The sequence below is a fragment of the Klebsiella sp. WP8-S18-ESBL-06 genome (assembly GCF_014169755.1).
In the GTDB taxonomy this organism is placed as follows: Bacteria; Pseudomonadota; Gammaproteobacteria; order Enterobacterales; family Enterobacteriaceae; genus Kluyvera; species Kluyvera ascorbata_B.
Genome location: NZ_AP022256.1, coordinates 4,815,321 through 4,872,498, shown reverse-complemented (window position 1 = coordinate 4,872,498; position 57,178 = coordinate 4,815,321). Strand labels below are relative to the sequence as shown.

Sequence of the window (57,178 nt, the reverse complement as noted above, 5' to 3'; positions counted from 1 at the left end):
GAGCTGCCTGATAACTTCAAATTTTTACAGGATACTTACCTCGCCATGGCGGTGGTCATGGTACCGATGTACCTCATCCCTGCGCTGGCGGCGGGTCCTGACTATATCGCTCAGTTTTCCAACGGCATTAACTATCTGATGTATGCCTTTATGCAGTCCATTCAGTTTGTTGCTGGGGTCTTTGTTCTCTACAGCGGCGTGCGCTTACTTCTCAATGAGCTGGTGCCTGCGTTTCGCGGTATTGCGATGCGTATCGTCCCGGATGCCAAGCCTGCACTTGATTGTCCGGTGCTGTTTCCTTATGCGCCTAATGCGGTGATTGTTGGCTTCCTGGCGACGACGGTTGGCTCCATCATCGGCATGCTGGTCTTCCCGATGTTTGGCCTGGCGATGATTTTACCCGGCCTGCTGACCAACTTTTTCGCCGGAGGAACGGCGGGAGTGTTTGGTAATGCGCTGGGGGGACGCCGTGGTGCCATGATTGGCGGCGTTGTACACGGCCTGTTTATCACCTTCCTGCCCGCCATTCTGGTACCGATGCTGGAGAGTTATGGTTTCACCGGCGTGACCTTCAGCGATTCTGATGTGATCAGTTCAGGGCTGGTGCTAGGCCATGCTTTCCAGAATAACTGGTTGTTTGTTGCACTGTTTATTGTCTTCGTCGCCGCACTGGCATGGTTCGTAAACGGCAAATCAGCTAAGCCGAAAGGGGAAAATGTTCATGAGTCTGTATAACTTCAACGATATCCTGAAAATTGCGCAGGAACGAAATTTCAAAGCAATCGGCTCTTTTAACCTGCATTGTATTGAAATGCTGCCGGCCTTCTTCAAGGCGGCACAAAAGAGTCATAGCCCGTTAATGATTCAAATCTCAACCGGTACTGCAGAATATCTTGGTTACCGCTTATTGGTTGATGCCGTTGTTTCGCTGGCGGAAAGTGAAAACGTGCCTACCTGCCTGCATCTGGATCACTGTTCGGATATCAGCGCGATTGAAACCGCCATGGATGCGGGGTTTTCTTCGGTTATGTACGACGGTTCGCACCTTGATCTTGAAGAAAATATTGGCAATACGCGGATAGTCGTGGAGATGGCGCGACCGCGAAATATCACCGTCGAGGGTGAACTGGGCGCAATAGGCGGCTCTGAAGACGGCAAAGCCGTTGCGGCGGAGGATATCTGCTTTACCACGGTGGAAGATGCTAAACGTTTTGCCGAGGAAACCCGCGTCGATATGCTGGCGGTATCCGTCGGCACGGTGCACGGCCTCTATACGGGCAAAGCCGAGATTCAACATCAGCGCCTGAAAGAAATAAGCGCAGCCACCGGCGTGCCCCTGGTGTTGCACGGCGGTACGGGGGTGAGTGATGAAGATATGCGGCTCGCCGTCACTGAAGGGATCAATAAAGTGAACGTAGGAACGGAAATGAACGTTCAATGGGTTGATCAATGTAAGAACACGTTCGAAAAAGGCAAGGTTAACGATAGCGTGAGGAAGTTTTTAATCCCGGCAAATAATGCCGTTACACAGGTATTGATGGAAAAAATCGCTTTATTTAAATAACGCCTTATTCTTTGGTTAACTATTCTTATTGCCCTGTAGTTCGTCAGGGGGGAGCTCGCTATGTTTGAATCTTTGAAAACGTTGTGGAAAAAAGAAAATAGCCCGCCGCAGGATTATGATGAACAGTCTCACCAGCTGGCAGCAGAAATAAACCGGCTGGAGGATGAACTACAGGGCCATCCTGATAATGGCGAAATACAAAAAGCACTTATGTTAGTTTATAACCGGGCGCTACCGATATATGCGAAAAGTCAATCACACCGTAATCAGATAGATTCACTTTTTATTCGCATCGATAATTTACGGAATATTATTCGTCGGAATATTTAGGGAGTGGCTATGACGATCAAAGAACTCTTAATTGAGGCGGATGCCATACAGGTTGGCGTGACGGAGTCGGACTGGCAGCAGGTCATCCGCCTGGCCGCTGGCCCGCTGGAGACAAAAGGCTATATTTCGGCTGATTATGGCCAGGCCGTTATTGATAATACTCTTAGCCATGGTGCGTATTATGTGTTTGAGGAAGGCGTAGCCATTCCCCATGCCCGCCCGGAATGCGGAGTGAAGCGTAACTGTTTTAGCCTGGTCGTACTGGAAAAACCCATTCGTTTCGCTGACAGCGACGCTGCCGACATTGTGATTATGTTTGGTGCTCAGGACAGTAATGCGCATATTGAAGAGGGGATTCGGGCAATTGTGGCGCTGCTGGATAACGACGAGCGAATGGCGAGACTGCGTTCGGCACATTCGAAAGAAGAGGTGATTGCGCTGTTATGAAAAGAGCTCTTATACCCCATGCTAAAACGGTGATTCTGGTTAATGGCGTTCCCGCTTCGGGGAAAAGCACGCTGACTCGCCAGCTCTCAGAAACGTTTGGGTTGCCGCTGCTGACTATCGACGGTATCAAAGAACCCTTTATGGCACGCTTTACCGATATCGATCGGCCTTTTAATCGCCAGTTGGGTTGTGCGGCTTATGAAGCGATGTGGTCGATAGTCGGGCAATCTCCCGCCAGCTGCATCTGGTTGATGGATGCCTGGTTTGGTTTTCAGCCAAGGGAGGTTTTGCAGCATCTGACGCAGCAGGCCGGGGTAGAAAAGATATTAGAAATCTGGAACGCGATCTCTCCTGAGCAGGTGGTTTCGCGCTATGCGCAGCGGCTACAGCAACGTCTTTCTGGCCACCCTGGCGAAGAGTATCTACCGGAACTGGCGCAACTGGCTGCGCGCGCTGAGCCCATGAGGCTGGGGGCGGTATTGACCGTCGATCAGCAAAAGCCGCTGGATATTGAAGAAGTTAACCAATGGATCGAACGTGAGGCGTGTAAAATTTAATCAATTAATTTGAATGATATCAGCAAATCCTTCCGCTATTAGTTGGGCAAGATGTGGCCTACTATTATCACATCAAGGCACAACGCCTTATCCAAACAACTAAGTGAAAGGGTTTATATCATGAAAAGCATCAAAACTTTTGTCGCAGTTATGGCTCTTGCCGCTTCCTTCGGTACTTTTGCTGCCCAGACCGTTACCGCAACCGCCTCCACCATCGACGGTGCTGAAGCAAAAATTGCGGCTCAGGCTGAACAGGCAGGTGCAAGCTCATACAAAATTACCCAGGCATACACCGGTAATCGCGTGCACATGACGGCAGAACTGACCAAATAAGCGATTTGCCACAGTCGAAAGAGCGCCCTCGGGGCGCTTTTTTAGTTTATACCTGCCAGACGTAGCAGCGCGGTGGCCGCGGCTGCGGCAATAATCACTACGATCAACGGTGCTTTACGCCAGGCCAGAAATACCGCAAACCCAACCCCTAAAACCCGCGCCATGCCGGCGAAATGCTCACCTTCATAGAAGGTGGTGGCCAGCGCGACCGAGAAAAGCAGCACCGTCGCAGCATCAGAAAGCAGCGCCTGCGAGCGTTCGGAAAAGGCCAGGCGGCTGCCCAGCTTTGCGCCTCCCAGGCGCATCAAATAGGTGCCAATGGAAAGCACGGCGATACCGGTGATAAACAGCGTCATATTGCCCATTATTTCTTCCTCGCCAGCAGACCGAATAGTGAAAGCAGCACCGGGAGCCCCACCGGGGCGAAAGGAACGCAGGCGAGCGAGATAGCCGCGCCGCTGCAGGCGCGAATCAACGTGGTGCGATTCTTAAACGCGGAAATAACCAGTGCCAGCAAAATGGCCGGGAACACGGCATCAAGGCCGATTGTTTCCGGGGCGGGCAGCAGTTTGCCTACTGCGGCGCCGAAAAGTGCACCCAGCGGCCAGAATAGCGCAACGCCCATTCCACATAGCCAGAAAGCCGCTTTTCGCTGTTCGGGCGTGGGCTGAGACAGCCCAAACACCACGCTTTCATCGTTCATAATATGGCATCCGATAAAACCGGCGGCGCGGCGGCCAACCAGATCGCGCACGGTGACGCCAAATGGAATATGCCGTGCGTTGACCAACAGCCCTGCTGCGGCCGCGGCCAGCGGGTTACCGCCGCTGGCCACAATACCGATGAACATAAATTCAGAGGCGCCCGCAAGTACGGAAACGGAGAGCAGCAGTGGAACCCACAGCGGAAAACCGTATGCCATCGCGAGCGAGCCGTAAGATACGCCCACGACGCCGACCGCCAGACAGACCAGAAAAATGGCTTTCACCGTGCTGCTTTTCAGGCAGGAGAACATTTTTACAGACATGTAAATTTACCATATCGAACGATATATCCATTATAATGAACGAATCAAAGTGGTAGTTCAAGGCGAACGTTACGTTCGATATATAAAACGATGGAGTTGTGTATGACACAGCCAATCAGCGTGATTGCAAAAAGCCTGGTGCGCGAGCGGGCCAGAACCGGCCTGTCGTTGGCCGAAATCGCCCGCCGTGCCGGTATTGCCAAATCTACGCTTTCGCAGCTTGAAGCAGGCAACGGTAACCCAAGTCTGGAGACCCTATGGGCGCTTTGCGTCGCGCTGGATATTCCGTTTGCGCGGCTGCTGGAGCCGCAGCCGAATAAAACGCAGGTTATTCGGCGGGGTGAGGGTACCAAAGTGATTGCCGAGCAGGCTAACTATCAGGCGACGCTGCTGGCGACCTGCCCGCCGGGCGCACGGCGTGATATTTACCTGCTGACTACGCAGCCGGGTGCCGATCGCGTCTCTCATCCTCATCCTCCGGGCTCAATTGAGCATATTATCGTAACGCAGGGAAGGGCGCTGGTGGGGTTAACCTCCGGGCCGGAGGAGCTGAATGCGGGGGACTACATTTGCTATCCCGCAGATGAAGAGCACCTGTTTAAGGCGCTGGAGCCCGATACGATGGCTATTCTGGTCGCTGAGCAGAACTGATGTCGTCTCTATGCAGTAATACATGTTACTGCATAGATATTAAATAAATACATTGTGAAAATAATGCATTGTTTTTATTTTTAAGTTTAATAAATAATTTTCTATTATATTTCTTTCCGTCTTGTTTATTTTCTTCATTTTCAGTGTTATCTCGCTCACGATCTTTTAATGCCCGTTATTTACGGACTAAACTTTATTAGCTAGTGTTCTCGTGCTTGTCATGGAATGTGTTTTATTTGTGAAGCATTTCCTTTGGTAATTAAATTATAAAAAACATTCATCGCAGTAATACAAGTGCGCACGAAATCTCTTCTGGGGTTTTGGAGTGAGTCTTTATTTCAAGGAAAGTAAATAATGAAGAAATCAACATTAGCAATTGCTATTGGATTATTATTAGTGGCCAATACCGGTTTTGCTAAAACAACGAAAGTGACGTTGGAACAGCGGCTGGAGCAGTTAGAATCTCGCCTGGAAGCGGCGGAGAGCCGCGCTGACCAGGCCGAGCAGAAAGTGCAGGATATGCAGGTTCAGCAGGCGGCTGAAATCAAAGAAATTAAGGACGCTCAAGGCAATACGCCGGTTAATGGTCAAACGTCAGCTGATGAAACCAAGAAAAATGCCGCAATGCCTAACCTTCAGTTAACGGGTTATGGCGATCTGAAAATCTATGGCGACGTGGAATTTAACATGGACGGTGAAAGCCGCCGCGGCACGCTCACCAAGCTGAATGAAGATAAATCCATCGGAACGTGGGATATGGATGGTCGTATCCTGATTGGCTTCGACGGTAAGCGTAAGATGGATAACGGCCAGTTCGCGGGCTTCTCTATCCAGCCGCTGGCGGATATGTACGGCAGCATGAATCTTGATGATGCGCGCTTTAACTTCGGTCAGGAAAATGACTGGAAAATTGAAATCGGTCGCTTCGAAGCCGCCGATATGTTCCCGCTTAATCAGGATACCTTCGTTGAGCACTCCGGGAACACCGCCAACGACCTGTACACCGATGGCCAGGGTTACATCTATATGATGAAAGAAGGCCGCGGTCGTTCCGATGCGGGCGGTAACTTCCTGATGAGTAAGCAGGTTGACGACTGGTACTTCGAACTGAACTCGTTGATTGAAGACGGCACCACTCTGTTTTCCGATGGTGACAACGTGAAAGTCGATGGCCGTACCTACCACGGTCGTAAGATGGAACAGGAGAAAAACGTTGTTTATCTGCGTCCGGTAGTGAACTGGAAGCCGACGTCTGAACTTTCCTTCTCTGCGGCGATGGAAGCAAACGTTGTGAACAACGCCTACGGCTATACCAACAGTAAGGGTGAGTTTGTCGATCAGTCCGACCGTACCGGCTATGGTTTAACCATGACCTGGGATAATACCAAAGGCGATCCGGATAACGGCGTTATCTTTAACCTGAACACCGCTTACTTAGACGCGAACAACGAAGATGACTTTACTGCTGCCACCAACATCTGGTGGAAAAACTTCGAAGTGGGTTATATCTACGCACATAACAAGATTAGCGATTTTGCAGGCGTAGTTTGTGAGAATAGCTGCATTATTCAGGAGGAAGGCACTTACGATATTCATACCGTGCATGCCTCCTACTGGATTAAGAACGTCATGAATATGCAGAACTTCAACATTTACCTGGGGACCTATTACTCTAAAATTCAGAGTGACCAGGAAATCTCCACCGACGACGATCGCTACGGCGCGCGCGTTCGCTTCAAATACTACTTCTAAAAAACAAAGGCCTCTGCAAGCAGAGGCCTTTTTCTTCGGTAGGCCTGATAAGCCTGGCGCCATCAGGCTCTTTAGCGCACATTGCCGGAGGGCGGCTAGCGCCTTATCCGGCCTACAAATAGCGCTAACTTACGCCAGGTAAAACACGTCCTTCAGCTCTGCGCTGACCGGGCTATTATCCGGGTTCGACGGCATGACATCGGTCATGTATTTCCACCAACGCTGGCACACGTCGGTATTCGCTACCGCATTCCAGCGCTCTTCAGACTCGATTTCCACAGTTGCGAACAGCAGGCTGCGCGCTTCATCGAGATAAATGGCGTAATGGTGTGCGCCGTGTGATTTCAACGCGGCTTCCAGTTCCGGCCAGATTGGGTTATGGCGACGCTGGTACTCTTCGTGTGCGTTGGCGTTTACCTGCATCACAAAGGCTTTGCGAATCATAATGCCTCCAGATACAGCTCACGAACCTCTTCGCGGCTGGCGGTACGCGGGTTGCATGGTGCGCAGGGGTCGGCCAGCGCTTTATCCAGCCATCCCTCGATGTCGTCTTTGGTCACGCCTAGCGCACTGAAGCCCTGCGGAATACCTACGCGGGCGCTGAGCTGACGGATAGCATTAATGGCTTCCATACTGGCCGCTTCGTCGCTCATGTTGCGGGTATCGACGCCCATCGCCTGCGCGACGCGAGCAAAACGCGCTACCGCGTTCGGGCGGTTAAAGTTTTCGATGATCGGCAGCAGGATGGCGTTACACACGCCGTGCGGCAGGTTGTGGGTCGCGCCAGGCTGGTGTGCCAGCGCATGCACCAGGCCCAGACCGGCGCTGTTGAACGCCATGCCCGCCAGGTACTGACCAAAGGCCATTTGCTCGCGCGCTTCCAGGTTATGCCCGTCATCAACGGCTTTCGGCAGCCACAGCGTAATCAGGCGGATAGCCTCCAGCGCATTGGCGTCGGTCAGCGGGTGCGCGCCAACGGAAACGTACGCTTCAACCGCGTGGGTCAGCGCATCCATGCCGGTTGCTGCGGTAACAGAGGCGGGGATATCAAGCATCACGCTGGCGTCATCCACGGCGATGTCCGGAATGATATTGGAATCGATAATGACTTCTTTCACCTGGCGCACGGTGTCGATGATCACCGCGTTGCTGGTCATCTCGGCGGCGGTACCGGCGGTGGTGTTGATGGCTACCAGATGTACGCCCGCGTTCAGCACTTTGCCCACGCCGGAGTAAGCGGTAGACGGGCCCGGGTTGGCGGTAAGAATTTTAATCGCTTTCGCGGTGTCGATCGGGCTGCCGCCGCCAAAGGCGATGATGTAATCACAGCCTTCGGCCTGATAGGCTGCATAACCTTTCTGCACCAGTTCTTCCGTGGGGTTTGGAAAAACCTCGTCAAACAGGTGATAAGACATTTTATGGCCGTCCAGCGCGGCAAACAGGCTGTCCAGCAGGCCCAGCTTAACCAACTGGCCGTCCGTGACGATCAGCGCCTTGCCCCACTGTTTACCCGCGACCAGATTAACCATATCGGCAATCGCGCCCGCACCGTGCAGGCTGATTTTTGGCAGTGCTAACATAAAACTCATGGTGTTTCTCCTTGATACCTATTTTGTTAAATTCAGCGTCCCTTCAGCATGATTGGCGTTGTCTTTCTGGCGGAGAAAATAAGTAAGAGTCATGCCACTGGGGATGAAAACCTATCCCATTAGCTCAGCATGAAAGCCATTTCTAATGGGATGAGCTCTGGCGCCTGACCCCTGTAGCGGGAGGTCAGGCGATGTGCTTATTTATACAGATTCAACGCGCTGGCCATCGGGGTGACGCCAAAGCGCTGGCCGAGGGCTATCAGTTCTTGCTGCGTGATGGTTTGCTTCATGCCGCCCATTGAGTACCCCTTAACCAGCACTTCGGCGGATTTTTCGGCGGTATCAATCAGACCAAACGTTTCGTCGAGCGTAGGGCCGCTGCCGAAAACCCCGTGGAACGGCCACAGCACCAGAGAATGCTGACGCATTTCAACGGCGGTTGCCTGGCCGATTTCATCGGTACCCGGTACCATCCACGGCAGGATGCCAACGCCGTCCGGGAAGACCACCAGACACTCGGTGCTGCCTTCCCACAGCTTGCGGGTGATCAGCGCGCTGTCATTTTCCAGCACGTAGGTCAGTGCGATCAGGTTGGTCGCGTGACAGTGCATGATGACGCGGTCTTTGCCGTTGGTTAGTTTGATACGTTCACAATGCGACAGGAAATGTGCCGGCAGCTCGGATGTGGGGACGGCTTCGTGAGTCAGCCCCCACAGAATATGGTAGCCAGCACCGTCGCTATCGACTTTCACCACGCCCAGGTTGGCGGACGGATCGAGCTGTACGTTACGGAAGAATTTGCCGGAGCCCGTGACGATAAACGGCGTGTTGGCCAGCATCGGCATCGGTTGGCTCAGGGCGATATAGCGCGGTTTTGCGTGGAAGTCAGCGGCGAACGGCGCGATATCTGCTTCGTCCAGACGCAGCGTCAGGTTGCCGCCGTTGCGTTCATCCCAACCTTTTAACCACGCGTCTGAGGTGGCTTTAATCATGCCCTGGACGAACCAGGAATCGGTAATGGTCTGCATAGTCTTGTTATCCTGTGTACTTTGCTGCCCGATGGCGCTGCGCTTATCGGGCCTATAATGGCCGTTGTTTCGTAAGCCGGATAAGGCAACGCCGCCACCCGGCAATCGCATTCGATTATTTACGCTGATTCAAAATCTCTTTCTCGTAGCTGCGCACGCTCTCCAGCCACTGGCTGCCCGCTGGCGTATCGTTACGCTGGCAGTACATTTCCCACACCGCCTGCCACGGCAGGCACTTCTGCTCTTCCAGCAGCGCCAGACGGGCGGTGTAGTCGCCGGATGCTTCCAGCTGGCGCAGCTCGGCGGTTGGCTCCAGCAGCGCGCGCAGCAGGGCTTTCTTCATGTTGCGGGTACCAATAACCCACGCGGCGATGCGGTTGATGGAGGCGTCGAAGAAATCGAGGCCGATATGTACGCGGTCGAAGAGGTCATGACGGATGATTTCGCTGGCGATAGCCTGCGTTTCGTCATCCAGCAGCACCACGTGGTCGCTGTCCCAACGTACCGGACGGCTCACGTGCAGCAGCAAACGCGGCACGTACAGCATGGCGGCGGAAATTTTGTCGGAGATCACTTCCGTTGGGTGGAAGTGGCCGGCGTCAAGGCATAGCGCGGTCTGACGGCTGGTGGCATAGCCCATATAGAACTCGTTGGAGCCGACGGTGTAGCTTTCTGCGCCAATGCCGAACAGCTTGCTTTCAACGGCGTCAATATGGTGTGCCGGATCGAGCTTCTCGCTGATGACTTCATCCAGCGCGGCGGCCAGACGTTGGCGCGGTGCCAGGCGGTCAACGGTCACATCTTTCATCCCGTCAGGGATCCAGATGTTCATGACCGACGGCGTGCCCAACTGCTCACCGAAATAGGCGGAAATGCGACGGCTGGCTTTGCAATGGTCGATCCAGAACTGGCGGATTTTCGGATCGGCATGCGACAGCGTGAAGCCGTCAGCGCTCAGCGGATGCGAGAAGCAGGATGGGTTAAAATCGAGGCCAAGATGATGTTTTTTTGCCCACTCAACCCAGTTTTTGAAGTGTTCTGGCTTAATCTCGTCACGCGCAACTGGGGTATCAGACTCCAGATAAATAGCGTGCAGGTTCAGGCGCTTTGGTCCTGGTATCAGGCTCAACGCCTGCTCCAGATCGGCACGCAGTTCGCTGGCGTTACGCGCTTTCCCCGGATAATTGCCGGTTGCCTGAATCCCACCCGTTAAATTGCCTTCTGGGTTTTCAAAACCAGCGACATCGTCGCCCTGCCAGCAGTGCATGGATACCGGTAGGCGATCCAGCTGGCGCAAGGCCTCTTCGACGTCGATACCGACGGCGGCGTAGCGCTGTTTCGCGAGTTCCCAGGCCTGGTCAAGTTGAGTGGTCATGCGCAAAGCTCCTTTGTCTGTCGTTGTTGCTGAAACTGCGCAACGTAGCGGGCAATTTCATGGTCAGGATGTGGGGTGAACGTAGTGAGGCCGTAGTTGTGGCTCACCACCTTGCGGAAATCGTCAACGTTGGCGAGTTCGTCCAGCGTCATTAATTGGATGCCGATATTGCCAAGCGTCGAGGCCTCAATCGGGCCAGCCACAACGGTGATACCGCAGGCGTCGGCGCACAGCTGGTTCAGCAGCTGGTTCTGGCAGCCGCCGCCTACGATGTGCAGCTGGCGGAACGGTCTACCGCGCAGCTGCGCCAGTTCATTGAGCACGTCGGCATACAGCAGTGCCAGGCTGTCGAAGATGCAGCGGGCCAGCTCGGCGGCGGTAACGGGAACCGGCTGTCCCGCCTCACGGCAGGCGGCCTGGATCGCCGCGCTCATGTTCTGAGGGTTGATAAAGCGATCGTCATTCGGGTTAATCAGCCAGCGGCAGGCGGGCAGTTTTGCGGTGTCGGCAATCAGCGCCGTCAGATCGCTGACGTTTTGCTCTTTCAGCACCCGCTGCAGCAGCCATAGGCCCATGATGTTTTTCAGCACGCGGTAGCGCCCTTCGGCACCGCCTTCGTTGGTGATATTGGCGCGCTGCGCCCGCTCGCTGGTGTAGGGCGTTTTGCTCTCGAACCCCATCAGCGACCAGGTGCCGGAGGAGAGATAGGCGGCGTCATCACTGACCAACGGCGAAGCGATAACCGCGCTGGCGGTATCGTGGCTGGCAACCGCAACGACAGGAATGGCATTGCCTTGTGGGCAGATCCAGTGGCCAATGACGTTACCTGGATGCGTGGGGGTACCAAACCAGGATGCGGGTGCACCGGTCCAGTTGAGCAGGTCTTCATCCCAGCTATCGCTGTTGATGTTGACCAACTGAGTGGTGGTGGCGTTGGTGTATTCCCAGTTCATGTTGCCGGTCAGGCGATAGCTGAAATAATCCGGTATCAGCAGCGCGTGCGCGGCCTGTGATACCAGCTCAGGCTGCTGTTCAACCAGCGCCCGCAGCTGATAGAGGGTATTGAACGGCAGAAACTGGATACCGCTGCGGCGGTAAATATCGCCTTTGCCCAGCTGTTCCATCGCCATGGCCATGATGCCGTCGGTACGCTTGTCGCGGTAGGCGACCGGCAGGCCAACCCGCTGGCCAAGGTTATCGATCAGGACGTAGTCAACGCCCCAGGTATCGATGCCGATGCTGTCGATGCGGATGCCTTCCTCGCATACCTTATTAAGACCGGTACGAATGTCGGCTTCCAGACCGTCGATATCCCAGGTATCAAACCCGTCCTGCTGGTGCAGGCTGTTGGTGAAGCGGTGGATTTCGCGCAGTGAAAGCGAACGCTGCCGGGCGTCGTAGCGCGCCAGCATTACGCGTCCGCTTGAGGCGCCTAAATCGACGGCCACACAATGGCGAAAAGTCATGGCAAGAGTCCTTTTGAGAGTCATTGCCGCTCAGTCTAAAAAAAGCCCATTGTCACTACCTTCTCGTTACTGACAGGCGAAATTGGGCGCTGGCAAGAAAGCAAAGATGAACGTGAGAGAGTTCACAGTTTCCTGCGATACTGCGCGTTAGCGAGGGGTGTGATGGTGACCGCATTTCCCGATCTTTCCGGCTGTTTCTTGAAAAAACGACCGGGTTTGCGCGCTTTGCTGTCAAAACGTCAAGGTCAGATGTCTCAGCGGATATTACTATCCTGATAACATTTCTCATTTGGCGGGAGTCGTTATGACCGTACTACACAGCGTGGATTTCTTCTCTTCCGGTCAGTTACCCGTTGCGATCGAACCCCGGCTTCCTCAGGCTGCATTTCCTGAGCATCATCATGATTTTAATGAGATTGTTATCGTAGAGCACGGCTCGGGTATTCATGTGTTTAATGGTCAGCCGCATACTATTTGTGGAGGCACCGTTTGCTTCGTCCGCGACTTCGATCGTCATCTGTATGAGCATACCGACAATCTGTGTCTGACCAACGTGCTGTACCGCGCGCCGGATGCTTTCCAGTTCTTGTCAGGTCTTCACAAACTGCTGCCGCAGGAACAAGACGGCCACTATCCGTCGCACTGGCGGGTCAACCAGAGCACGCTACAGCAGGTGCGGGCGATTGTCGGCCAGATGGAAGCGGTCAGCGACAGCACCGATATGATGTCGCTGGCGAATCGTGAAATTCTGTTTATGCAACTGCTGGTATTGCTGCGTAAAGGCAGCCAGGTGCAGGGGGGCGTGGATAACGATGCCCGTCTGAATCAGCTGATGGCGTGGCTGGAGGAGCACTATGCGGACGATGTGTGCTGGGAAGGGTTGGCGGAGCAATTCTCACTGTCGCTGCGTACGCTGCACCGGCAGCTGAAACACTGCACTGGCCTGACGCCACAGCGTTACCTGAACCGTCTGCGTCTGATTAAAGCCCGGCATATGCTGCGCCATAGCGATGAAAGCGTGACCGATATTGCCTATCACTGCGGTTTTGGCGACAGCAACCATTTCTCCACGCTGTTTCGCCGGGAGTTCAACTGGTCGCCGCGCGATATCCGCCAAGGGCGGGATACAATGCTTCAGTAACGCGAAGGCAGTCACCGTTTTTTGCCGCAAAACGACGAATAATAAGCGGTTGTTAGTCGTTGAGGTATTAGCGTGTCAGGCCAGCTCATTCTCCGAAAAGCCGATTTTTTTGCCAGCCCGACGCAGGCCGTGGCGGTGGCGGATCGCTATCCGCAGAACGTGTTTGCCGAGCATACGCACGAATTTTGCGAGCTGGTTTTGGTCTGGCGCGGCAATGGTCTGCATATCCTCAACGATCGCCCTTATCGGATCACCCGCGGCGATCTTTTCTATATCCGCGCCGAGGATAAACACTCCTACGCCTCAGTTAACGATCTGGTTTTACAAAACATTATTTATTGCCCAGAGCGCCTGAAGCTGAACCTGGATTGGGTTGCCCACATCCCCGGCCTGCACGGTACGCACTGGGCGCCGCACTGGCGCATTGGCAGTACCGGCATGACGCAGGCGCGGCAGATCATGACCCAACTGGAACACGAAAGCCGTAAAGATGATGCGCTGGCGAATCAGATGTCTGAGCTGCTATTTGCGCAGCTGGTGGTTTGCCTGAAGCGTTATCGCTACGCCACCGACAATCTGGCGGCCACGCAAAGTGAAGCGCTGCTCGACAAGCTGCTGACCGCGCTGGCGGGCAGCCTTAATCGCCCATTCGCGCTGGATGCCTTCTGCGAGCAGCAGGCGTGCAGCGAGCGCGCGCTGCGCCAGCAGTTCCGCAACCAGACCGGGATGACCGTCAATCATTACCTGCGTCAGCTGCGCATTTGCCACGCGCAGTATCTGTTGCAGCATACCGAACTGCTGATTGGCGAAGTGGCGATGCAGTGTGGGTTTGAGGACAGTAACTATTTCTCGGTGGTGTTCAACCGTGAGATTGGTATGACGCCGGGCCAGTGGCGGCAGCGTAGCCGGGTAGCCGCGTAACGCTATCTCCCGGCCGCGTACTGCACGGCCGGGAGGGTTGTCTTACATCACGCCCAACAGACGCGGCAGGAACAGCGTCAGCTCCGGCAGATAGGTTATCAGCAGCAGTACGCTGATTATCGCGATATAGAACGGCATCAGCGGCTTCAGCACCTCTTCCACCTTCACTTTACCTACGCTAGCCCCGACGTACAGGCCGCTACCCACCGGCGGCGTGATGGTGCCAATGGCCAGGTTGTAGATCATGATGATGCCAAAGTGCACCGGATCAACGCCCAGTTTGGTCATGATCGGTAGCAGAATCGGGGTGAAAATCAGAATGGCGGGGCCGATATCCATAAACGCACCGATGATCAGCAAGAAGACGGTAATGACCAGTAAAATCATTGCCTTGCTTTCTGAAATGCCGAGAATCATCTCGCTTAGCGCGGTCGGAATATTGGTGATCGACATCGAGAAAGACATCGCTGATGAGGTCGCCAGCAGGAACATAATCACCCCGGTCATGACGACGGTTTGAATGAACACCGACGGCATATCTCTGAGCTTCAATGTCTTATAGCAAATCAGAGTCAGAAACAGGGTATAAACCACCGCTATCGCGGAGGCCTCAATGGCTGTAAAAATCCCCTTCACGATACCGCCGACGATGATGACAATCAGCAGCAGGCTAGGTATGGCCTCCAGCGTGACCTTAAGCGCCATGCCTTTTTGCAGGGTGAAAAAGACGCGGTAGTTATGACGTTTAGCCACAACCCAGGTCACCACCATACAGCCAATTCCCCACAGCACGCCAGCGACCATGCCGCCGGCAAACAGCGCCGCAATGGAGGTACCGCCGCTGGCTAAGGCATACAGAATGAAGGCGGTGGTTGGCGGTATCAGCATACCGGTTGGCGCTGAAGCGATATTGACCGCTGCGGCAAAACTACGGTTATAGCCCTCTTTGGCGCTCATCGGCACGAGTACGCCGCCGATAGACGTGGAGGCGGCGATGGCGGAACCGGAAATGGCGCCGAACATCATGTTGCCGACGATGTTGGTGTAAGACAGCGAGCCCGGCAGGCGGCCGGTAAACAGTTTGGCGAAGTTAACCAATCGTGCGGCAATGCCGCCGCTGTTCATGATGACCCCGGAAAGCACGAAGAAAGGCACCGCTAACAGCGCAAAGCTGTCCAGGCTGGAGAACATTTTCTGCGCGGTCGCGAACATCGAAATATCGAAAGGCAGCACCAGCATCATCGTGCTGCATGAGGCGATGACGATACAAATCCCAATCGGCGCACCCATCGCCAGCAGGACCACAAAAACGCCGATCAGCGTTAGCGAAGCGGTAATCGGATCTATCATGTTATTTCTCCACGTGCTGCGGGGACGGTTGCGCCATAGCGCGCAGGGAATCAATGATGTTCAGCACGCTATAGATAATGATCAGCACGCCGGCAATCGGCAGCGCGTAGTAAACCTGGCCCATGGGAATGCCCAGTGCAGGTGAGATTTGCAGCATGGAGATGGCGGAAATTTTCAGGCCGCCGATGATTAAAATCCACGTAGAAAACGCCATAAAGGTCAGCTGCAGAACGATCATCCATCCGTGACGCACCTGCGCGGAGACCTTATCGACCAGAATGGTCAGGCTGATATGCTGCTGTTTACCGGCAACGTAGGCCATGCCCAGCATCGAGATCCACACTAAAGAGAAGCGCAGCAGTTCCTCGGTAATGGTGCTTGGTTGGCCAACGATATAGCGGCTAATGACCTGCCAGCATGAAACGGCAACCATCATTGCCAGCACCAGGCAGCAGACGGCTTCCAGTAGCCGATCGAGTCCTTTTCTGATTATTTCCATTTTGAGTCCTTAGGTATCAGCGTTTCGCGGCCTGGATTTTCTGATAGAGATTATCCAGCACCGGTCGGCTTTTCAGATCGGCGTAGATGGGCTGCACGGCCTGTTGGAAGGGTTTGATATCAATTTCAAAAAACTCAACGTTGAAGTCCTTCACGGCCTGCTGTTTGGTTTTTTCGATTTCAGCGTCCCAGGCGGCTTTCTCAAATTCAATGGAGGCTTTTATCGCTTCATTGACGATGCGCTGCTGTTCGGCGGTGAGTTTTTCCAGCGTGAGCGAACTCATCAGCAGAATGTCGGGAATGCGGGTATGCATGTCGTAGGTGTAAAAACGGGCAACTTCACCGTGACGTGCGATGGTCAGGGCAAATTCGTTGTTTTCAGCGCCGTCCAGAATGCCTTGTTGCAGCGAGGTATAGACTTCGGCCTGGCCCATGGCAATAGGCGATGCGCCCAGCAGTTTCAGCGTACGGATGGCGGTGTCGCTCTGCATGACGCGGATTTTTTTGCCTTTCAGATCGTCAATGCTGCGTACCGGCGCTTTACTCATGTAGAAGTTACGGGCCCCCGAGTCGTACCAGCCTATACCGATAAAGCCCTGTGCCTGGGTTGATTGATAAACCGGCGTCATAACGTCCGGGTTATCCATCACTTTGTAGTATTCATCGCGGTCGGCGAAGAGATAGGGAAGGGAGAACACGCCGTACATTGGCGAGAAGCTTTCCATCAGTCCGGATGAGACTTTGGTGATGTCCACGACGCCGACCTGGGTCAGCTCAACCAGCTCGCGCTCACCTCCCAACTGGCCGTCCGGGAAATACATCACCTTGATATCGCCGTGCGTTTTCTCCTCGATCTGGTCACCCAGGAATCGCAGCGCATCTTTCACCGGCTGGCTGTTCTCGGCATAAGCGAGGCGGAGTACCGTCCCGGCATGCGAAAATCCAGACAGCGAAAGGCAGCACAACAGAAGTATTTTGACTGTCCGTAGTAATTTCATATTGCCCTCAACGTTTGATAGTTCCGGGGCGAAATTACCTGTTAAAAACGTGAAAGACCTTGTGGTTATTGCCAGCGTCTGGCTTCAGGTGGCAATAACGACGTAGTTATATTGGGCGAGGTCAAAGTGTGAAATTTTCAGAATTCATCAAGATGATTAACCGAAAGCACACAGAATATCAGGAACATAACAATTCGTTATATCCATATAAAAACTACGGCATTGATAATCATTTTCAATATCATTTAATTAACTATAATGAACCAACTGATTACGCGGCGTTTACAGGTTTGCCGCCCGACAATAATGGAGATGATTATGAGCTATACCCTGCCATCACTGCCTTATGCGTACGATGCCCTGGAACCGCACTTCGACAAACAGACGATGGAAATCCATCACAGCAAGCACCACCAGGCCTACGTGAACAACGCTAATGCAGCGCTGGAAAGCCTGCCGGAGTTCGCTTCTCTGTCTGCAGAAGAGCTGATCACCAAACTGGAGCAGCTGCCGGCCGACAAGAAAACCGTTCTGCGTAACAACGCTGGCGGCCACGCGAACCACAGCTTCTTCTGGAAAGGCCTGAAAAAAGGCACCACCCTGCAGGGTGATCTGAAAGCGGCTATCGAGCGCGATTTCGGTTCCGTTGACAACTTCAAAGCTGAATTTGAAAAAGCAGCAGCGACCCGTTTCGGCTCCGGCTGGGCGTGGCTGGTGCTGAAAGGCGACAAACTGGCCGTGGTTTCTACCGCTAACCAGGATTCCCCGCTGATGGGTGAAGCCGTTTCTGGCGCTTCCGGCTTCCCTATCGTGGGTCTGGACGTGTGGGAACACGCTTACTACCTGAAATTCCAGAACCGCCGCCCGGACTACATCAAAGAGTTCTGGAACGTGGTGAACTGGGACGAAGCAGCAGCGCGTTTCGCCGCTAAAAAATAATTTGCATTGCACGTCCTGAGAAGCGAGTCTGATGACTCGCTTTTTTTGTATCCGCCTAAGGAGCAGCAGATGCATTATCCGGTTGACGTGTTTATTGGCAAAATCCGTGATTATGACGGCAGCCGTCCCAGCGCGATTGCCAAAGTACAGATTGACGGTGAGCTGGAGCTGACCGAGCTGGGACTGCTCGGCGATGAACAGGCCGAGAAAAAAATCCACGGTGGGCCCGATCGCGCGCTGTGCCAGTACCCCCGCGAACATTACGAAACGCTGATTCGTGAATTTCCTGAACAGGCCGCTCTGTTTTGCCCCCCTGCATTTGGTGAAAACCTGTCGACGGAAGGAATGACCGAGCACAACGTGTTTATCGGTGATATTTACCGCTGGGGCGAGACGTTAATTCAGGTCACTCAGCCGCGCTCGCCGTGCTTCAAACTTAATTTCCACTTTGCGATTAGCGACATGGCTTCCCTGATGCAGAACAGCGGTCAGGTGGGGTGGCTGTATCGGGTCATCGCACCAGGCAAAGTCTCCAGCGATGCGCCGCTGGAGCTGGTATCGCGGTTAAGCGATATTTCGGTGTATGAAGCCGCCGCTATTGCCTGGCATATGCCGTTTGATGACGACCAGTATCACCGCCTGCTGAGCGCCGCCGGGCTGTCGGCAAGCTGGAGCAGAACGATGCAAAAACGTCGGCTGAGCGGCAAAATTGAAGATAACCGCAGAAGATTGTGGGGGAAGGCCGAATAAGCCTAGCGCCATCGGGCCGTCAGGTGCACATTGTCCGATGACGGCTTCGCCTCTTTCAGCTTACAAAAAAATCGGCCTGCATAAGCAGGCCGATTGTCTTTTACGTTCGCTTGTAGAGCGGGAGCCACAGCGTCAGGCGTAATCCGCCGAGCGGGCTGTCATCAGCCTTAACCCAGCCTCGGTGCTGCTGCATAGCGCTTTCCACAATCGCCAGCCCCAGTCCCGTGCCGCCGGATTCGCGGTCACGTGCTTCATCGGTACGGTAGAACGGGCGGAAAATCTGCTCACGGTCTTCCGGGCTAACGCCCGGGCCGTCATCGTCCACGTGAACGGTGACGCCGTCTTTATCGACCGAGAAGCTGACGGCAATTTTGGTGTGCGAGTAGCGCAGCGCGTTACGAACGATGTTCTCCAGCGCGCTCTCCAGCGCATTTGGGTTGCCGTACAGCGGCCACGGGCCCGGCGGGTAATCGACGCTAAATGATTTGCCCATTTGCTCGGCTTCAAATGCGGCGTTGTCCAGCACCTCGCCCCACAGCTGATTTGCCTTCAGCGTTTCGCTGACCAGCGCGCTTTTCTGCTGATTGCGCGACATAACTAACATGTCGTTAATCATGCTATCCAGACGCTGTGCTTCCGTTTCGATACGCTCCAGCTCCTTGCTTTCGCCGCTACGGCGACGCAGCAGCGCGGTGCCCAGCTGCAGGCGCGTTAACGGCGTACGCAACTCGTGGGAGATATCGGAAAGCAAACGCTGCTGGGACGTCATCATCCGCTCCAGCGCCATTACCATCTGGTTAAAGCTGGCGCCCGCCGCCAGAAACTCTTGCGGCCCCGACTCCAGCTCAGGATGCTGTCGCAGGTTGCCCTGGGCGACTTCATCCGCAGCATTTTTTAGCTTACGCGCCGGTTTTGCCAGGCTCCACGCCAGCCACAGCAGCAGCGGCGCGCTGACCAGCATGGTGACGATAAGCAGCAGCAGCGGCCGGTCGAACAGCAGGTTGATAAAATCAGACTGCGAGCTGCTGGCCGGACGGATCAGGTATAACTGATAGTTATCCTCACCGTCACGAATCGAAAATGGCCCGACTAACTCAACGCGACCGTATTTTTTCTTCTGCGGATGGTCGGCGTTGTCCGACTGCCCGATGAAGTTACGGATAATCTGCATTTCGTTACGTTCTGCGCCAATCACGCGGCCTTCGCTGGTCACCAGCAGCAAACGCTGGCCCGGCGGTGCCCATTTATCAATTGCGCGGAACAGCCGACGCCACCACATCAAATCGTTGGGGGGATCGTTGGCCAGCTCTTCTTCAACGTGCTGCTCAATCATGATGCCCTGGCGCTGCTCGCTGTCGAGCAGCTCCGTCATCTGGCGCGAATCGAGCTTGGGTAACATCAAAACCAACATCAACACCAGCGCCAGGGTTAACCAGAAGATGGCGAAGATGCGGGCGGTTAAACTTCCTATCATGAAGCGGAGACCATCAGATAACCGCGACCACGCAGGGTTTTAAACCACGGATGACCGTCTTTACGCTCCGGCAACTTCCGGCGCAGGTTGGAAATATGCATGTCGATCGCGCGATCGAACGGCGTTAAGCGTTTCCCCAGCACTTCCTGGCTTAAATGTTCGCGCGAGACAACCTGGCCGAGGTGCTGCGCCAGCAGATAAAGCAGGGTGAACTCAGTGCCGGTCAGCTCCAGTGTTTGGCCATCAAAACTGGCTTCCTGGCGACCCGGGTTGAGGCTCAGCGCATCGACTTCAACGGTCGGCGAACTGGCGTCGCTACTTTGCTGCTGTTCGCTCCAGTGTGAACGGCGCAAAATAGCGCGGATACGAGCGACCAGTTCACGATCGTTAAACGGCTTAGGTAAATAGTCATCTGCGCCCAGTTCGAGGCCCAGAACGCGATCCAGCTCGCTTCCGCGGGCGGTCAACATAATGACGGGAGTCTGGTGTGTTTGTCGCAATTCTTTCAGCGTGTCGATACCGTTCTTTTTCGGCATCATCACGTCGAGTAAAAGTAGGTCGATGCTGTCATCAAGAAGCGCAAGCGCCTGCTCGCCATCATGGGCAACCAGTACGTTAAAACCTTCCATATCAAGCAGTTCCTTAAGTAAGGAAGTCAGCTCTCGGTCATCATCAACTAATAAAATTTTATTCATATTTTCATCCCTCCGAGGCAGAAATTACGTCATCAGAGCCAGCTAATCCATGACTTTACGTTGTTTTACACCCCCTGACGCATGTTTTCAGCCTGAATCGTAAACTGTCTCTCGTTGAATCGCGACACAAAAGTTTTTGGGAGCATGTGATGCGCAATGTTATCGCTGCCGTCATGGCCTCAACGCTGGCATTCAGTGCACTAAGCCAGGCCGATGAAGTCGTCACCAGCGTTAACTGGCACCCGGCGGAAAATAACCCGCTGAGAAACGGCCAGGGCCATATGTTCGACGGTATTAGTTTAACCGAACATCAACGTCAACAGATGCGCGATCTGATGCAACGGGCACGACACGATCGTCCACCTGTTAATGTTAGCGAAATGGAGACAATGCATCGCCTTGTCACCGCAGAAAAATTTGATGAAGCCGCTGTGCGCGCCCAGGCCGAGAAAATGGCCGAGGAGCAGGTAAACCGCCAGGTTGAAATGGCAAAGGTTCGCAATCAGATGTACCGCCTGCTTACGCCAGAGCAGCAAGCGGCTTTAAATGAGAATCACCAGCAGCGAATGGAGCAGCTGCGTGACGTTGCACGGATGCAACAAGATTCGAATGTGAGTCTGTTTAGTAGCAATACCCGTAGCAACCAGTAACAAACCCTGTTTTTCCTTGCCATAGACACCATCCCTGTCTTCCCCCTCATGATGAGGGGGTTTTTTTTGTCCTGAATTTGTCACATCACGGCGCTTAAACATTCCGCTATACTACGCAGATCTGAAGTCAGGAGTGTTTATGAATCAATCTTATGGCCGATTGGTCAGCCGCGCGGCAATTGCGGCAACGGTGATGGCCTCACTGTTACTGGTGATTAAAATTTTTGCATGGTGGCTGACCGGCTCTGTGAGTATTCTGGCTGCGCTGGTGGACTCGCTGGTGGATATCGCCGCTTCGCTGACTAACCTGCTGGTGGTGCGCTATTCGCTGCAGCCGGCCGATGAAGAGCACACATTTGGTCACGGCAAAGCGGAATCGCTGGCAGCGCTGGCGCAAAGTATGTTTATTTCCGGTTCTGCGTTGTTCCTGTTCCTGACCGGTATTGAGCATCTGGCGCGGCCGACACCCATGAGCCAGCCTGGTATTGGCGTGATTGTGACGGTGATTGCGCTCATTAGCACCCTGATTCTGGTCACGTTTCAGCGCTGGGTGGTGCGAAGAACGCAAAGTCAGGCCGTGCGGGCAGATATGCTCCACTATCAGTCTGATGTTATGATGAACGGCGCCATTCTGATTGCGCTTGGTCTTTCCTGGTACGGCTGGCATCGTGCCGATGCGCTGTTTGCATTAGGAATTGGCATCTATATTCTATATAGCGCGTTGCGCATGGGGTATGAAGCGGTTCAGTCGCTGCTGGATCGCGCGTTGCCCGATGAGGAACGTCAGGAAATTATCGACATCGTGACCGCCTGGCCTGGCGTGAGCGGTGCTCACGATCTCCGTACGCGGCAGTCAGGGCCGACCCGCTTTATTCAAATCCATCTGGAAATGGAAGATAACCTGCCGCTGGTTCAGGCGCATTATGTTGCTGACCAGGTGGAGCAGGCGATTTTGCAGCGTTTTCCCGGTTCCGACGTGATTATTCACCAGGACCCATGCTCTGTCGTGCCACAGGGCAGCAGCATTTGAACTTTCGTAGTGGTTGTACAAAGTGTGAGCTAAATCGGCATTATTTGTATAAATAACCGCCGGTTAGCCTGACCTGAATCAATTCAGCAAGAAGCGCTTGATATACTATCTCTAGATAGCGTCGTTCTCTCCCCCCTACATCGGGAGCGCTTCGGGCAGAAGAATTAATTATTAGCATTCCTAAGTTCAGAGGTAGTCATGATTAAGAAAATCGGTGTGTTGACAAGTGGCGGTGATGCGCCAGGCATGAACGCCGCCATTCGCGGCGTTGTGCGCGCAGCGTTGACGGAAGGCCTGGAAGTGATGGGCGTCTACGACGGTTACCTGGGCCTGTATGAAGATCGTATGGTTCCGCTTGACCGTTACAGCGTGTCCGACATGATCAACCGCGGTGGCACCTTCCTGGGCTCCGCACGTTTCCCGGAATTCCGCGACGAAAACGTCCGTAACGTGGCTATTGAAAACCTGAAAAACCGCGGTATTGATGCGCTGGTTGTGATCGGCGGCGACGGCTCCTACATGGGCGCCATGCGTCTGACCGAAATGGGCTTCCCGTGCATCGGTCTGCCGGGCACCATCGATAACGACATCAAAGGCACCGACTACACCATCGGCTTCTTCACCGCGCTGAGCACCGTGGTAGAAGCGATTGACCGCCTGCGCGACACCTCTTCTTCTCACCAGCGTATTTCCGTGGTTGAAGTCATGGGCCGCTACTGCGGCGATCTGACCCTGGCGGCAGCGATTGCTGGCGGCTGTGAGTTTATCGTCGTGCCGGAAATCGAATTTAAGCGTGACGATCTGGTCGCGGAAATCAAAGCGGGCATCGCGAAAGGTAAAAAACACGCGATCGTGGCTATTACCGAGCACATGTGCGACGTTGACGAGCTGGCCCACTTTATCGAAGCGGAAACCGGCCGTGAAACCCGCGCCACCGTACTGGGCCACATTCAGCGCGGCGGTTCCCCGGTGCCTTACGACCGCATCCTGGCGTCCCGTATGGGCGCGTACGCGATTGAACTGCTGCAGCAGGGCTACGGCGGCCGCTGCGTCGGTATTCAGAACGAAAAACTGGTTCACCACGACATCATCGACGCGATTGAAAACATGAAGCGTCCGTTCAAAGGTGACTGGCTGGAATGCGCTAAACAGCTGTACTAATTGACGCTGTAAAAATAGCGGATAAAAAAAAAGCCTTCTCGTTGAGAAGGCTTTTTTGTTGGCAGGGGTTATTCAATATCCAGCGCATCTTCCGACAGAATAATACCGGTATTGTCAGCATACAGATGATCGCCGGAGAAGAAGGTTACCCCGCCGAAATTAACGCGTACGTCGCTTTCGCCGATGCCTTCACCCGCCGCGCCAACCGGAATGGCTGCAATGGCCTGGATGCCGATGTCCAGCTCTTCCAGATCGTCAACCTGGCGCACCGCGCCGTAGACCACAATGCCTTCCCACTCGTTTTGCGTGGCCAGACGGGCAAGGTCGGCGTCGATCAGCGCGCGACGGACTGAACCGCCGCCGTCGACCAGCAGAATGCGGCCACGGCCGTTCTGTTCGAGCAGATCGTACAGCAACCCGTTATCCTCGAAACATTTTACGGTGATGATTTGCCCACCGAACGACAACCGTCCGCCAAAGTTAGAGAACAGGGGTTCTACTACGTTGACATCTTCCTGGTAGATGTCGCAAAGCTCGGAAGTATCGTATTTCATAGGATTAACGCTCAGTTGCTGCGAGTGATTTTAGTATATCGCGCTCTATGCATTGTTGGCAAAATCATCAATTGTTAATTGATATTTGTCAGTTAAGCCAGCGTCTTGCTGAGCACAATACCGATAACGAACAGCAGGTTAGTCAGCAGCGCGCCTTTGACCGTCCGCTCAAGCATCGGTGGCATTGCCTGCGGTGAGCGTTCGCGCAGCACGTAGCGGGCCTGCTTCACCAGCAGCGGGGTGCTGAGAATAAACAGCCAGCCCCACGGACTGTGCAGCGACAGCAGGTTAAACAGCGCCAGGCAAACCAGCGTCCCCATCAGCAGACAAACGTGGTAGCGGCGGGCGTTAACCGGCCCTAAGCGCACCGCCAGGGTGTTTTTGCCGTTTTCACGGTCGCTGTCGATATCGCGCAGGTTGTTGATATTGAGCACTGCTGTCGCCAGCAGGCCGCAGGCGGTGGCCGGCAGGATAATCGCGCTGCTCAGGCTATGCATTTGTAAATACCAGCTGCCAATCACGCTCAGCCAGCCGAAGAAGATCAGCACTGAAACGTCGCCGAGGCCAATGTAGCCGTACGGACGCGTGCCGACGGTGTAGGTGATGGCGGCGATAATCGCCAGCAGACCCAGCACGAGGAAGCCAATGAAATCGCCGGGAGTCTGCGACGCACTAAACAGCAGGGCAAGGCCGGAAACGCAGATCAGGCCGACGGTGACGATCAACGCGCGCTTCATCTGCGCCTGGGTAATCACCCCTTTTTGCATCCCGCGCAGTGGCCCGATGCGGTCCGGCTTGTCGCTGCCTTTGACCGCATCGCCGTAGTCGTTGGCGAGGTTAGAAAGAATTTGCAGCAGGCTGGCGGTAATCAGCGCCAGTACGGCGACGATGGCGTCAAAGTGGCCCTGCCACCAGGCGAGTGCGGTACCGACGATAATCGCCGCGCAGGCCAGCGGTAAGGTTTTAGGGCGCAGGCTTTCCAGCCAGGCCTGGGTGCGGCTCACAGGTGTATTTGTCATTAGTAATCAGCCAATAAAAATGGGGCTTTTCAGCCCCATCAATTAAAGATGAAAATGCAGTGACCGCGATTATAGGATAAAACGGCTCAGATCTTCATCTGCGACTAATGCATCCAGATGTTTGCTCACGTATTCCGCATCAATTGTGATGCTCTGGCCGTTGAGGTCGCTGGCGTCATAGGAGATATCTTCCATCAGACGCTCCAGAACGGTATGCAGACGACGCGCACCGATGTTTTCGGTGGTTTCGTTCACCTGCCACGCCGCTTCGGCAATGCGTTTGATACCGGATTCGGTGAACTCGATATTCACGCCTTCGGTTGCCATCAGCGCTTTGTACTGTACGGTAACCGACGCGTTTGGTTCGGTCAGAATACGTTCGAAGTCGCTGGTGGTCAGCGCCTGCAGCTCAACGCGAATCGGCAGACGGCCCTGCAGCTCCGGAATCAGATCGGACGGCTTCGCCACCTGGAATGCACCGGAAGCAATAAACAGAATGTGGTCGGTTTTGACCATACCGTGTTTGGTGGAGACGGTGCAGCCTTCAACCAGCGGCAGCAGATCGCGCTGTACGCCTTCGCGAGATACGTCCGGGCCGGATGATTCGCCGCGCTTACAGATTTTATCGATCTCATCGATAAACACGATACCGTGCTGCTCAACCGCATCAATTGAGTCTTGCTTCAGCTCTTCTGGATTCACCAGCTTCGCCGCTTCTTCTTCAATCAGGAGCTTCATCGCATCTTTGATTTTCAGCTTACGCGGTTTCTGCTTCTGGCCGCCCAGGTTCTGGAACATAGACTGCAGCTGGCTGGTCATCTCTTCCATGCCCGGAGGCGCCATGATTTCTACGCCCATCGGCGCGGCGGCGAGATCGATTTCAATCTCTTTGTCGTCCAGCTGGCCTTCGCGCAGCTTTTTACGGAACGCCTGGCGTGCGGCAGAAGGTTCAGACGGCTGTTCAGCCTGGCCCCAGTTGTTTTTGGCCGGTGGGATCAGCGCGTCGAGAATGCGCTCTTCGGCCATTTCTTCGGCACGGTAGCGGTTTTTCTCGATGGACTGAACGCGCACCATCTTGATCGCTGAGTCGGTCAGATCGCGGATGATAGAGTCCACTTCTTTACCGACATAGCCCACTTCGGTGAACTTGGTCGCTTCAACTTTGATGAACGGCGCGTTGGCGAGCTTCGCCAGGCGACGGGCAATTTCGGTTTTACCAACGCCGGTCGGGCCGATCATCAGAATGTTTTTCGGCGTAACTTCGTGGCGCAGCTCTTCATCAAGCTGCATACGGCGCCAGCGGTTACGTAAGGCGATAGCCACGGAACGCTTTGCTGCGTCCTGGCCGATGATGTGTTTGTCCAGTTCGCTGACAATTTCGCGTGGGGTCATTTCAGACATGGGAGATCCTTACGCCTTAGACGGTAATTCTTCAATGGTATGGAAATGGTTGGTGTAAATGCAGATATCGCCTGCAATATCCAACGCTTTTTCAGCAATTTCACGGGCGCCAAGCTCGGTATTTTCCAGCAGCGCACGGGCCGCGGCCTGGGCGTACGGGCCGCCGGAGCCGATAGCAATCAGGTCATTTTCTGGCTGCACGACGTCACCGTTGCCGGTGATGATGAGAGAGGCGGTTTCGTCCGCGACCGCCAGCAGGGCTTCCAGCTTGCGCAGCATCCGGTCGGTACGCCAGTCTTTCGCCAGCTCAACGGCGGCTTTGACCAGATGGCCCTGGTGCATTTCCAGTTTACGTTCAAACAGTTCAAACAGCGTGAAGGCGTCCGCAGTGCCGCCTGCAAAGCCAGCGATCACTTTGTCGTTGTACAGACGGCGAACTTTTTTCACGTTGCCTTTCATGACGGTATTGCCCAGAGTGGCCTGGCCATCACCGGCGATTACGACGTGGCCGTTACGGCGAACACTTACTATTGTTGTCACGAGCAGACCCCTTCTTACAAATACGGATGTAGGGGCCCCGTACCGCGTACGGGGCAGAATGTAAGTATAAATGGGGGGGTTTTTAGGGGTTTCAACCCCCGGTAGCGAGCCTAATGCAGTTTCCGTGACCGGCCATCTTCAGACGGGCGATGGTGCTGTCGGCGTTATCCTTACCTTTGACCGGCCCGATGACCACGCGATTCCAGCCGTTGTTGGTGGTGATCTTCGAGTCAAATCCTTCAAACGCCAGCTGGGCACGGACGGTTTCCGCCTGTTCCGCGCCTTTAAACGAACCGCACTGGACCATCCAGCGACGTTCGTCTTTTTTCTCGCTCGCTTTTGGCGGCGTGGTGTCATGCGTCACCGGCGCGGCGGCCTGCGTTTTAGGCTGTGATGTCGTATGCGCTGGCGTTTGCAGCAGATCCTGATACGGCGAGTTGGATGCGACCGCTTTTGGCTGCTGCGTTTGCGTTTGACGCGGCTGCTGCACCAGCTGCGTCGCGCGAGTTTGCGTCTGCGGCGCCTGGACCGGCTGCGTTTGCGTCCACTGTTGCTGTTGTTGCTGCTGAACCTGCTGCTGAGCAAGGCGCTGACGCTGTAGCGTTTGCTGGCGTTGGGCTGGCGTTTGCTCGTTCCACGGTACTTCGGTCAGCTGCGTTGGCTGTTGGCGCATATCCGCCTGCATCTGGGCCAGCAGCTGGCGCTGTTCGTCGGTCAGCTGATTAGGGTTAATCACTTCCCCGCCCGCGGACGGTTCCGTTGGCGCACGCACGCCTGGCTGGCGGCTTTCCAGCTCTTTGATATAGCGCCAGCGCTCTTCCGGCTTCGGCGGCAGGCCGTTACCGGTCATCTGGCGGCTTTGCAGAGATTCCGAGTCTTCTTTTTTATGGTGCGTGATGAAGTACAAACCGCCGATAAAAGCGACCACTACCGCAGCAGCAATCGCCACCATGGCAGGAGAGACTGCCGGAAAGTTACTCTGCTTTTTCCGTGTATTCCGTGAAGCGCTGTTCTTGCGCCGCGAAGGTGCCTGCTGGCCGCGGCGTACATAGTCTCGTTGTGCCACTATCGTTTCGCTGTCTTTTTCCGTTAGTTAGCCCGACATGTTACTTAAGCGGCGGGGCTTTGACCAGACAAGCAAGTCCTAAAGGACCCCGCTTTACATCATATTTTACTTGTACTGCCGCGAACGATCAGTTCACAGTCAAGAAGACGCGAACCGCTATCAACAAACTGCCCGCTCAGCTGGTTTAACAGCAGCAGCATGGCTTCTCGGCCGATATCAAAGCGCGGCTGAGAGACGGTGGTTAACGGCGGATCGCAGAACTCGGCCAGCGAGATGTTATCGAAGCCGATGATGGACAGATCGTCGGGTATTTTAAGGCCCCGGCGTTTAGCAAACGAGAGCGCGCCCAGCGCCATAATGTCGCTGTGGCAGAACACTGCGGTCGGTGGCTGCGGCAGCGCCAGCAGCTGTTCCAGCGCGCTGGCACCCGCTTCATAGGTAAAGTTGCCGCGGGCAATGTAGTGGGGATCGACGGTAATACCGCAGCGGCGCAGCGCCTGAACGTAGCCCTGAAGACGGTAGTGGCACAGCGGCATTTCTTCCGGCCCGGCGATGCAGCCAATGCGCTGATGACCCAGCTCGTGCAGATAGTTAACGGCGTTAAAGGCGGCAGTGAGGTTGTCGATGTGTACGGTCGGCAGGCCCAGTTCTGGCGCAAATTCGTTGGCCATGACCATCGGCGGCAGGTTGCGCTGCTCTTCGATACTGGCATCGAACGGCAGACGCGAGCCGAGCAGCAGCATGCCGTCAATCTGCTTGGTGATGATTAAATCGATGAAGGTTTTTTCCTGCTGATTCTGATGAGCACAGTCGCCAATCAGCACCAGATAGCCCTGCGCCGCTGCGGTGACCTCGATCCCGCGGATCACTTCGCTAAAGAAGGGATCGCAAATATCCGGGACAATCACCAGGATGGTGCGTGACTCGTTGCGCTTCATGTTACGCCCCTGCATTTGCGGGAGATACCCCACCTCCAGCGCCGCCTGCTCGACGCGATTACGCGTTGCCTGCGAGACCTTCTCTGGGTTCATCAATGCACGGGATACGGTTGCCGTAGAGACATTCGCCTGCAGGGCAACATCTTTCATGGTTGCGGCAACAACCGGTTTTTTAGCCTTCACCTGATTCTCTCCTCACTCACTGGCGCAGGCACGTCCTTTGTGACCTGACATCTGACACACTTTTATCAGATAGTTAGGGAGATCTGTTACAGAATTTTCATCAAAAGTGTGATGATTGTTTGATTCCACGATCCCGCTCGCAACTCTGAATTAACCTTCTATCGGGTCAACGTCGAGAACCCACTTCACTTTACGGGATTCCGGGAGCGTATTGATGAGCGCCAGCGTACCGGTGACGATATGCTGCAAACGCACGCGCGACGGATGCTGAAGCAGGATTTGCCAGCGATAGCGGCCGCCGCGCTTGGGCGCCAGCGACGGAACCGGGCCCAGCACCCATAGCTTGTCGTCCGCCAGCGGGCTGGCCTGAATCAGATTACGCAGCTGCTGTAGGAAAATGGGGGCCTGCTGGTTGTTATGGTCTTCCGCGCGGATCAGGACATGGCTGGTATACGGCGGCAGCTGCATGGTCTGGCGTTCGGCCAGCGCCTGTTCGGCAAAGGCGTTATAGCCTTTATAGAGCAGCGTTTGCAGCAGTGGGTGATCCGGATGGTGGGTTTGCAGCACCACCTCTCCCTGTTTACCCGCGCGTCCGGCGCGGCCGGAGACCTGGGTATACAGCTGGGCAAAGCGTTCCGCAGAGCGGAAGTCGGCAGAGAAAAGCGCGCCGTCGACGTCCAGCAGGGCAACCAGCGTCACGTCCGGGAAATGGTGGCCCTTTGCCAGCATCTGCGTGCCGATCAGAATACGTGCGCCGCCGCGATGCACTTCCGCCAGGTGCTGCTCCAGCGCGCCTTTGCGGCTGGTGGTGTCGCGGTCAATGCGCGACAGCGGGACGCCGGGGAACATAGGCGCCAGAGCCTGTTCAAGCTGTTCCGTTCCCAGCCCCACGGGCACCAGGTGCGTTGAACCACAGGAAGGGCACTGGCGCGGAATGGGCCGCTGGCTGTCGCAGTGGTGGCAGCGCAGGTGATGCTGTGCCTGGTGCAGCGTATAGTAGCTATCGCAGCGCGGGCACTCGGCAATCCAGCCGCAGTCGTGGCACAGCAGCGTCGGGGCAAAGCCTCGGCGGTTAAGAAATAAAATGACCTGATTATCGGCCTGCAAATGCTGGCGCATACGGTTAATCAGCGCGGGCGAAAGCCCGGCCTGAAGGTGCTGGCCTTTCAGATCGAGCACGTGCTGCGTTGCCGGGCGCGCGTTACCCGCGCGGCGGGTTAAGCGCAGCAGGCGATATTTGTGCTGGCGGACGTTGAGCAGCGTTTCTAATGCGGGGGTTGCCGAGCCAAGGATGATAGGAATTTGTTCGCTGTGCGCGCGCCACACGGCCAGATCGCGGGCATGGTATCGCCAGCCTTCCTGTTGTTTGTAGGAACTGTCGTGTTCTTCATCAATGACAATCACGCCGAGGTTTTTAAACGGCGTAAACAGCGATGAGCGAGTGCCAATGACGATAGCCGCTTCGCCGCTTCTGGCCTTCAGCCAGGCGGCGAGACGTTCGCTATCGTTAAGCGCTGAATGCAGCACTTCTACCGGGGCGTTAAAGCGTTCGCGAAAGCGCGCAATGGTCTGCGGCGTCAGGCCGATTTCCGGCACCATCACCAGCGCCTGCTTGCCTTTGGCGAGCACGTTTTCGAGCACGCTGAGATAGACTTCCGTTTTGCCTGAGCCGGTCACCCCTTCCAGCAGCCATGCTGAAAATTCGTCAGACGCGCTGTGGATTGCGCCCACGGCGGTCGCCTGTTCGGTATTCAAACGCAGGCGCTCACCCGGCACCGAGTAGGTTGCGCGCCAGTCGACCGTTTCCGGCGCCAGGCTACCCAGCTCGCACAGGCCTTTGGTGCGCAGCGCCTGCATGGCGCTTTCATTAAATTCCAGCTCCGCTACCTGATGACGCCATATTTTCCCCTGACGTAGCGCGGCCAGCGCCTGCTGCTGTTTCGGCGATCGCTTCAGGCTATTGATGTCGACCGCCTGCCCCTGTTCGGTAGCAAACCAGAACCACTGCGGCGTGGCGCTGGCGGGTTTTCCCTGGCGTAGCATAATCGGCAGGGCGTGGAACAGGACGTCGCCAATCGGATGATGGTAGTACTCCGCCGCCCACAGCAGCAGACGCCAGACGGAGTGGGAGAATACCGATTCGTCGTCCAGCACGTCGAGCACCGCTTTGAGCTCATCGCGCGGCAGCTCGCTGCTTTCGTTGACGGAGACCACGATGCCGACGCGCTCCTGTTTGCCGAACGGCACGCGTACGCGGCAGCCCGCTTTGGCGCTGAGGGAATCAGGCAGCAGGTAGTCGAACGTACGGGGCAGCGGAACAGGCAGGGCGACGTGGGCAACGGGCATAATTTCTTCCTGACTTGAAATCTGGCGAGACAGTATACACATTGTGGTAAGGGAGCGCGGATCAGTTTGCATCTGCTGGTCAAATTCTGTATGATTCGCCGCCTTTGATGCATTTTGGCATCAGGAAACTTACTATCAACATCGCGTGGTGTCTGGCGTTAGGGCTGGAAGAGCGACGCGGCCTTAACCGAGGTTTTCCCATGAAAAAAGATATTCACCCGAAATACGAAGAAGTTACTGCTACCTGTTCTTGCGGTAACGTGATGAAAATCCGCTCTACCGTCGGTCACGATCTGAACCTGGACGTGTGCGGTAAATGCCACCCGTTCTATACTGGCAAGCAGCGTGATGTTGCTACCGGTGGCCGTGTTGACCGCTTCAACAAGCGTTTCAGCATCCCAGGCAGCAAGTAAGTTGCCAAGCGAAAAAAGCGCCTTAGGGCGCTTTTTTTGTGCCTCGCGATCGCCCGGCGTGACAGTTATTCTTCCTCGATTTTAAATCAAAACCGTGAATAGATATTTTAAAGAATAAGGTAAATCAATGCCGCATTCGATATTCATCCCTCGAAAAATATTCGTGGCCTGATGAAATATATTTTTAATATGATAAACCGTATCTAATATAGGTGCGGATAATTGTTTTTGTTGGTGATCTTCATCTTATTTATTCTGTCTTTTTTGCCATTTTTAAATTTCTGATGGCAATAATAAAAAGGTGTTTCTATAAATTACAAAATAAACTCTCAGCGTAACAGGATGGAATACGAAACAGCCTTTTATACTCCACTTTAATTAGTAGGGATTATGGGACTGATTGCTGATATTTTTAAGAGTAATTATTATGAAAACAAAATACGCCTTCTTACTTCTGCCTTTATTATGTGGCGCGGCCCATGCGGGATATGTCGACTATCGTCATGAATACTACGATGATGGTCGTAACTACGACCGTGTGTACATGTCGAATCGCTTTGCTACCGGCTTTGGTGTCGCGGTAGAAGCGGTGTCGCGCTCTGATGATAAAGAATCAAATCATGCGCTGAACAATATGGAATCGAACAGCGCTGAATATACAGCAAGCTATCAGTTCGAGTGGCAAGGCTTTATCTGGCAGCCGGGTATCGCCGTGGAGATGGGTGATGATATGGCGATTTATAAGCCGTATATTCGCGTACAGTATAATATTAACGATAACTGGTGGACCGCATTCCGCTATCGTACCGAATATGCTCGTCGCAATGGTGATGGCCGTGACGATCGCACCGTTTATCGCCCGGAAGCCTGGCTGGGGTATAATATAAACAACTGGATGTTCGAACTTAACGGGATTTATAAGGTGGCCGACAGCGAGAATCTCTATAATAACGGTAAAGACGATTACGAATACAACTTCCGTGTAGCGTACAATATTAATTCGTGGATCCCATTCTTCGAGGTGGGTAACGTCTCTTCTGGTTATAACACCACCACCACTGACGATCGCCAGACGCGCTATCGTATAGGTCTGGGTTATAACTTCTGACCCTCTGCGGATGACGTAGGGATGATGTTATTTTGTGCTAAAAATTTTGTGATCTAAATCACATAAAAGTTGCGATGTCATCGAAAGACGCTTACTATTTGTCCATCAAATGACCGCAATAACTTTATGGGTAAAGGTGTGATTATGCTGACTGCAATGAAAAACGTGTTTGTATCTTACCTGATCTCTCTGTCTGAGCTTCATCCTGAAGTCACCCGCTTCTAAGACGCAAAAAAATGCTAAAAAACCGCCTTCAAGGCGGTTTTTTTATATCGATGCACCGTGGATCCACGGGCTGTCGACGTGCACCGTATTCCGATGTGTATCACCATTAATGATGTGTAGCGCGCTGAGCCGCCCAATCTCATAGTGCGGCAGCTGCACCGTTGACAGCGGCGGCAGGAACAGGTCGCCAATACCGACCATATTGTCATAGCCCAGCACCGCGACATCCTCAGGTATCCGCAGCCCTTGCGCCAGCAGCGTTTGATAAACCATAAAGGCGATACGATCGTTACCGCAGATAACCGAATCAAATCGTGGTTGGCCCGCATCGATATTTTCCAGCACTTTTGCTGGCATATCACGATAGTGTGCGTCGCCATATTCCATGTAGTAATGGGTCAGCGTGGCGGGGTCGATCCCTGCTTCCTGACAGGCGCGTTCCAGGCCGCGTCGGCGGCGAACCGTTGCAAGGTGGTTCTCAGGCAAATGCAGACACAGCGGGCGTCTGTAGCCTGCTGCGAGCAGCCCCTGTACGGCAACGTACTGCCCTTGTTCATCGTCAGGGATAAAGCTGGCCACCGGATGGTGCAGGCTTTCACAGTTTGCCAGCACGCAGGGGAGCGTGAGCAGTTTGGCGGGCACCGGTACCTGGCGTAGACCCATCGTGGTATAGATGATACCGCCAGGGCGATGCGACAGCAGCAGGTCAACAATGGCGTCCGGGCTATCGTCGGAAAACATATTCACCACAAAGCTGTTCCAGCCGTGTGCGCGGGCGGTTTCCTCAATCGACAGCGTCATTTCTACCGAAAAGGGCGTGGTCACGGTATCGAGCGCCAGCACGCCGATGGTTTTCGGCGTATCGTGCGCGCCGCGAATTTTTTTCGCTGAGAGATCGGGTACGTAGTTGGTTTGCGCAATGGCCGCCTGAACGCGAGCCAACGTCTCAGGTTTGAGCCGCTCCGGGGAGTTCAGGGCCCGCGAAACGGTCATCAGCGAGACGTTTGCCAGTTTTGCCACATCCTTTAACGATGCCATTTTTTTACTCCACTCATGCGTCGTGCCATACGCTATATCACTAACCTACTGATGTAAAAGGGTTGCGCGCTATTTTAGTGAACGCCGCTCTTTTCCCGCGGCGGTAAATATTTGATCACGATCCTATTTTCATTATGTTAACGTTAACTTTTGTGATTAACATCGAATATCGTCACAAAACGACATGATGAATGTTTTTTGTTAACGTTACCATCACGGCGTTAATCCACGATGAGATTGCCACGATGAAAGAACATCACTCACGCAGCTACCTGTTACTGAGCGCCTTACTGTTTTTCTTTTTTGTTACCTGGTCCTCTTCTGGCTCATTACTCTCTATCTGGCTCCATCAGGAAGTGGGACTACAAGCCGGAGACACAGGGATTATTTACGCCGTGCTGTCGGTTTCAGCGCTGTTTGCACAAGTTTGTTACGGCTTTATCCAGGATAAGCTGGGTCTGCGAAAGCATCTGCTCTGGTACATCACCGCGCTGCTGATTTTGTCCGGTCCGGCGTATCTGCTGTTTGGTTACTTGCTGAAAATAAATATTTTTGCCGGCAGTATTTTTGGCGGTATCTACATTGGGCTGACTTTTAACGGCGGGATAGGCGTGCTGGAATCCTACACCGAGCGCGTGGCGCGCCAGACGCATTTTGAGTTTGGTAAAGCGCGCATGTGGGGTTCGCTGGGCTGGGCGGTAGCTACGTTTTTCGCCGGGCTGCTGTTTAACATCAACCCGCAGCTGAACTTTGCGGTGGCGAGCTGCTCGGGGCTGATTTTTTTCTTTCTGCTGGTACGTTTGTCGGTTCCTACCGACGCACAATCGACGGCGGCCGAAGGAGCGGAAGGTAAAGTGAAGCTGGAAGATGCGCTGCGCCTGCTTTCACTGCCGCGCTTTTGGGCACTGGTGTTTTTTGTGGTCGGCACCTGCATTTACAGCGTCTATGACCAGCAGTTTCCTGTCTATTTTTCCTCGCAGTTCCCGACGTTGAAGGAAGGCAACGCCATGTATGGCTACCTGAATTCGTTCCAGGTCTTTCTGGAGGCCGCAGGCATGTTCTGCGCGCCGTGGCTGGTAAACCGTATTGGCGCTAAAAATGGGTTAATTTTTGCCGGAATGGTAATGGCGCTGCGTATGGTGGCCTCCGGTCTGGTTGAGGGGCCACTGCTTATCTCTCTCACTAAATTACTGCATGGCGTGGAGCTGCCGGTACTGCTGGTCTCCATCTTCAAATACAACAGCGCCCATTTCGACAAGCGCCTCTCCTCAACGCTTTATCTGGTGGGATTCGCCTGCACCAGCTCGATTATCGCCAGCGTGCTGTCGCCTCTTGCTGGCTATAGCTATGAAAAATATGGCTTTGCCGAATCCTATCTGTTTATGGGAGCCCTGGTGTTCTGCACCACCTTTATCTCCATTTTCCTGTTACGCGCCAGCAAACCGGCTTCCGAACCGCTGCTGACACAATCTTCTGCTGTCTGAATTAAGAGTGAAGAATATGACATTTTCAATTGCCCTTGCTGAACAAGCACTTCAGAAACGCAGCGCGACGCTAAACCCTCGCTGGTATCCGCGCTATCACCTGGCGGCGCGCGCCGGATGGATAAACGACCCTAACGGGCTGGTGTGGTTTGACGGTTGGTATCACGCGTTTTATCAGCACCACCCTTACTCGAACCAGTGGGGACCCATGCACTGGGGCCACGCCCGGAGTAAAGACTTAGTGCACTGGGAACATCTGCCGGTGGCGTTAGCGCCAGAGGGACCTGAAGATAAAGACGGCTGTTTCTCCGGTTCGGCGGTGGTGGATGGCGATACGCTGGCGCTGATTTACACCGGGCATAAATTTCATGGCGACCCGAGCAGCGACGATAATCTCTACCAGGTACAGTGCCTGGCAACCAGTCGCGACGGCATTCATTTCGAGCGCCAGGGGCAGGTGGTTGATACGCCAGAGGGCCTGCATCATTTCCGCGATCCGAAGGTCTGGCGTGAGGGTGAGTACTGGTACATGGTCGTCGGCGCACGTGTGGGTGATGTTGGCCAGGTACGTTTATTCCGTTCGCCCGATCTGCATCAGTGGCAGGAAGAAGGCGTGCTTGCACAGGCCAACGCGGGCATGGGCTATATGTGGGAATGCCCTGACTTCTTCACCCTCAACGGCAAGCGCGTGCTGATGTTTTCACCGCAGGGGCTGGCGGCGGAAGGCTACCGCAACCGTAACGTGTTCCAGAGCGGCTATTTAATCGGCGACTGGCTGCCTGGGCAGACTTTTGCCGCCGACGGGGAATTTATCGAGCTGGATCACGGCCATGACTTTTACGCGCCGCAAAGTTTTCTCACGCCGGATGGTCGCCGTATCGTCATTGGCTGGCTGGATATGTGGGAATCGCCGATGCCAGAGCAACAGGACGGCTGGGCCGGCATGCTCTCGCTACCGCGCGAAATTTATCTCGGTGCGGATCATCGTTTGCGGATGGTGCCAGCCGAAGAGGTCGCGGCGCTGCGCGGCAGTTATTATCCACTGCTGGCGCAGCAGCTTAAAAACCAAACGTCGCCGATTGTGGATGATGCGCAGGCCGTTGAGCTGGAACTGTCGTGGGAATTAAACGGTGCGACGGCGGAGCGTTACGGTATTACCCTCGGTGAAGGGCTGCTGCTGTACGTTGATACCCAGGCGCAGCGTCTGGTGCTTGAACGCCGTTATCCGCAGTATGCGTTAGAGGGGGTGCGCAGCGTGGCGTTACCGGCGGCCGCATTATTGAAACTGCGGGTGTTTATCGATTGCTCATCAATTGAAGTCTTCGTCAATGACGGCGAAGCTTGTCTGAGCAGCCGAATTTACCCGCAAGAGGGGGAACGCCAGCTGTCGCTGTTTGCCGGTAACGGTAGCGCCATGCTCAGTAACGGTGGCTATTGGCCGTTGGATCAATAAACAGAGGAGAGCACGCTATGACTATCTGGACGCTGGGCGATGCGGTGGCGGATCTCCTGCCGATCTCAGAGACCCGTTACGAGGTGTGCCCCGGCGGCGCGCCGTTGAACGTCGCGGCAGGCGCGGCTCGTCTGGGCTGCCGCAGCGGTTTTATTGGCCGCGTGGGTGACGATCCGTTCGGGCATCTGATGTACAAGACGCTGCAGCAATACGGCGTGATCACATCGGCAATGGAACAGGACAGCCAGCACCGCACGAGCACGGTGGTGGTTTCCCTGGGGAAGGGCGGTGAACGGGACTTTACGTTTCTGGTGAATCCATCCGCCGATCAGTTTTTATCGACACAAGCGCTGCCCGCGCTGGGGGCCGATATTCTGCATTTCTGTTCACTGGCGCTGGTGGCACCAACGTGTCGGCAGACCTTAAGCGAGGCGGTAGCGCAGATTCAACATCATCAGGGGTTGGTGAGTTTTGACGTTAACCTGCGGGCGCAAATGTGGCCCCATCCCCAACAGATGCTGGAAACGGTGCACGGTTCGGCCTGTCAGGCAGACATCCTTAAGCTTTCCGAGGAAGAGTGGTACTGGTTAACGCAAACGCAGGACTTCAGTCAGGCGATCGCCGCGCTGGCGTCTTACCCCGCCGCGTTAAAGATAGTGACCTACGGTGCACAAGGCGCGATGGTGCTGTGGCAAGGGCAGGTGATTCATTTCTGCGGCTATCGGGTCGAGAGTATCGACACCACCGGGGCGGGGGATGCGTTTATGGCAGGGTTACTCAGCCATATTGCGCGGCACGGGATGCCGGGTGATATCGTACAGCTACAGCAGGCCGTTGCCCAGGCTAGCGCCTGTGGCGCACTGGCGACAACGCAGAAGGGCGCGCTGTCGGCGGTTCCTGACGGCGAAACGGTGGCGCAGTTTATTGCCGCCCGGCCGCTGCCGGAGTTTGAGGTGAAATAGCGCCCGCTGAAAATAAAAAAGCCGGGAAACGTTGGCGTTTCCCGGCTTTTTTATCGAATCAATACTCCCACGTCTCCGGGTCGATCCCCAGCTCACGCATAATTTCTTTCGCCGCTTCCGGAATTTCATCGCTGCGCTCTTTTCGCAGGTCTTCATCGTTAGGTAACGGTTGACCGGTAAAAGCATGCAGGAACGCTTCACACAGCAGTTCGCTGTTGGTGGCGTGACGCAGGTTATTCACCTGACGACGCGTGCGTTCATCGGTGAGGATCTTCAACACCTTCAGAGGAATGGAAACCGTAATTTTTTTTACTTGCTCACTCTTCTTACCGTGCTCAGCGTATGGGCTGATATATTCGCCGCTCCATTCAGCCATGAGATACCTTTAATCCTCTAGTCATTAGTTAACAGGCCGATACACGGCCATGATCGCGCGTAGTGTACCGTAGAGACCTTGCTCTGACACGAACTTAGCCTTCGCAGATGTGCGCTAATGCATATAATTTTAACGGCTATTTGCCGATAGCTCAATCTATACGCAAAGAGGTTTAGATGTCTAGATGTATTGACGGCTATTGCAACAATGTTTACTCTGGGGGCTGACTTTTCACAGACCTTGCCAGGAACGAATCCTCATGACCCGTAAACAGGCCACCATCGCAGTGCGTAGCGGATTAAATGACGACGAGCAGTATGGTTGTGTTGTCCCGCCGATTCATCTTTCCAGTACCTATAACTTTACCGGTTTTAACGAGCCGCGTGCGCATGACTATTCCCGTCGCGGTAATCCAACGCGTGACGTCGTGCAGCGGGCGCTGGCGGAGCTGGAAGGCGGCGCGGGCGCGGTCCTGACCAATACGGGCATGTCGGCGATTCACCTCGTCACGACCGTTTTCCTGAAGCCAGGCGATCTGCTGGTGGCACCTCATGACTGCTACGGCGGCAGCTATCGTTTGTTCGACAGTCTGGCAAAGCGCGGCTGCTATCGCGTGCTGTTTGTCGATCAGGGTAATGATGAGGCGTTAAAAGCGGCGCTGGCAGAAAAACCGAAGCTGGTGCTGGTCGAAAGCCCAAGCAACCCGCTGCTGCGGGTGGTCGATATTGCGAAAATCTGCCAGCTGGCGCGTGAGGCCGGCGCGGTAAGCGTCGTGGATAACACCTTCCTCAGCCCGGCGCTGCAAAACCCGCTGGCGCTGGGTGCGGATCTGGTGCTGCACTCCTGCACCAAGTACCTCAATGGCCACTCTGACGTGGTGGCTGGCGTGGTGATTGCGAAAGATCCTGACACCGTCACAGAACTGGCATGGTGGGCAAATAATATCGGCGTCACCGGCGGCGCGTTCGACAGCTATCTGCTGCTGCGCGGCTTACGCACCCTTTCTCCACGTATGGAAGCGGCACAGCGTAACGCCAATGCGATTGTTGATTTCCTCAAACGCCAACCGCTGGTCAAAAAGCTGTATCATCCTTCTCTGCCGGAAAACCAGGGCCATGAGATTGCCGCGCGCCAGCAGAAAGGCTTTGGCGCGATGCTGAGCTTTGAGCTCGACGTCGACGAACAAACGCTGCGCCGCTTCCTGAGCGGGCTGTCGCTGTTCACTCTGGCGGAATCGCTGGGCGGGGTAGAGAGCCTGATCTCCCATGCGGCCACCATGACCCACGCGGGCATGGCGCCAGAAGCGCGTGCCGCCGCGGGCATTTCTGAGACGCTATTGCGTATCTCAACCGGTATTGAAGATAGCGAAGACTTAATTGCCGATCTGGAAAATGGATTCCGGGTCGCAGCCGAGGGGTAAACATGAGTGTGATTGCGCAGGCAGGGGCGAACGAACGTCAGCTGCATAAATTTGGTGGGAGTAGTCTGGCGGATGTGAAGTGTTACCTGCGCGTGGCCGGCATTATGGCGGAGTACTCTCAGCCTGGCGATATGATGGTGGTGTCGGCCGCCGGTAGCACCACCAACCAGTTGATTAGCTGGCTGAAACTCAGTCAGACCGATCGCCTCTCTGCGCATCAGGTTCAGCAGACGCTGCGCCGCTATCAGTCGGATCTGATTAGCGGCCTGCTGCCTGCCGAGATTGCCGATGGCATGATTGCCGACTTTATCCACGACCTGGAGCGTCTGGCCGGGCTGCTGGATAACGGCGTGAATGACGCTGTCTATGCGGAAGTGGTCGGTCACGGTGAAGTGTGGTCGGCACGCCTGATGGCGGAAGTGCTCAAGCTGCAAGGTCTGGATGCCGCATGGCTTGACGCCCGCGCCTTCCTGCGTGCGGAGCGCAGCGCGCAGCCGCAGGTGGATGAGGGTCTATCGTACCCGTTGCTGCAACAGCTGATGGCGCAGCATCCGGGTAAACGTCTGGTGGTGACCGGCTTTATCAGCCGCAACAATGCCGGTGAAACCGTGCTGCTGGGGCGTAACGGCTCCGACTATTCCGCAACCCAGATTGGCGCGCTGGCGGGAGTTTCCCGCGTGACCATCTGGAGCGACGTGGCGGGCGTGTATAGCGCCGACCCGCGCAAAGTTAAAGATGCCTGTCTGCTGCCGTTGCTGCGTCTGGATGAAGCCAGCGAACTGGCGCGCCTGGCGGCCCCGGTACTGCACGCGCGTACCTTACAGCCGGTTTCAGGCAGCGATATCGACCTGCAGCTTCGCTGTAGCTACACGCCAGATAAAGGCTCAACGCGCATCGAACGCGTGCTTGCCTCCGGTACCGGAGCGCGAATCGTGACCAGCCATGATGACGTCTGCCTGATTGAATTCCGCGTCCCGGCTGGCCAGGATTTCAAACTGGTACATAAAGAGATCGACCAAATCCTCAAACGTGCGCAGATTCGTCCGCTGGCGGTGGGCGTTCACGCGGATCACCGTCTGCTCCAGTTCTGCTACACCTCAGAAGTTGTTGATAGCGCACTGAAAATTCTTGATGAAGCCGGTTTACCTGGCGAGCTGCGGCTGCGTCAGGGGCTGGCGCTGGTGGCGATGGTAGGCGCGGGCGTCACCCGTAACCCGCTGCATTGCCACCGTTTCTGGCAGCAGCTGAAAGGCCAGCCGGTTGAGTTTACCTGGCAGTCGGAAGAGGGCATTAGCCTGGTAGCCGTGCTGCGCGCGGGCCCAACTGAAAGCCTGATTCAGGGCCTGCACCAATCGATTTTCCGCGCCGAGAAGCGTATCGGCCTGGTGCTGTTTGGTAAAGGCAACATCGGCTCTCGCTGGCTGGAGCTGTTTGCGCGTGAGCAAAGCACGCTTTCTGCCCGTACCGGTTTTGAATTTGTGCTGGCCGGGGTGGTGGATAGCCGCCGCAGCCTGCTGAGCTACGAAGGGCTGGACGCCAGTCGCGCGCTGGCTTTCTTTGAAGACGAAGCGGTTGAACAGGATGAAGAATCGTTGTTCCTGTGGATGCGTGCGCACCCGTATGACGATCTGGTGGTGCTTGACGTGACCGCAAGCGAGCAGCTGGCCGATCAGTATCTGGATTTTGCCAGCCACGGTTTCCACGTGATCAGCGCCAACAAACTGGCCGGGGCCAGCAGCAGTGACAAATACCGCCAGATTCACGACGCGTTTGAAAAAACCGGCCGCCACTGGCTGTATAACGCCACCGTCGGCGCGGGGCTACCGGTTAACCATACCGTGCGCGACCTGATTGAAAGCGGCGACAGCATCCTGGCCATCAGCGGTATTTTCTCCGGCACGCTGTCCTGGTTGTTCCTGCAGTTCGACGGCAGCGTACCGTTTACCGACCTGGTGGATCAGGCCTGGCAGCAGGGGCTGACTGAACCCGATCCACGTGTCGACCTTTCCGGTAAAGACGTGATGCGTAAGCTGGTTATCCTGGCGCGCGAAGCGGGCTATGACATCGAGCCGGATCAGGTTCGCGTGGAGTCGCTGGTTCCGGCGCACTGTGAAGAAGGTTCCATAGATCACTTCTTTGAAAATGGCGATGAGCTGAACGAGCAGATGCTCCAGCGCCTGGAAGCCGCTCAGGAAATGGGGCTGGTGCTGCGCTACGTGGCGCGTTTTGATGCCAATGGCAAAGCGCGCGTCGGCGTCGAAGCGGTGCGTCAGGAGCATCCGCTGGCGTCGCTGCTACCGTGCGATAACGTCTTCGCGATTGAGAGCCGTTGGTACCGCGATAACCCGCTGGTGATCCGTGGGCCAGGCGCCGGTCGCGATGTGACCGCCGGGGCGATTCAGTCGGATATCAACCGACTGGCGCAACTGCTGTAGTTGTGTTGCCGGATGGCATGTTGCCATCCGGCCATTGATTGCGGCTAATGAGGGTATTGTATCTCACCGTCAGCGCCTTTATCGTCTGAAATACGGAGTGGGCAGAGTAGCGCCCGCTTTGCTGAAATTCCGTTTGCCGCTGGAGCCAGGCGATAAAAGTATGGCTTGCTGCCAGCGTGATTGCCGCCCCTTGTTCGGCCTGCCCCTCTGTTAACAGGCATACCATTTTACGCGTGCTGCCCTGCTGCCAAATCTGCCACTGATTTTGCCACCATCCCTGATTGGTTTTACCGAGTAACTGCCAGGGCATGATGCATTCACTATCACGCATACTTTCATCAATGAACCAAAGCGAGGCTTGATGCGCGCGGAACTGCTCTGCCCATGCGGTAATCACCGCGCCTCGCAGAAAACATTCATGGGCGACAACGTGCGTTTTGACCCCCGGCCAGAGATGGCTCAGTACCCGGAAATGCCCATGTGCGGCAATGACCGGGCGCAGAATAGCGCCGCTGGCGTTACGTTTGAGCCGCGCGCTGCCGTACTGAATTTCGTCAAATTGACTGCGGCGTAAAAACTGACTTTCTCGCTGACTCACACGCTGAACAATATCGTCATGAACCACCGCTGCTTCATCGACGCCACGCCAGCGATAAAGTAATGATGCGCCAGCCACATGCGGCGTGAAGTTGCTGGAAATATGCAGAACATTGCCGCGAAATGTATCAACGCTGAGCAGCAGATAAAGTTTTTGCGTCGCGCTGGCTCCCTGAAAAGGAACGATGAGGGGGACAGTGGCGATGTGTTCTGGTGAAGGGATTGCAGCGATCGGCGGCTGCCTGGGCGTCCAGACTTTTTTGCAGCTTCGACACTGCACGCGCTGAGAACCCTGGGGATTATGTCCATAACGGATCGTGTCACGATGGTAACAATTCGGGCAAAAAAGACCGTTGTCGGCAGCGAAATCCGTTAAATATGCTGATAACCAACGGTGGACGTGTTCATCGTTAAACAGCGGCGGGTAACTCCCACACGCCCGGCAGTGCAGCGCGGCATAGCCCAACCGATAGTCTGGCCAGCTGTAGTCTGGCGAGTTTGCTAACCCCAGATTTTTGCAGCCAAAAGATTTGCAGCAATTGATGATGAACAGCGGCGTCATCGTGTTACCAACGATTTTTAAAGGTCGTTGATTTTGCCCTACACACCTTAACGATAGATGTGAGTTTTCTCACATATAAAAACCTTTCAGAACGTAAGGTAGCAATTCTTTATATGACTGAAAGGGGTTGATTATGAAGTTAAAAATGCTGGCAGTTGGCGTTTTGATATCGCTGCCATTATGGGCATCGGCAAAGGATGTCACTATTATCTATACCAACGATCTCCATGCCCACGTTGAACCCTATAAAGTCCCATGGATTGCGAATGGTACCCGTGATATTGGCGGCTGGGCCAATATCACGACGATGGTGAAGCAGGAAAAAGCCAACAATAAGGCAACGTGGTTTTTGGATGCCGGGGACTATTTTACCGGGCCGTATATCAGCAGCCTGACCAAGGGCAAAGCGATTATCGATATCATGAACACCATGAATTTCGATGCCGTTACCATGGGCAACCATGAGTTCGATCATGGCTGGGACAACACGCTGCTGCAGCTGAGCCAGGCAACATTCCCGATTGTGCAGGGCAATATCTTCTATCAAAACAGCAGCAAAATGTTCTGGGATAAGCCGTACACCATTATTGAAAAAGAGGGTGTAAAAATCGGCGTGATTGGCCTGCACGGCGTGTTTGCCTTTGATGATACGGTTTCTGCTGCGACGCGTGTTGGCATCGAAGCGCGCGATGAAGTGAAGTGGCTGCAGCGCTACATTGACGAGCTAAAGGGTAAGGTCGATCTCACCGTGGCGCTGATCCATGAAGGCACGCCAGCGCGTCAGTCCAGCCTGGGGGGAACCGATGTACGTCGTGCGCTGGATAAAGACATCCAGACGGCAAGCCAGGTGAAGGGGTTAGATATCCTGATCACCGGTCATGCGCATGTCGGTACGCCGGAACCGATTAAAGTCGGTAACACCCTGATTCTTTCTACCGACAGCGGCGGCATTGATGTGGGTAAACTGGTGCTGGATTATCAGCAGAAACCGCATCAATTTACGGTGAAGAACTTCGAACTGAAAACCATTTATGCCGATGAGTGGCAGCCCGACCCGCAGACGAAACAGGTTATTGATGGCTGGAACAAAAAGCTGAATGAAGTTGTGCAGCAGGTGGTGGCTAACTCGCCGGTTGAGTTAACGCGCGCTTATGGCGAATCCTCCTCACTGGGAAACCTGGCGGCAGATGCGCTGCTGGCGGCTGCGGGGAAAGAGGCGCAATTGGCGCTGACGAACTCGGGCGGCATCCGCAATGAAATCCCGGCAGGCTCCATCACCATGGGGGCGGTCATTAGTACTTTCCCGTTCCCGAACGAGCTTGCAACAATGGACCTCAGCGGTAAGCAACTGCGCAGTTTGATGGAGCACGGTGCCGGTTTAAGCAACGGCGTTCTGCAAACGTCCAAAGGTCTGGCGATGCAGTACGACAGCAGCAAACCAGTGGGCCAGCGGGTCACGGCATTGACGCTGAACGGTAAGCCAATTGAAGACGCTGCGGTTTATCACATCGCGACCAATAGCTTCCTGGCCGATGGCGGTGATGGTTTTAGCGCCTTTACCGAAGGGAAAGCGCGTAATACATCCGGCGGGTATTACGTGTCTAATGCTGTGGTGGATTATTTCAAAGCGGGAAACACGCTGACGGATGAGCAGTTGAAAGGCATGCGTGTGCAAGATGTGAAGAAATAAACGAGAGCAGGCCAGCGGAACATCGCTGGCCTCAGATTGCTGACAAACCCGCTCGCTGTGCCGGATGGCGTCGCAAGCGACATCCAGGGATGTCGATTTCAATCAGTCACGCAATCCACGTAGGCCCGATAAGCGTAGCGCCATCGGGCATTTCGGGACCTTGTCATGATTTGTCCTGGTGAGAGGTAAACACCTCTTTCGCTGCAAAAAGTCCGTTCAGCGCCGCCGGGAAACCGGCATAAACCGCCATCTGCATAATCACCTCAACAATTTCTTCCTGCGTTAAGCCAACGTGCAGCGCGGCGGCGATGTGTACTTTGAGCTGCGGCGCGGCGTTACCCATGGCAGTCAGCGCGGCGACGGTGGCAATTTCCCGGCTGCGTAGGTCCAGACCCGGACGCGCGTAAATATCACCGAACGGGAATTCAAGCAGATAGCGGGCGAAGTCCGGGGCGATATCCTTCAGGCTCTCGACAACGGCGTTGCCCCCTTTTCCATCAACCTGTTGCAGCATTTTCTGGCCGGTAATAAAACGTTCTGATTGCATGACTCTTCCCTCGTAGGTGCGGTGTATGGCGAGAGAATAGGCGGCGTAGAGTGATGTGGATAATACCGATTTCGTGATACCTTTTGGGTATGACTACATCGCCGCTCCACTCTCTGGATATTCGCCTGCTGCGCTACTTTGCCGTGGTGGCGGAAGAGAACAACATGCGCCGTGCGGCGGACAGGCTGTATATGTCGCAGCCGCCGCTGAGCCGCCACATTCGCCAGCTTGAAGAACGGCTGGGGGTGGTGCTTTTTGTGCGTCATACCAAAGGGTTGACGCTCACGGATGAAGGATTGCGGGTGCTGGAGATTATTCGCCCGCTGTTGGCGCAGCAGGACAGGACTTACGCCGCCCTGAGCGGGCTGGTTCAAACGGCAACATCATCGTTGCGGCTCGGGCTGACAACTGCGTTTGAGCCGGATTTTTTTACGTCGCTGGAAGTGCTGCTTGCGACGCGGGTCGAGACGCTGAATATTGTGCGCCACGGTTCGCCGGAGCTGGTGCGCCAGCTGCGGCGGGGGAAAATAGATGCCGCGCTGGTGGCGCTGCCGCTGGAAACGTCAGAGCTAAGCACGATCCCACTTGCCCGCGAGGAGCCGCTGATTGCGGCCCTGCCTGCGCAGTGGCCGGAGTCGGCGCAGGCATCATTGACGCTGCCTGCGATCGCTCATCGGCCGCTGTTCTGGTTTAAGCGTGAACGTAACCCTGCCTTCTTTGACTTTACGCGCGCTATTTTTCGTCGTGCAGGCTATGCGCCAACCTGTATTGAAGAACCGCTGGAGCACGATGTACTGCTGGCGCGCATTGCCCGCGGCGAAGGGCTGAGTCTGTTTCCCGCCTCGTTTGCCGCTATTCAGCGCCAGGGCGTGGTGTTCAGGCCCCTCGAAGAAGCGGCGCTCTGTTTACAGTGCGGGCTGGTCATGCTGCCGGAAAACGCCGCGCGGCTCGGTTGGTTGATCGACGTGATTCAGGCTGATTCGCGAGTGACCAACTGACCCGACAGCGTAATGACCTGGTTTTGTAAGGCGGGCTCTTTCAGCTTGCGGATCATCAGCGTCGCCGCCTGGCGACCGGTCTCTTCGCTGGCGGAAGAGACGTAGGTAAACGCCGGTGACGTGAGGTTGATGTGCAGCATATCTTCAAAGCCAATGAGCGCAACCTGCTGGGTTAAGAAGACATCTTTCCCCACGGTGCGCCCCACTTTATGAATCCCATCAATACAGCCAATCATCGCGTCCGGAGAATGGCACAGCAGCGCGGTGATGGCGTTGTTATTTTCCAGCAGCTGGCGGGTTGCAACGCTTGCCGCGTGCGTGTCGTCGCCGCAGGCGGGGGTAAACTCATCGCGATTGGCAATGCCCAGGCGGGTGAGGGTGCTGCGAAAGCCCACCAGGCGCTGCTGGCGAATCAGGTCATGTTCCTGGCCGCCAAGGTAGGCAATGTAGCGGTGGCCGCGCTCCAGCAGATAGCGGGTGGCCAGGCTGGCTGCCTGCTGGTTATCGCGCAGCACGCGGTTGCATTCGGCGTTGATCGGCGACTGCGACACCACGACCAGCGGCAGCGGGCACTGGCGGATTTGCGCGGGTAGCGTATCGCGGCGCACGTCGGACGCCAGATAGATGACCCCGGCGACGCCCTGCTGCTTAAACGACAACAGGCAGCGTTCCAGGTGCTCGTGTTCGTTCAGCGGCTGGCCGAGAAACACCATATAGCCCTGTGCCTCCAGCTCTTGCACAATGCTGGCCATCACTTTGATGGAGAAGCTGTCGCTGAAGTCACGAAGAATAAGACCAATCAGATTAGAGGTGTTAGAGCGGAGGTTGGCGGCGGCCACGTTGTGAACGTAGCCCAGCTCATGAATAGCAGCCTGCACTTTTTCGATGGTCGCATCGGAGATTTTTCCTTTCTGACGAAGCACCAGCGACACGGTAGAAACCGAGACGCCCGCGCGTTTCGCGACATCAATTATGCTGACCTTCTTCAAAAAACGCTCCCTGAACCGTGGTGAATATCCGCAGAAAACAAGGAGGTGCCCATCAGGGATGGGAACCTCCAACCGGCGACATCTTATGATTATTTGCCAATCATCGTCGACATGGTTTGCGCGATAAATTGCGCTCTGGCGCCAAAAATCACCTGAATGCCGTTATCGCCGACGAAAACAACGCCACGTGCGCCGATATTGTTCAGGCCATCTTTATCAACCGGCGCTTTATCCGACACTTCCAGATGCAGGCGCGTGATACAGGAGCCTACGGAAGCGATGTTTTGTTCGCCGCCCAGCAGGCCGATAATCTCCGTGGCCAGATCTTCATCGCTTTTATCGCTGGCGCTGACCGTGGTTTCGGTACGGCCCGGCGTTTTGACATCAAAACGGCGGATGACGAAGCGGAAGGTGAAGTAATAGATCAGCCCCATCGGCACGCCGACAATAATGGCGTTGAGGAAGTTGGTCTGATAGCCGTTAAACGACGGCAGGATGCCAAACGAGATGTAGTCGATAAGCCCGGCTGAGAAGGACTTAGCGATGTGTGCGTGCAGCAGGTACATCACCATATAGGAGAGACCGGCCATGATGGCGTTGAAGACGTAGAGAATCGGCGCCACGAAGATAAAGGTGAACTCAACCGGTTCGGTGATCCCGGTCAGGAAGCAGGTCAGCGCGGCCGAGAACAGGATACCGGCGGCGATTTTTTTATTCTTCGTGTGGGCTTCATGGTACATCGCCAGACAAGCCGCCGGCAGTGCGAACAGCATCAGCGGGAACTCGCCCTGCATAAACTTACCGGCATTCTGGTAGGTGTCGCTGCTGAAGGATTTCACGCCTTCCTCCAGCATTTTGAACCAGATAGTTTGATCGCCGTGAATCACCTGGCCCGCGTGGGTGGTGTAATCGCCGAAGGAGTACCAGAACGACGGATACCAGATATGGTGCAGGCCCAGCGGAATCAGCGCGCGTTCAACCAGACCGAAGATAAAGGTCGATACCGCCTGGTTATCGCCATTGATGATCACCGACAGTGCGTCGATACCCGCCTGAATGTGCTGCCAGATGTATGGCAGAACCAGCCCGAGCACAAACGACAGCAGCGCGGTAGCGATGGCGACGAAGCGTTTACCGGAGAAGAAGCCGAGGAATTCCGGCAACTGCATCTTGTGGAAACGGTTATAGCACCAGGCCGCGAGGATACCGCAAATCAGGCCGCCAAAGACGCCCATTTGCAGAGTCGGAATACCGACCACCATCGCATATTTCCCACCTTGCCCCGCCATCTCCGGCGTGATACCCAGCACGGTGCTGATGGTGATATTGGTGACGAAGACAGAAACGGCGGCAGACAGCGCCGCGATGCCGGACTCGGATGCCAGACCGACGGCGGAGCCGATGGCGAACAGCATCGGCAGGTTGTCGAAAATAATCCCGCCTGCGTTCATCATCAGCGGCAGGTGGAATTTATCCCCGAACGCCAGCAGCAGACCGGCCGCAGGCAGCAGCGAGATGGGCAGCATCAGCGCGCGGCCAATCATCGACAGTTTAGAAAGCGATTTAACGACACTCGATATCAGACTCATACTGATTTCCCCCGGATAGACGCCTCTTCGTGCGTGCTTTTAATAACCCTGTTTATGTTAGGTATAACGTTATAGTAGAACGTTCTACTTATCGTGAAACAAGCCATTAACGTCTGCAATAGAATTTTTGTTCAGGATGATGATGTGTGGAAAATATGCGAAGTGGCTCGCAATTTTAATTCTGTATAAAAAGTGTGGTTATCGTGATTGAAGCGATACGACGGGCGACGCGTCGCGATGGTTTCCACCTGGAAATGCGGTATTGCTAGTGCTTTATCTTCCCCGGATTCGGAAGATGAACTTTTTTCATCTTTACTGAGTATTACTCACTTTTTACGCCGATCTTTCTATTGACGCCCGTCGTCTTTTGCGGCATTTTTACATCCAGACGTCTAAACGGATAGATGTTTACAGTACAACAATAATGACATGCGATTGATGAGGTAAGGTATGAGCTTTTTTCACGCCAACCAGCGGGAAGCGCTGAACCAGAGTCTGGCTGAAGTAGCCGGTCAGATTAACGTTTCTTTTGAGTTTTTCCCGCCGCGCACCAGTGAAATGGAGCAAACCCTGTGGAACTCTATCGATCGTCTTAGCAGCCTGAAGCCGAAATTTGTGTCGGTGACCTACGGCGCGAACTCTGGTGAGCGTGACCGTACGCACAGCATCATCAAAGGCATTAAGGATCGCACGGGTCTTGAAGCCGTACCGCATCTGACCTGTATCGACGCCAGCCGCGATGAACTGCGGGCGATTGCCCAGGATTACTGGAACAACGGTATTCGCCATATCGTCGCCCTGCGCGGCGATCTGCCGCCGGGCAGCGGCAAGCCGGACATGTACGCCGCCGATCTCGTGACGCTGCTGAAGGACGTTGCGGATTTTGATATCTCTGTCGCCGCCTACCCGGAAGTACACCCGGAAGCAAAAAGCGCGCAGGCCGATCTGCTGAACCTGAAACGCAAAGTGGACGCCGGTGCTAATCGCGCGATTACGCAGTTTTTCTTTGACGTCGAAAGCTACCTGCGCTTCCGCGACCGCTGCGTATCCGCCGGTATTGATGTCGAAATTATCCCGGGCATCCTGCCGGTCTCTAACTTCAAGCAGGCGAAGAAATTTGCCGATATGACCAACGTGCGTATTCCGGCCTGGATGTCGACGATGTTTGAAGGTCTGGACGACGATGCGGAAACCCGCAAACTGGTCGGTGCCAGTATCGCGATGGACATGGTGAAAATCCTCAGCCGCGAAGGGGTGAAAGACTTCCATTTCTACACCCTGAACCGTGCGGAAATGAGCTATGCCATCTGCCACACGCTGGGTGTGCGTCCGGCATAACATTTTGCCGGATGGTGTTAGCTTATCCGGCCTACGACATGGGTATTTTGTAGGCCCGGTAAGCGAAGCGCCACCGGGCAATGGCTCGCGTTCAAATTCCCTGCCTGGACATAAGAAAATCCTCACATTTTTAGTGGTTTATTATCATTTCTCCCGATCGATCACAGCCAACTTACCCCAAATTGTGCAAGCATAGACTCGACCTGCGCAAAAATTCCTCTCTGGCAAGGGAAAAATAAGAGGAATTAACTATCAAATCCGTGGGTCATTTCAGCTATAACTTATCAGCAGGGGTGTATATCTTAACGATAAATACTGTAAGGGAGCATAGTGATGAGCACGCCAGACGATATCCAGAACGCAGGTAAATGTCCTTTCCACCACGGTGGTGGCCACGATCAAAGTGCGGGCGCGGGCACCAGTAGTAAAGACTGGTGGCCGAAGCAGCTTCGCGTTGACCTACTTAATCAGCATTCCAATCGATCCAACCCGCTGGGCGAGGACTTCGATTATCGTAAAGAATTCAGCAAATTAGATTACTCTGCGTTGAAGGGTGATATTCGTGCACTGTTAACAGACTCGCAGTCCTGGTGGCCAGCCGACTGGGGCGGCTATGTGGGGCTGTTTATCCGCATGGCGTGGCACGGGGCGGGTACCTATCGTTCAACCGATGGACGCGGCGGCGCAGGGCGCGGCCAGCAGCGTTTCGCACCGCTCAACTCCTGGCCTGATAACGTCAGCCTGGATAAAGCGCGCCGCCTGCTTTGGCCAATCAAGCAAAAGTATGGGCAAAAAATCTCCTGGGCCGATCTGTATATTCTTGCCGGTAACGTGGCGCTGGAAAACTCCGGCTTCCGCACCTTTGGTTTTGGCGCCGGGCGTGAAGACGTCTGGGAACCGGATCAGGACGTAAACTGGGGCGACGAAAAAGCCTGGTTGGCGCACCGTGATCCTGAAGAGCTGGCTAAACGCCCGCTGGCGGCCACAGAAATGGGCCTGATTTACGTGAACCCGGAAGGGCCGAACGCCAGCGGTGAACCGCTGTCTGCGGCATCTGCCATTCGCGCGACCTTTGGCAACATGGGGATGGACGACGAAGAAACCGTCGCACTGATCGCCGGCGGTCATACGCTGGGTAAAACCCACGGCGCGGCGTCCGCCACCCATGTTGGTCCGGATCCGGAAGCGGCGCCGATTGAATCTCAGGGCCTGGGCTGGGCAAACAGCTTTGGCAGCGGTGCGGGCAAAGATGCCATCACCTCCGGGCTGGAAGTCGTCTGGACTCAGACCCCGACCCAGTGGAGCAACTACTTCTTCGAGAACCTGTTCAAATATGAGTGGGTCCAGACCCGCAGCCCGGCTGGTGCTATCCAGTTTGAAGCGGTCGACGCACCGGAAATTATTCCAGACCCGTTCGATCCGTCGAAAAAACGTAAGCCAACCATGCTGGTTACCGACCTGACGCTGCGCTTTGATCCGGACTTTGAGAAAATTTCTCGCCGTTTCCTCAACGACCCGCAGGCCTTTAACGAAGCCTTCGCGCGCGCGTGGTTCAAGCTGACCCACCGTGATATGGGGCCAAAAGCGCGTTACATCGGACCGGAAGTGCCGAAAGAAGATCTGATTTGGCAGGATCCGCTGCCGCATGCGTTCTTCAACCCAACCGCAGAAGATATCGAAAGTCTGAAAGCAGACATTGCGGCTTCTGGCCTGTCCGTGAGCGAACTGGTCTCGGTGGCGTGGGCGTCAGCCTCGACCTTCCGCGGCGGTGACAAACGCGGTGGCGCTAACGGTGCCCGTCTGGCGCTGGCACCACAGCGCGGCTGGGAAGTGAACGCGACGGCCGCACGCGTGCTGCCGGTACTGGAAGGCATCTATAAATCAGCGCATAAAGCATCACTGGCCGATATTATCGTACTGGCAGGCGTGGTGGGCGTTGAGCAGGCGGCGAAAGCGGCTGGCGTTAGCATCAAGGTACCGTTCACTCCGGGTCGCGTTGACGCGCGCCAGGATCAGACGGATATCGAGATGTTTGAGCTGCTCAAACCGGTTGCCGATGGCTTCCGCAACTACCGCGCCGCGCCGGGTGAAGCGACGACGGAGTCTCTGTTAATCGACAAAGCGCAGCTGCTGACGCTGACCGCACCGGAAATGACGGTGCTGGTAGGCGGTATGCGCGTACTGGGCGCTAACTTTGACGGTAGCCAGCACGGCGTGCTGACCGACAACGTCGGCGCGTTGACGACCGATTTCTTCGTCAATCTGCTGGATATGCGCACCGAGTGGAAAGCGACTGACGAAACGTCCGAGCTGTTCGAAGGCCGCGACCGCGTCAGCGGCGAAGTGAAATACACCGGCACCCGTGCGGATCTGGTGTTTGGTTCTAATGCCGTACTGCGTGCGCTGGCAGAGGTGTATGCCTCTAGCGATGCCAAAGAGAAGTTTGTGAAAGACTTCGTGGCGGCGTGGGTGAAAGTGATGAACCTGGACCGTTTTGACCTGCTGTAAGGTGGCTTTGACGTTATAAAAAAATCCCCGCGAAAGCGGGGATTTTTTGTTTGTGTGGTGAGGGGGTTACTCCCACTCGTGCAGAAAACGCTGCCCATACTGGTCAGCGACCAGCAGCGCCGCGTATACGCGGTCAGGTTCCGCGCCGCCAGGCATGTTGTGAATCGTTTCCCCCTCGGCACAGGCTGCTTCCGCCACCAGGCGCATTTTTGCCGGAATATCATCTTTAATGTCCAGCTGTGCCAGGGTAATCGGCAGACCCACGCTGTGGCACAGTGCGGCCACGGTTTCAATTTCTTCAACCGGCGCGTTTTCCAGCACCAGTTGGGTCAGGGTGCCAAACGCGACTTTCTCGCCGTGGTAATAATGGTGTGCGTCCGGAATCGCCGTCAGCCCGTTGTGCACGGCGTGCGCGGCGGCCAGGCCTCCGCTTTCAAAGCCAACGCCGCTGAGGTAGGTATTGGCTTCGATCACGCGCTCCAGCGCCGGGGTGACCACGTGCTGCTCGGCGGCCAGCATCGCTTTTTCACCTTCTTCAATCAGCGTGTTGTAACACAGTTCAGCCAGCGCCAGCGCGGCCTGGGTGCACTTGCCGCCTGCCATCGTGGTGGCACCGCTACGTGAACAGGCGCGGGCCTCAAACCAGGTGGCCAGTGCATCGCCAATCCCGGCAGCCAGCAGACGGGCCGGGGCGCCGGCAACGATTTTGGTGTCGACAATCACCATATTCGGGTTGTGCGGCAGCATCAGGTAGCGGTCAAATTCACCGTCGTCGGTGTACAGCACGGAGAGCGCGCTGCACGGTGCATCGGTAGAGGCGATGGTGGGGACGATCGCGACCGGCAGATTCATAAAGTGGGCCAGCGCTTTGGCGGTATCCAGCGTTTTGCCGCCGCCAATGCCTAAAATGGCGCTGCATTTGGCGCTGTTTGCCACATCCTGCAGACGGTTAACTTCATTTTGTGAGCACTCGCCGCCGAAGGGGGCAATCTCAACGGCCAGCCCGGCCTCGGTCAGGCTTTTGCGCAACGTTTCTTCGGCAAATCCCAGCACGAATTTGTCGCCCACAACCAGCCAGCTGTTGGCCATCGGTTTTAAGTAATCACCCAGGCGAGTGATAACGTCAGCGCCCTGAATATACTTACCTGGTGATTGAATAATGCGATCCATACATTTCTCCCTTACAGGTTCAGATTACCAAATGCGTTCTTCCAGTCTTGCTCGAACTTCTCTATTGCTGACTCTACCGCGGGTGTGCCGAGCATTTGTTGCGCTACATCTAAAGGAAGGGTGATGGCTTCGCAGCCTGCCAGTAAACAGTCCAGCGCCTGACGCGGTGTTTTAAAGCTGGCGGCCAGTACCTTACTTTCCGGTACGTGGAGTTCCAGCAATGACTGTAATTCCTGCACCATGCGAATGCCGTCGCCGCCCTGGGTGTCAACGCGGTTCACATACGGGGCGACGTATTTAGCGCCCGCCAGCGCGGCCAGCAGCCCCTGTGAGGCGCTGTAAACCGCCGTGCCAAGAGTCGGAATGCCTTCTTTTTTCAGCAGTTTAATCGCCGCCAGCCCTTCAGCGGTAACCGGGACTTTGACCACAATCCCCGGAATGGCGTCATTCAGCTTGCGTGCTTCCGCCACCATGCCGTCAGCGTCGCGGCTCATGGTTTGGGCAAACAGCGTGCCGCTTTCGCCAACCGCTTTTTTCAGGCGCGGCAGCACATCCCAGAGAGATTCTTTGCTGGCAGCGACAATGCTGGGGTTGGTGGTCACGCCAGCAATGGGGAAAATGCGCGCCAGGCGTTCAACTTCCTGCACATTGGCGGTATCCAGATACAGTTCCATGCTCGTTCCTCTTAAAGTTCCAGTTCATGTTGCAGCAGACTGGCGATAGCGTCGGCAGAGGCGGCGTTAACCAGAGAGTTGCGGAATTCTTCGTGCATAATGCGGCGTGCCAGGCGCGAGAAGATGCGCATGTGCTGGTCGCCTGCGGCATGTTTGTTAAGCGTCAGCATAATGATGAACTGCGCTTCTTCATCGCCCCAGGTCACCGGTGCGGGCAGCCGCGCGACGCTGATGGTCGATTGTTCGATATGTTCAGATTTGCTGTGCGGAATGGCGAAGCTGAAGCCCAGCCCGGTGGAGAACACCGCCTCTCGCGCCCACAGGTCAGCCTCCAGCTTGCGTGGGTAGCGGCAGCGCCCGGCGAGCAGCAGATTGTCGGTCATCCCTTTGAGCACCTCTTCTTTGCTGCGCCAGTCGTTATCCAGCGAAATGCAGCGTGGGGTAATCAGCGGCGCGTCCTGCTGGCTCATGCGGAACTGCGCCAGCAGATGTTCGACTTCCAGCGAAGTGCGGCAGGCCATCGCCTGGTTAAGCAACTGACGGCAGGCGCGGCTGTCGAGCTGTGCCAGGCGGGCTTTGGTGGCCGGAATTGACGGTGCGCTCATGCTGATTTCATCCAGACCGAGGCCGACCAGTAGCGGCAGCACCGAGCCTTTCGCGCCCAGCTCGCCGCAAAGACCAATCCATTTGCCCTGGCGATGTACCGCCTGCACGGCGTAGTCGAGGGCGCGCAGGAAGGCCGGATTCAGACTGTTGTAGTGGCGAGTCACTTTGGCGTTATCGCGGTCGACCGCCAGCAGGTATTGCGTCAGGTCGTTACTGCCAATGCTGAAGAAATCGATCTCTTCACAGCATTGATCGATGATAAACATGACCGACGGTACTTCCAGCATGATGCCTAGCGGAATGCGTTCATCAAACGGTACGTGCTCGCTGCGCAGCTGTTGTTTGGCTTCGGCGACCTTTTCTTTTACCCACAGAATCTCTTCCATCGAGGAGATCATTGGGATCATAATTTTCAGGCTACCGTGTGCCGACGCGCGCAGAATGGCGCGTAGCTGAGTGGTGAACAGCGCCGAGTATTCTTCGTAGATACGCACCGCGCGATAGCCGAGGAACGGGTTGTTCTCCGCCGGAATATTAAGGTAATCCACCGGTTTATCGCCGCCAATGTCCATCGTGCGAATAATAATGCTCCGTCCGTTGGCGGACTCCAGTGCCTGGCAGAAAATATTGTACAGCTCGCTTTCACTCGGCTCGCTGGCCCTGTCCATATACAGCATTTCGGTGCGGAACAGACCGACCGCTTCTGCACCGTTGCCAAAAGCCGCCTGTGCTTCGACGGAGTGCGCGATGTTGGCGGCCACTTCCAGACGGATGCCGTCAGCGCTGCGCGCTTCTTTATGCAGCCACTCGCTTTGCTGTTCGCGAATAGCGGCCTGCATGCGGGCCTCCTGCTGATAGTAGCGGGCGATCGCTTCCGTTGGCGCGACGACAACCGCACCGGCGTTACCGTCTAGGTACACCGTCTGGTTTTGCCATGGTGTCATGGCGTCGATATCTACACCGACGAGCGTCGGAATGTTGAACGAACGGGCAAGAATAACCGTGTGTGACGTGGTACCACCGCTTTGCAGCAGCAGCCCTTTCAGTCGCGTTTTATCCAGCTCCAGGAACTGGCTTGGGGTCAGTTCTTCTGCGATGCAAATAGCCGGTTGGGTCAACTGCCCTGGTGCAGGGAAACGCTGTTCGCCGTAGATATGCTGGAGCAGCTGGAAGCCAACATCGCGCACATCCAGCGCGCGTTCCTGTAGATAACTGCTGCTAGA

General features: G+C 55.3%; 54 protein-coding genes (2 of these 54 only partly in view). 26 read left to right on the top strand and 28 right to left on the bottom strand.

All coding sequences use genetic code 11. From position 1 onward, the window contains the following. The 6 genes from H7R76_RS23275 to H7R76_RS23250 form a co-directional block, all read left to right on the top strand. Positions 1–735, top strand: partial view of a PTS sugar transporter subunit IIC gene (locus tag H7R76_RS23275; protein WP_106929296.1) — the 3' portion only. The gene continues 633 nt to the left of window position 1, outside the view; the window shows 735 of its 1,368 coding nt (coding positions 634–1,368); its start codon lies beyond the left edge, outside the window; its stop codon occupies positions 733–735. Next, positions 722–1,564 (top strand): class II fructose-bisphosphate aldolase, encoded by an 843-nt coding sequence (locus H7R76_RS23270; RefSeq protein WP_106929298.1) that lies wholly within the window; start codon positions 722–724, stop codon positions 1,562–1,564. The genes H7R76_RS23275 and H7R76_RS23270 overlap by 14 nt, the downstream gene beginning before the upstream one ends. A gap of 60 nt (positions 1,565–1,624) precedes the next feature. Further along, positions 1,625–1,894: a hypothetical protein gene (locus H7R76_RS23265; protein ID WP_106929300.1), complete on the top strand. Its 270-nt coding sequence runs from the start codon at positions 1,625–1,627 to the stop codon at positions 1,892–1,894. A gap of 9 nt (positions 1,895–1,903) precedes the next feature. Continuing rightward, positions 1,904–2,341, top strand: a complete 438-nt coding sequence (locus tag H7R76_RS23260) for a PTS sugar transporter subunit IIA (RefSeq protein WP_182934539.1) — start codon at positions 1,904–1,906, stop codon at positions 2,339–2,341. Continuing rightward, a complete protein-coding gene (locus H7R76_RS23255) occupies positions 2,338–2,898 on the top strand; it encodes a P-loop nucleotide/nucleoside kinase family protein (RefSeq protein ID WP_106929304.1) in 561 nt (186 codons plus the stop codon). Before H7R76_RS23260 ends, H7R76_RS23255 begins: the two co-directional genes overlap by 4 nt. A 120-nt stretch (positions 2,899–3,018) precedes the next feature. Further along, positions 3,019–3,231 carry a YdgH/BhsA/McbA family protein gene (locus tag H7R76_RS23250; protein WP_106929291.1) on the top strand — a complete coding sequence of 71 codons (213 nt, stop codon included), beginning with the start codon at positions 3,019–3,021 and terminating at the stop codon, positions 3,229–3,231. Between the two features lie 41 nt (positions 3,232–3,272). On the opposite strand, the gene H7R76_RS23245 is transcribed toward H7R76_RS23250, so the two are convergent. Then, complete coding sequence (locus H7R76_RS23245) at positions 3,273–3,596, bottom strand: AzlD domain-containing protein (RefSeq protein WP_182934537.1); 324 nt, start codon at positions 3,594–3,596, stop codon at positions 3,273–3,275. After that, on the bottom strand, positions 3,596–4,246 hold the full coding sequence (locus H7R76_RS23240) for an AzlC family ABC transporter permease (RefSeq protein WP_413774323.1): 651 nt from the start codon (positions 4,244–4,246) through the stop codon (positions 3,596–3,598). The genes H7R76_RS23245 and H7R76_RS23240 overlap by 1 nt, the downstream gene beginning before the upstream one ends. 114 nt (positions 4,247–4,360) lie before the next feature. On the opposite strand from H7R76_RS23240, the gene H7R76_RS23235 reads away from it, so the two are divergent. Together H7R76_RS23235 and H7R76_RS23230 are read left to right on the top strand one after the other, a co-directional pair. Further along, positions 4,361–4,909 (top strand): helix-turn-helix domain-containing protein, encoded by a 549-nt coding sequence (locus tag H7R76_RS23235; protein WP_106929309.1) that lies wholly within the window; start codon positions 4,361–4,363, stop codon positions 4,907–4,909. Positions 4,910–5,263: 354 nt separating this feature from the next. Beyond that, positions 5,264–6,661 (top strand): carbohydrate porin, encoded by a 1,398-nt coding sequence (locus H7R76_RS23230; RefSeq protein WP_106929311.1) that lies wholly within the window; start codon positions 5,264–5,266, stop codon positions 6,659–6,661. A 129-nt stretch (positions 6,662–6,790) separates the two neighbouring features. On the opposite strand, the gene rhaM is transcribed toward H7R76_RS23230, so the two are convergent. From rhaM to rhaB, 5 genes are all read right to left on the bottom strand, one after another. Next, complete coding sequence (rhaM, locus tag H7R76_RS23225; protein ID WP_106929315.1) at positions 6,791–7,105, bottom strand: L-rhamnose mutarotase; 315 nt, start codon at positions 7,103–7,105, stop codon at positions 6,791–6,793. Further along, positions 7,102–8,250 (bottom strand): lactaldehyde reductase, encoded by a 1,149-nt coding sequence (gene fucO / locus H7R76_RS23220; protein ID WP_182929731.1) that lies wholly within the window; start codon positions 8,248–8,250, stop codon positions 7,102–7,104. Before fucO ends, rhaM begins: the two co-directional genes overlap by 4 nt. 197 nt (positions 8,251–8,447) lie before the next feature. Beyond that, a complete protein-coding gene (gene rhaD / locus H7R76_RS23215) occupies positions 8,448–9,278 on the bottom strand; it encodes a rhamnulose-1-phosphate aldolase (RefSeq protein ID WP_182966607.1) in 831 nt (276 codons plus the stop codon). A 115-nt stretch (positions 9,279–9,393) separates the two neighbouring features. Then, positions 9,394–10,653: an L-rhamnose isomerase gene (rhaA, locus tag H7R76_RS23210; RefSeq protein ID WP_182929729.1), complete on the bottom strand. Its 1,260-nt coding sequence runs from the start codon at positions 10,651–10,653 to the stop codon at positions 9,394–9,396. After that, the gene (gene rhaB, locus H7R76_RS23205; RefSeq protein WP_106929323.1) at positions 10,650–12,119 is read right to left on the bottom strand and encodes a rhamnulokinase; all 1,470 of its coding nucleotides are present in this window, start codon (positions 12,117–12,119) and stop codon (positions 10,650–10,652) included. Before rhaB ends, rhaA begins: the two co-directional genes overlap by 4 nt. Before the next feature lie 304 nt (positions 12,120–12,423). On the opposite strand from rhaB, the gene rhaS reads away from it, so the two are divergent. Continuing rightward, positions 12,424–13,260 carry an HTH-type transcriptional activator RhaS gene (gene rhaS, locus H7R76_RS23200; RefSeq protein WP_182966605.1) on the top strand — a complete coding sequence of 279 codons (837 nt, stop codon included), beginning with the start codon at positions 12,424–12,426 and terminating at the stop codon, positions 13,258–13,260. Between the two features lie 72 nt (positions 13,261–13,332). Next, positions 13,333–14,181, top strand: a complete 849-nt coding sequence (gene rhaR / locus H7R76_RS23195; protein ID WP_106929328.1) for an HTH-type transcriptional activator RhaR — start codon at positions 13,333–13,335, stop codon at positions 14,179–14,181. A 42-nt stretch (positions 14,182–14,223) separates the two neighbouring features. Here rhaR and H7R76_RS23190 read toward each other — a convergent pair whose 3' ends face one another. Genes H7R76_RS23190 through H7R76_RS23180 form a run of 3 tightly spaced genes read right to left on the bottom strand, consistent with a single transcriptional unit; the run spans position 14,224 to position 17,027 of the window. Next, the gene (locus H7R76_RS23190) at positions 14,224–15,531 is read right to left on the bottom strand and encodes a TRAP transporter large permease (protein ID WP_106929329.1); all 1,308 of its coding nucleotides are present in this window, start codon (positions 15,529–15,531) and stop codon (positions 14,224–14,226) included. Position 15,532: 1 nt separating this feature from the next. Further along, a complete protein-coding gene (locus H7R76_RS23185; protein WP_106929331.1) occupies positions 15,533–16,030 on the bottom strand; it encodes a TRAP transporter small permease in 498 nt (165 codons plus the stop codon). Positions 16,031–16,046: 16 nt separating this feature from the next. After that, positions 16,047–17,027 (bottom strand): TRAP transporter substrate-binding protein, encoded by a 981-nt coding sequence (locus H7R76_RS23180; protein WP_182966603.1) that lies wholly within the window; start codon positions 17,025–17,027, stop codon positions 16,047–16,049. Positions 17,028–17,345: 318 nt separating this feature from the next. Between H7R76_RS23180 and sodA the strand changes: the two genes are divergently transcribed. Together sodA and yiiM are read left to right on the top strand one after the other, a co-directional pair. Next, the gene (sodA, locus tag H7R76_RS23175) at positions 17,346–17,966 is read left to right on the top strand and encodes a superoxide dismutase [Mn] (protein WP_182966601.1); all 621 of its coding nucleotides are present in this window, start codon (positions 17,346–17,348) and stop codon (positions 17,964–17,966) included. 6 nt (positions 17,967–17,972) lie between these two features. Continuing rightward, positions 17,973–18,716 carry a 6-hydroxyaminopurine reductase gene (gene yiiM, locus H7R76_RS23170; RefSeq protein ID WP_182966599.1) on the top strand — a complete coding sequence of 248 codons (744 nt, stop codon included), beginning with the start codon at positions 17,973–17,975 and terminating at the stop codon, positions 18,714–18,716. Positions 18,717–18,816: 100 nt separating this feature from the next. On the opposite strand, the gene cpxA is transcribed toward yiiM, so the two are convergent. Both cpxA and cpxR read right to left on the bottom strand, forming a co-directional pair. Then, positions 18,817–20,190 (bottom strand): envelope stress sensor histidine kinase CpxA, encoded by a 1,374-nt coding sequence (gene cpxA, locus H7R76_RS23165; RefSeq protein ID WP_106929339.1) that lies wholly within the window; start codon positions 20,188–20,190, stop codon positions 18,817–18,819. Further along, the gene (gene cpxR, locus H7R76_RS23160; RefSeq protein ID WP_064540403.1) at positions 20,187–20,885 is read right to left on the bottom strand and encodes an envelope stress response regulator transcription factor CpxR; all 699 of its coding nucleotides are present in this window, start codon (positions 20,883–20,885) and stop codon (positions 20,187–20,189) included. Before cpxR ends, cpxA begins: the two co-directional genes overlap by 4 nt. Positions 20,886–21,034: 149 nt before the next feature. Here cpxR and cpxP point away from each other — a divergent pair, with 149 nt between their 5' ends. The 3 genes from cpxP to pfkA all read left to right on the top strand — a co-directional run bounded on the left by cpxP (position 21,035) and on the right by pfkA (position 23,726). Beyond that, a complete protein-coding gene (cpxP, locus tag H7R76_RS23155; RefSeq protein ID WP_182929726.1) occupies positions 21,035–21,535 on the top strand; it encodes a cell-envelope stress modulator CpxP in 501 nt (166 codons plus the stop codon). Positions 21,536–21,674: 139 nt separating this feature from the next. Continuing rightward, positions 21,675–22,565 (top strand): CDF family cation-efflux transporter FieF, encoded by an 891-nt coding sequence (gene fieF / locus H7R76_RS23150; protein ID WP_106929344.1) that lies wholly within the window; start codon positions 21,675–21,677, stop codon positions 22,563–22,565. 198 nt (positions 22,566–22,763) lie between these two features. Further along, complete coding sequence (gene pfkA / locus H7R76_RS23145; protein WP_106929346.1) at positions 22,764–23,726, top strand: 6-phosphofructokinase; 963 nt, start codon at positions 22,764–22,766, stop codon at positions 23,724–23,726. A 68-nt stretch (positions 23,727–23,794) separates the two neighbouring features. Here the strand turns inward: pfkA and rraA are convergent, their stop codons facing one another. The 7 genes from rraA to priA form a co-directional block, all read right to left on the bottom strand. After that, positions 23,795–24,280 carry a ribonuclease E activity regulator RraA gene (gene rraA, locus H7R76_RS23140; protein ID WP_035892355.1) on the bottom strand — a complete coding sequence of 162 codons (486 nt, stop codon included), beginning with the start codon at positions 24,278–24,280 and terminating at the stop codon, positions 23,795–23,797. 92 nt (positions 24,281–24,372) lie between these two features. After that, positions 24,373–25,299 (bottom strand): 1,4-dihydroxy-2-naphthoate polyprenyltransferase, encoded by a 927-nt coding sequence (menA, locus tag H7R76_RS23135; RefSeq protein ID WP_182966596.1) that lies wholly within the window; start codon positions 25,297–25,299, stop codon positions 24,373–24,375. Between the two features lie 69 nt (positions 25,300–25,368). Further along, positions 25,369–26,700, bottom strand: a complete 1,332-nt coding sequence (gene hslU / locus H7R76_RS23130; protein ID WP_182966594.1) for an ATP-dependent protease ATPase subunit HslU — start codon at positions 26,698–26,700, stop codon at positions 25,369–25,371. Between the two features lie 9 nt (positions 26,701–26,709). Further along, positions 26,710–27,240, bottom strand: a complete 531-nt coding sequence (hslV, locus tag H7R76_RS23125) for an ATP-dependent protease subunit HslV (protein ID WP_103779960.1) — start codon at positions 27,238–27,240, stop codon at positions 26,710–26,712. A gap of 91 nt (positions 27,241–27,331) precedes the next feature. Further along, positions 27,332–28,306: a cell division protein FtsN gene (ftsN, locus tag H7R76_RS23120; RefSeq protein ID WP_182966592.1), complete on the bottom strand. Its 975-nt coding sequence runs from the start codon at positions 28,304–28,306 to the stop codon at positions 27,332–27,334. Between the two features lie 98 nt (positions 28,307–28,404). Next, positions 28,405–29,427, bottom strand: coding sequence for a DNA-binding transcriptional regulator CytR (gene cytR / locus H7R76_RS23115; RefSeq protein WP_106929359.1), 1,023 nt, complete (start codon positions 29,425–29,427; stop codon positions 28,405–28,407). A gap of 150 nt (positions 29,428–29,577) precedes the next feature. After that, on the bottom strand, positions 29,578–31,773 hold the full coding sequence (gene priA, locus H7R76_RS23110) for a primosomal protein N' (protein WP_182966590.1): 2,196 nt from the start codon (positions 31,771–31,773) through the stop codon (positions 29,578–29,580). A gap of 200 nt (positions 31,774–31,973) precedes the next feature. Here priA and rpmE point away from each other — a divergent pair, with 200 nt between their 5' ends. Next, on the top strand, positions 31,974–32,186 hold the full coding sequence (gene rpmE / locus H7R76_RS23105) for a 50S ribosomal protein L31 (RefSeq protein ID WP_106929362.1): 213 nt from the start codon (positions 31,974–31,976) through the stop codon (positions 32,184–32,186). 427 nt (positions 32,187–32,613) lie between these two features. Further along, the gene (locus H7R76_RS23100) at positions 32,614–33,294 is read left to right on the top strand and encodes an oligogalacturonate-specific porin KdgM family protein (protein ID WP_106929364.1); all 681 of its coding nucleotides are present in this window, start codon (positions 32,614–32,616) and stop codon (positions 33,292–33,294) included. A 267-nt stretch (positions 33,295–33,561) separates the two neighbouring features. On the opposite strand, the gene H7R76_RS23095 is transcribed toward H7R76_RS23100, so the two are convergent. Further along, entirely contained in the window at positions 33,562–34,557 is a 996-nt protein-coding gene (locus H7R76_RS23095; protein ID WP_182929723.1) for a LacI family DNA-binding transcriptional regulator, read from the bottom strand. A 245-nt stretch (positions 34,558–34,802) separates the two neighbouring features. Here H7R76_RS23095 and H7R76_RS23090 point away from each other — a divergent pair, with 245 nt between their 5' ends. Genes H7R76_RS23090 through H7R76_RS23080 form a run of 3 tightly spaced genes read left to right on the top strand, consistent with a single transcriptional unit; the run spans position 34,803 to position 38,456 of the window. Continuing rightward, a complete protein-coding gene (locus H7R76_RS23090; protein ID WP_106929418.1) occupies positions 34,803–36,041 on the top strand; it encodes an MFS transporter in 1,239 nt (412 codons plus the stop codon). Positions 36,042–36,057: 16 nt separating this feature from the next. Next, positions 36,058–37,494: a glycoside hydrolase family 32 protein gene (locus tag H7R76_RS23085; RefSeq protein ID WP_182966588.1), complete on the top strand. Its 1,437-nt coding sequence runs from the start codon at positions 36,058–36,060 to the stop codon at positions 37,492–37,494. 17 nt (positions 37,495–37,511) lie between these two features. Continuing rightward, positions 37,512–38,456: a PfkB family carbohydrate kinase gene (locus H7R76_RS23080; RefSeq protein ID WP_106929369.1), complete on the top strand. Its 945-nt coding sequence runs from the start codon at positions 37,512–37,514 to the stop codon at positions 38,454–38,456. A 58-nt stretch (positions 38,457–38,514) separates the two neighbouring features. On the opposite strand, the gene metJ is transcribed toward H7R76_RS23080, so the two are convergent. Then, positions 38,515–38,832 (bottom strand): met regulon transcriptional regulator MetJ, encoded by a 318-nt coding sequence (gene metJ, locus H7R76_RS23075; RefSeq protein ID WP_012907792.1) that lies wholly within the window; start codon positions 38,830–38,832, stop codon positions 38,515–38,517. A 259-nt stretch (positions 38,833–39,091) separates the two neighbouring features. Between metJ and metB the strand changes: the two genes are divergently transcribed. Together metB and H7R76_RS23065 are read left to right on the top strand one after the other, a co-directional pair. Further along, a complete protein-coding gene (gene metB / locus H7R76_RS23070; RefSeq protein WP_182966586.1) occupies positions 39,092–40,252 on the top strand; it encodes a cystathionine gamma-synthase in 1,161 nt (386 codons plus the stop codon). Between the two features lie 2 nt (positions 40,253–40,254). Next, the gene (locus tag H7R76_RS23065; protein WP_106929373.1) at positions 40,255–42,687 is read left to right on the top strand and encodes a bifunctional aspartate kinase/homoserine dehydrogenase II; all 2,433 of its coding nucleotides are present in this window, start codon (positions 40,255–40,257) and stop codon (positions 42,685–42,687) included. Here the strand turns inward: H7R76_RS23065 and H7R76_RS23060 are convergent. After that, positions 42,662–43,846 carry a cytoplasmic protein gene (locus H7R76_RS23060; protein WP_227673934.1) on the bottom strand — a complete coding sequence of 395 codons (1,185 nt, stop codon included), beginning with the start codon at positions 43,844–43,846 and terminating at the stop codon, positions 42,662–42,664. The two genes, H7R76_RS23065 and H7R76_RS23060, sit on opposite strands and share 26 nt — an antisense overlap. A gap of 133 nt (positions 43,847–43,979) precedes the next feature. Here H7R76_RS23060 and H7R76_RS23055 point away from each other — a divergent pair, with 133 nt between their 5' ends. Continuing rightward, positions 43,980–45,536 (top strand): bifunctional metallophosphatase/5'-nucleotidase, encoded by a 1,557-nt coding sequence (locus tag H7R76_RS23055; protein WP_182966584.1) that lies wholly within the window; start codon positions 43,980–43,982, stop codon positions 45,534–45,536. Between the two features lie 163 nt (positions 45,537–45,699). Here the strand turns inward: H7R76_RS23055 and H7R76_RS23050 are convergent, their stop codons facing one another. After that, a complete protein-coding gene (locus H7R76_RS23050) occupies positions 45,700–46,083 on the bottom strand; it encodes a carboxymuconolactone decarboxylase family protein (protein ID WP_182966582.1) in 384 nt (127 codons plus the stop codon). A gap of 89 nt (positions 46,084–46,172) precedes the next feature. Between H7R76_RS23050 and H7R76_RS23045 the strand changes: the two genes are divergently transcribed. Further along, positions 46,173–47,081, top strand: coding sequence for a LysR family transcriptional regulator (locus H7R76_RS23045; RefSeq protein WP_106929378.1), 909 nt, complete (start codon positions 46,173–46,175; stop codon positions 47,079–47,081). On the opposite strand, the gene malI is transcribed toward H7R76_RS23045, so the two are convergent. Both malI and H7R76_RS23035 read right to left on the bottom strand, forming a co-directional pair. Beyond that, positions 47,054–48,070: a Mal regulon transcriptional regulator MalI gene (malI, locus tag H7R76_RS23040; protein ID WP_106929380.1), complete on the bottom strand. Its 1,017-nt coding sequence runs from the start codon at positions 48,068–48,070 to the stop codon at positions 47,054–47,056. The two genes, H7R76_RS23045 and malI, sit on opposite strands and share 28 nt — an antisense overlap. 89 nt (positions 48,071–48,159) lie before the next feature. Further along, positions 48,160–49,659 carry a PTS transporter subunit EIIC gene (locus H7R76_RS23035; protein ID WP_182966580.1) on the bottom strand — a complete coding sequence of 500 codons (1,500 nt, stop codon included), beginning with the start codon at positions 49,657–49,659 and terminating at the stop codon, positions 48,160–48,162. Positions 49,660–50,109: 450 nt separating this feature from the next. On the opposite strand from H7R76_RS23035, the gene metF reads away from it, so the two are divergent. Next, positions 50,110–50,997, top strand: coding sequence for a methylenetetrahydrofolate reductase (metF, locus tag H7R76_RS23030; RefSeq protein WP_106929383.1), 888 nt, complete (start codon positions 50,110–50,112; stop codon positions 50,995–50,997). Positions 50,998–51,330: 333 nt separating this feature from the next. Next, the gene (gene katG, locus H7R76_RS23025; RefSeq protein ID WP_182966578.1) at positions 51,331–53,505 is read left to right on the top strand and encodes a catalase/peroxidase HPI; all 2,175 of its coding nucleotides are present in this window, start codon (positions 51,331–51,333) and stop codon (positions 53,503–53,505) included. A gap of 66 nt (positions 53,506–53,571) precedes the next feature. Here the strand turns inward: katG and gldA are convergent, their stop codons facing one another. The 3 genes in view from gldA to ptsP are tightly spaced (at most 11 nt apart) and all read right to left on the bottom strand, a layout consistent with a single transcriptional unit that may run on beyond the window. Further along, the gene (gene gldA, locus H7R76_RS23020) at positions 53,572–54,675 is read right to left on the bottom strand and encodes a bifunctional L-1,2-propanediol dehydrogenase/glycerol dehydrogenase (RefSeq protein ID WP_106929386.1); all 1,104 of its coding nucleotides are present in this window, start codon (positions 54,673–54,675) and stop codon (positions 53,572–53,574) included. 11 nt (positions 54,676–54,686) lie between these two features. After that, positions 54,687–55,349: a fructose-6-phosphate aldolase gene (fsa, locus tag H7R76_RS23015; protein ID WP_182966576.1), complete on the bottom strand. Its 663-nt coding sequence runs from the start codon at positions 55,347–55,349 to the stop codon at positions 54,687–54,689. Between the two features lie 11 nt (positions 55,350–55,360). Beyond that, positions 55,361–57,178: the 3' portion of a phosphoenolpyruvate--protein phosphotransferase gene (ptsP, locus tag H7R76_RS23010; RefSeq protein WP_182966575.1), read on the bottom strand. 684 nt of this gene lie beyond the right edge of the window; 1,818 of the gene's 2,502 nt are visible here — the last part of the coding sequence; its start codon lies off the right edge, out of view; the stop codon is at positions 55,361–55,363.

Coding starts and splice junctions, on each gene's coding strand:
- H7R76_RS23095 (WP_182929723.1), bottom strand. CDS start 34,557: ATGGCATCGTTAAAGGATGTGGCAAAACTGGCAAACGTCTCGCTGATG.
- priA (WP_182966590.1), bottom strand. CDS start 31,773: ATGCCCGTTGCCCACGTCGCCCTGCCTGTTCCGCTGCCCCGTACGTTC.
- gldA (WP_106929386.1), bottom strand. CDS start 54,675: ATGGATCGCATTATTCAATCACCAGGTAAGTATATTCAGGGCGCTGAC.
- rhaB (WP_106929323.1), bottom strand. CDS start 12,119: ATGACTTTTCGCCATTGTGTGGCCGTCGATTTAGGCGCCTCAAGCGGA.
- H7R76_RS23080 (WP_106929369.1), top strand. CDS start 37,512: ATGACTATCTGGACGCTGGGCGATGCGGTGGCGGATCTCCTGCCGATC.
- katG (WP_182966578.1), top strand. CDS start 51,331: ATGAGCACGCCAGACGATATCCAGAACGCAGGTAAATGTCCTTTCCAC.
- fucO (WP_182929731.1), bottom strand. CDS start 8,250: ATGAGTTTTATGTTAGCACTGCCAAAAATCAGCCTGCACGGTGCGGGC.
- fsa (WP_182966576.1), bottom strand. CDS start 55,349: ATGGAACTGTATCTGGATACCGCCAATGTGCAGGAAGTTGAACGCCTG.
- H7R76_RS23260 (WP_182934539.1), top strand. CDS start 1,904: ATGACGATCAAAGAACTCTTAATTGAGGCGGATGCCATACAGGTTGGC.
- hslU (WP_182966594.1), bottom strand. CDS start 26,700: ATGTCTGAAATGACCCCACGCGAAATTGTCAGCGAACTGGACAAACAC.
- H7R76_RS23055 (WP_182966584.1), top strand. CDS start 43,980: ATGAAGTTAAAAATGCTGGCAGTTGGCGTTTTGATATCGCTGCCATTA.
- metB (WP_182966586.1), top strand. CDS start 39,092: ATGACCCGTAAACAGGCCACCATCGCAGTGCGTAGCGGATTAAATGAC.
- fieF (WP_106929344.1), top strand. CDS start 21,675: ATGAATCAATCTTATGGCCGATTGGTCAGCCGCGCGGCAATTGCGGCA.
- H7R76_RS23090 (WP_106929418.1), top strand. CDS start 34,803: ATGAAAGAACATCACTCACGCAGCTACCTGTTACTGAGCGCCTTACTG.
- H7R76_RS23240 (WP_413774323.1), bottom strand. CDS start 4,246: ATGTTCTCCTGCCTGAAAAGCAGCACGGTGAAAGCCATTTTTCTGGTC.
- rhaA (WP_182929729.1), bottom strand. CDS start 10,653: ATGACCACTCAACTTGACCAGGCCTGGGAACTCGCGAAACAGCGCTAC.
- metJ (WP_012907792.1), bottom strand. CDS start 38,832: ATGGCTGAATGGAGCGGCGAATATATCAGCCCATACGCTGAGCACGGT.
- cpxR (WP_064540403.1), bottom strand. CDS start 20,885: ATGAATAAAATTTTATTAGTTGATGATGACCGAGAGCTGACTTCCTTA.
- H7R76_RS23065 (WP_106929373.1), top strand. CDS start 40,255: ATGAGTGTGATTGCGCAGGCAGGGGCGAACGAACGTCAGCTGCATAAA.
- H7R76_RS23185 (WP_106929331.1), bottom strand. CDS start 16,030: ATGGAAATAATCAGAAAAGGACTCGATCGGCTACTGGAAGCCGTCTGC.
- H7R76_RS23060 (WP_227673934.1), bottom strand. CDS start 43,846: ATGACGCCGCTGTTCATCATCAATTGCTGCAAATCTTTTGGCTGCAAA.
- rhaM (WP_106929315.1), bottom strand. CDS start 7,105: ATGATTCGCAAAGCCTTTGTGATGCAGGTAAACGCCAACGCACACGAA.
- H7R76_RS23045 (WP_106929378.1), top strand. CDS start 46,173: ATGACTACATCGCCGCTCCACTCTCTGGATATTCGCCTGCTGCGCTAC.
- H7R76_RS23050 (WP_182966582.1), bottom strand. CDS start 46,083: ATGCAATCAGAACGTTTTATTACCGGCCAGAAAATGCTGCAACAGGTT.
- H7R76_RS23035 (WP_182966580.1), bottom strand. CDS start 49,659: ATGAGTCTGATATCGAGTGTCGTTAAATCGCTTTCTAAACTGTCGATG.
- rraA (WP_035892355.1), bottom strand. CDS start 24,280: ATGAAATACGATACTTCCGAGCTTTGCGACATCTACCAGGAAGATGTC.
- H7R76_RS23235 (WP_106929309.1), top strand. CDS start 4,361: ATGACACAGCCAATCAGCGTGATTGCAAAAAGCCTGGTGCGCGAGCGG.
- H7R76_RS23255 (WP_106929304.1), top strand. CDS start 2,338: ATGAAAAGAGCTCTTATACCCCATGCTAAAACGGTGATTCTGGTTAAT.
- rhaD (WP_182966607.1), bottom strand. CDS start 9,278: ATGCAGACCATTACCGATTCCTGGTTCGTCCAGGGCATGATTAAAGCC.
- cpxA (WP_106929339.1), bottom strand. CDS start 20,190: ATGATAGGAAGTTTAACCGCCCGCATCTTCGCCATCTTCTGGTTAACC.
- H7R76_RS23250 (WP_106929291.1), top strand. CDS start 3,019: ATGAAAAGCATCAAAACTTTTGTCGCAGTTATGGCTCTTGCCGCTTCC.
- cpxP (WP_182929726.1), top strand. CDS start 21,035: ATGCGCAATGTTATCGCTGCCGTCATGGCCTCAACGCTGGCATTCAGT.
- H7R76_RS23245 (WP_182934537.1), bottom strand. CDS start 3,596: ATGGGCAATATGACGCTGTTTATCACCGGTATCGCCGTGCTTTCCATT.
- pfkA (WP_106929346.1), top strand. CDS start 22,764: ATGATTAAGAAAATCGGTGTGTTGACAAGTGGCGGTGATGCGCCAGGC.
- H7R76_RS23230 (WP_106929311.1), top strand. CDS start 5,264: ATGAAGAAATCAACATTAGCAATTGCTATTGGATTATTATTAGTGGCC.
- H7R76_RS23180 (WP_182966603.1), bottom strand. CDS start 17,027: ATGAAATTACTACGGACAGTCAAAATACTTCTGTTGTGCTGCCTTTCG.
- H7R76_RS23270 (WP_106929298.1), top strand. CDS start 722: ATGAGTCTGTATAACTTCAACGATATCCTGAAAATTGCGCAGGAACGA.
- H7R76_RS23190 (WP_106929329.1), bottom strand. CDS start 15,531: ATGATAGATCCGATTACCGCTTCGCTAACGCTGATCGGCGTTTTTGTG.
- H7R76_RS23265 (WP_106929300.1), top strand. CDS start 1,625: ATGTTTGAATCTTTGAAAACGTTGTGGAAAAAAGAAAATAGCCCGCCG.
- menA (WP_182966596.1), bottom strand. CDS start 25,299: ATGACAAATACACCTGTGAGCCGCACCCAGGCCTGGCTGGAAAGCCTG.
- metF (WP_106929383.1), top strand. CDS start 50,110: ATGAGCTTTTTTCACGCCAACCAGCGGGAAGCGCTGAACCAGAGTCTG.
- H7R76_RS23085 (WP_182966588.1), top strand. CDS start 36,058: ATGACATTTTCAATTGCCCTTGCTGAACAAGCACTTCAGAAACGCAGC.
- sodA (WP_182966601.1), top strand. CDS start 17,346: ATGAGCTATACCCTGCCATCACTGCCTTATGCGTACGATGCCCTGGAA.
- rhaS (WP_182966605.1), top strand. CDS start 12,424: ATGACCGTACTACACAGCGTGGATTTCTTCTCTTCCGGTCAGTTACCC.
- H7R76_RS23100 (WP_106929364.1), top strand. CDS start 32,614: ATGAAAACAAAATACGCCTTCTTACTTCTGCCTTTATTATGTGGCGCG.
- rpmE (WP_106929362.1), top strand. CDS start 31,974: ATGAAAAAAGATATTCACCCGAAATACGAAGAAGTTACTGCTACCTGT.